Annotated in this window: 50 protein-coding genes (1 of these 50 running past the window's edge); 29 read left to right on the top strand and 21 right to left on the bottom strand. The window is 67.5% G+C overall.

Going from position 1 to position 56,771, the window contains the following annotated elements; all coding sequences use genetic code 11:
- Positions 1-97: 97 nt before the first annotated feature.
- The 3 genes from ACW7G3_RS11755 to ACW7G3_RS11765 form a co-directional block, all read right to left on the bottom strand.
- A complete protein-coding gene (locus ACW7G3_RS11755) occupies positions 98-1,426 on the bottom strand; it encodes a TldD/PmbA family protein (RefSeq protein WP_456982937.1) in 1,329 nt (442 codons plus the stop codon).
- A 25-nt stretch (positions 1,427-1,451) separates the two neighbouring features.
- The gene (locus ACW7G3_RS11760; protein ID WP_456982939.1) at positions 1,452-3,086 is read right to left on the bottom strand and encodes a TldD/PmbA family protein; all 1,635 of its coding nucleotides are present in this window, start codon (positions 3,084-3,086) and stop codon (positions 1,452-1,454) included.
- 185 nt (positions 3,087-3,271) lie between these two features.
- Entirely contained in the window at positions 3,272-4,906 is a 1,635-nt protein-coding gene (locus tag ACW7G3_RS11765; protein WP_456982940.1) for a TldD/PmbA family protein, read from the bottom strand.
- Between the two features lie 148 nt (positions 4,907-5,054).
- Here ACW7G3_RS11765 and ACW7G3_RS11770 point away from each other — a divergent pair, with 148 nt between their 5' ends.
- Complete coding sequence (locus ACW7G3_RS11770) at positions 5,055-7,409, top strand: FdhF/YdeP family oxidoreductase (protein WP_456982942.1); 2,355 nt, start codon at positions 5,055-5,057, stop codon at positions 7,407-7,409.
- Entirely contained in the window at positions 7,381-7,638 is a 258-nt protein-coding gene (locus ACW7G3_RS11775) for a hypothetical protein (protein ID WP_456982943.1), read from the top strand. Before ACW7G3_RS11770 ends, ACW7G3_RS11775 begins: the two co-directional genes overlap by 29 nt.
- Before the next feature lie 175 nt (positions 7,639-7,813).
- Here ACW7G3_RS11775 and fdhE read toward each other — a convergent pair whose 3' ends face one another.
- From fdhE to fdnG, 4 genes are read right to left on the bottom strand one after another with little or no spacing between them, the layout of a single operon-like run.
- Complete coding sequence (gene fdhE, locus ACW7G3_RS11780; protein WP_456982944.1) at positions 7,814-8,737, bottom strand: formate dehydrogenase accessory protein FdhE; 924 nt, start codon at positions 8,735-8,737, stop codon at positions 7,814-7,816.
- Positions 8,734-9,429, bottom strand: coding sequence for a formate dehydrogenase subunit gamma (locus ACW7G3_RS11785; RefSeq protein ID WP_456974912.1), 696 nt, complete (start codon positions 9,427-9,429; stop codon positions 8,734-8,736). The genes fdhE and ACW7G3_RS11785 overlap by 4 nt, the downstream gene beginning before the upstream one ends.
- The gene (fdxH, locus tag ACW7G3_RS11790) at positions 9,426-10,352 is read right to left on the bottom strand and encodes a formate dehydrogenase subunit beta (protein WP_456983135.1); all 927 of its coding nucleotides are present in this window, start codon (positions 10,350-10,352) and stop codon (positions 9,426-9,428) included. The genes ACW7G3_RS11785 and fdxH overlap by 4 nt, the downstream gene beginning before the upstream one ends.
- A 56-nt stretch (positions 10,353-10,408) precedes the next feature.
- The gene (gene fdnG, locus ACW7G3_RS11795) at positions 10,409-13,474 is read right to left on the bottom strand and encodes a formate dehydrogenase-N subunit alpha (protein ID WP_456982946.1); all 3,066 of its coding nucleotides are present in this window, start codon (positions 13,472-13,474) and stop codon (positions 10,409-10,411) included.
- Between the two features lie 248 nt (positions 13,475-13,722).
- Here fdnG and ACW7G3_RS11800 point away from each other — a divergent pair, with 248 nt between their 5' ends.
- From ACW7G3_RS11800 to ACW7G3_RS11810, 3 genes are all read left to right on the top strand, one after another.
- Complete coding sequence (locus ACW7G3_RS11800; protein WP_456974916.1) at positions 13,723-14,325, top strand: nitroreductase family protein; 603 nt, start codon at positions 13,723-13,725, stop codon at positions 14,323-14,325.
- A gap of 159 nt (positions 14,326-14,484) precedes the next feature.
- Entirely contained in the window at positions 14,485-15,063 is a 579-nt protein-coding gene (locus tag ACW7G3_RS11805; protein ID WP_456982947.1) for a LemA family protein, read from the top strand.
- The gene (locus ACW7G3_RS11810; RefSeq protein WP_456982948.1) at positions 15,060-16,823 is read left to right on the top strand and encodes a DUF2207 domain-containing protein; all 1,764 of its coding nucleotides are present in this window, start codon (positions 15,060-15,062) and stop codon (positions 16,821-16,823) included. Before ACW7G3_RS11805 ends, ACW7G3_RS11810 begins: the two co-directional genes overlap by 4 nt.
- An 80-nt stretch (positions 16,824-16,903) precedes the next feature.
- Here ACW7G3_RS11810 and ACW7G3_RS11815 read toward each other — a convergent pair whose 3' ends face one another.
- Both ACW7G3_RS11815 and ssb read right to left on the bottom strand, forming a co-directional pair.
- Complete coding sequence (locus ACW7G3_RS11815; RefSeq protein ID WP_456982950.1) at positions 16,904-17,389, bottom strand: DUF4019 domain-containing protein; 486 nt, start codon at positions 17,387-17,389, stop codon at positions 16,904-16,906.
- Positions 17,390-17,507: 118 nt separating this feature from the next.
- Positions 17,508-18,002 (bottom strand): single-stranded DNA-binding protein, encoded by a 495-nt coding sequence (gene ssb, locus ACW7G3_RS11820; RefSeq protein WP_456974924.1) that lies wholly within the window; start codon positions 18,000-18,002, stop codon positions 17,508-17,510.
- A gap of 186 nt (positions 18,003-18,188) precedes the next feature.
- Between ssb and ACW7G3_RS11825 the strand changes: the two genes are divergently transcribed.
- Complete coding sequence (locus tag ACW7G3_RS11825; RefSeq protein ID WP_456974926.1) at positions 18,189-19,184, top strand: polyprenyl synthetase family protein; 996 nt, start codon at positions 18,189-18,191, stop codon at positions 19,182-19,184.
- Between the two features lie 36 nt (positions 19,185-19,220).
- On the opposite strand, the gene murD is transcribed toward ACW7G3_RS11825, so the two are convergent.
- From murD to ACW7G3_RS11850, 5 genes are all read right to left on the bottom strand, one after another.
- Positions 19,221-20,660 (bottom strand): UDP-N-acetylmuramoyl-L-alanine--D-glutamate ligase, encoded by a 1,440-nt coding sequence (murD, locus tag ACW7G3_RS11830; protein ID WP_456982951.1) that lies wholly within the window; start codon positions 20,658-20,660, stop codon positions 19,221-19,223.
- The gene (gene murL / locus ACW7G3_RS11835; RefSeq protein WP_456983136.1) at positions 20,596-21,966 is read right to left on the bottom strand and encodes a UDP-N-acetyl-alpha-D-muramoyl-L-alanyl-L-glutamate epimerase; all 1,371 of its coding nucleotides are present in this window, start codon (positions 21,964-21,966) and stop codon (positions 20,596-20,598) included. The genes murD and murL overlap by 65 nt, the downstream gene beginning before the upstream one ends.
- A 5-nt stretch (positions 21,967-21,971) precedes the next feature.
- Positions 21,972-24,572 carry a bifunctional aspartate kinase/diaminopimelate decarboxylase gene (locus ACW7G3_RS11840; RefSeq protein WP_456982953.1) on the bottom strand — a complete coding sequence of 867 codons (2,601 nt, stop codon included), beginning with the start codon at positions 24,570-24,572 and terminating at the stop codon, positions 21,972-21,974.
- 137 nt (positions 24,573-24,709) lie between these two features.
- The gene (locus ACW7G3_RS11845; RefSeq protein WP_456982955.1) at positions 24,710-26,404 is read right to left on the bottom strand and encodes an amidohydrolase; all 1,695 of its coding nucleotides are present in this window, start codon (positions 26,402-26,404) and stop codon (positions 24,710-24,712) included.
- A gap of 84 nt (positions 26,405-26,488) precedes the next feature.
- On the bottom strand, positions 26,489-26,923 hold the full coding sequence (locus ACW7G3_RS11850; RefSeq protein WP_456982956.1) for an OsmC family protein: 435 nt from the start codon (positions 26,921-26,923) through the stop codon (positions 26,489-26,491).
- 285 nt (positions 26,924-27,208) lie between these two features.
- Here ACW7G3_RS11850 and ACW7G3_RS11855 point away from each other — a divergent pair, with 285 nt between their 5' ends.
- The 3 genes from ACW7G3_RS11855 (at position 27,209) to ACW7G3_RS11865 (ending at position 28,988) form a co-directional block, all read left to right on the top strand.
- Positions 27,209-27,598, top strand: coding sequence for an HU family DNA-binding protein (locus tag ACW7G3_RS11855; RefSeq protein WP_456975221.1), 390 nt, complete (start codon positions 27,209-27,211; stop codon positions 27,596-27,598).
- A gap of 305 nt (positions 27,599-27,903) precedes the next feature.
- Positions 27,904-28,518: a M23 family metallopeptidase gene (locus ACW7G3_RS11860; protein ID WP_456982958.1), complete on the top strand. Its 615-nt coding sequence runs from the start codon at positions 27,904-27,906 to the stop codon at positions 28,516-28,518.
- Between the two features lie 38 nt (positions 28,519-28,556).
- Entirely contained in the window at positions 28,557-28,988 is a 432-nt protein-coding gene (locus ACW7G3_RS11865) for a hypothetical protein (RefSeq protein WP_456982959.1), read from the top strand.
- A gap of 44 nt (positions 28,989-29,032) precedes the next feature.
- On the opposite strand, the gene ACW7G3_RS11870 is transcribed toward ACW7G3_RS11865, so the two are convergent.
- A complete protein-coding gene (locus tag ACW7G3_RS11870) occupies positions 29,033-29,533 on the bottom strand; it encodes an SET domain-containing protein (RefSeq protein ID WP_456974940.1) in 501 nt (166 codons plus the stop codon).
- A gap of 185 nt (positions 29,534-29,718) precedes the next feature.
- Here ACW7G3_RS11870 and ACW7G3_RS11875 point away from each other — a divergent pair, with 185 nt between their 5' ends.
- The 8 genes from ACW7G3_RS11875 to ACW7G3_RS11910 all read left to right on the top strand — a co-directional run bounded on the left by ACW7G3_RS11875 (position 29,719) and on the right by ACW7G3_RS11910 (position 38,493).
- The gene (locus ACW7G3_RS11875) at positions 29,719-30,183 is read left to right on the top strand and encodes an SUF system Fe-S cluster assembly regulator (protein WP_456974942.1); all 465 of its coding nucleotides are present in this window, start codon (positions 29,719-29,721) and stop codon (positions 30,181-30,183) included.
- A 14-nt stretch (positions 30,184-30,197) separates the two neighbouring features.
- Positions 30,198-31,670 carry a Fe-S cluster assembly protein SufB gene (gene sufB, locus ACW7G3_RS11880; RefSeq protein ID WP_456974944.1) on the top strand — a complete coding sequence of 491 codons (1,473 nt, stop codon included), beginning with the start codon at positions 30,198-30,200 and terminating at the stop codon, positions 31,668-31,670.
- A gap of 79 nt (positions 31,671-31,749) precedes the next feature.
- Complete coding sequence (gene sufC, locus ACW7G3_RS11885; protein WP_456974946.1) at positions 31,750-32,511, top strand: Fe-S cluster assembly ATPase SufC; 762 nt, start codon at positions 31,750-31,752, stop codon at positions 32,509-32,511.
- On the top strand, positions 32,508-33,758 hold the full coding sequence (sufD, locus tag ACW7G3_RS11890; RefSeq protein WP_456982961.1) for a Fe-S cluster assembly protein SufD: 1,251 nt from the start codon (positions 32,508-32,510) through the stop codon (positions 33,756-33,758). Before sufC ends, sufD begins: the two co-directional genes overlap by 4 nt.
- 35 nt (positions 33,759-33,793) lie before the next feature.
- Positions 33,794-35,017 (top strand): cysteine desulfurase, encoded by a 1,224-nt coding sequence (locus ACW7G3_RS11895; RefSeq protein ID WP_456982962.1) that lies wholly within the window; start codon positions 33,794-33,796, stop codon positions 35,015-35,017.
- A 94-nt stretch (positions 35,018-35,111) separates the two neighbouring features.
- On the top strand, positions 35,112-35,714 hold the full coding sequence (locus ACW7G3_RS11900; protein WP_456982963.1) for a GNAT family N-acetyltransferase: 603 nt from the start codon (positions 35,112-35,114) through the stop codon (positions 35,712-35,714).
- Positions 35,701-36,033: a non-heme iron oxygenase ferredoxin subunit gene (locus ACW7G3_RS11905; protein ID WP_456982964.1), complete on the top strand. Its 333-nt coding sequence runs from the start codon at positions 35,701-35,703 to the stop codon at positions 36,031-36,033. Before ACW7G3_RS11900 ends, ACW7G3_RS11905 begins: the two co-directional genes overlap by 14 nt.
- Before the next feature lie 204 nt (positions 36,034-36,237).
- Complete coding sequence (locus ACW7G3_RS11910; protein WP_456982965.1) at positions 36,238-38,493, top strand: TonB-dependent receptor domain-containing protein; 2,256 nt, start codon at positions 36,238-36,240, stop codon at positions 38,491-38,493.
- Here the strand turns inward: ACW7G3_RS11910 and ACW7G3_RS11915 are convergent.
- Positions 38,473-39,150 carry a HutD/Ves family protein gene (locus ACW7G3_RS11915; RefSeq protein WP_456982966.1) on the bottom strand — a complete coding sequence of 226 codons (678 nt, stop codon included), beginning with the start codon at positions 39,148-39,150 and terminating at the stop codon, positions 38,473-38,475. The two genes, ACW7G3_RS11910 and ACW7G3_RS11915, sit on opposite strands and share 21 nt — an antisense overlap.
- A gap of 189 nt (positions 39,151-39,339) precedes the next feature.
- Positions 39,340-39,708, bottom strand: a complete 369-nt coding sequence (locus ACW7G3_RS11920; protein ID WP_456983138.1) for a ComEA family DNA-binding protein — start codon at positions 39,706-39,708, stop codon at positions 39,340-39,342.
- Positions 39,709-39,861: 153 nt separating this feature from the next.
- On the opposite strand from ACW7G3_RS11920, the gene ACW7G3_RS11925 reads away from it, so the two are divergent.
- Together ACW7G3_RS11925 and ACW7G3_RS11930 are read left to right on the top strand one after the other, a co-directional pair.
- Entirely contained in the window at positions 39,862-41,304 is a 1,443-nt protein-coding gene (locus tag ACW7G3_RS11925) for a M20 family metallopeptidase (protein ID WP_456982967.1), read from the top strand.
- Positions 41,305-41,373: 69 nt separating this feature from the next.
- Positions 41,374-41,637, top strand: a complete 264-nt coding sequence (locus ACW7G3_RS11930; protein ID WP_456982969.1) for a GlsB/YeaQ/YmgE family stress response membrane protein — start codon at positions 41,374-41,376, stop codon at positions 41,635-41,637.
- A gap of 146 nt (positions 41,638-41,783) precedes the next feature.
- Here ACW7G3_RS11930 and ACW7G3_RS11935 read toward each other — a convergent pair whose 3' ends face one another.
- The gene (locus ACW7G3_RS11935) at positions 41,784-43,211 is read right to left on the bottom strand and encodes a mannose-1-phosphate guanylyltransferase/mannose-6-phosphate isomerase (RefSeq protein ID WP_456982970.1); all 1,428 of its coding nucleotides are present in this window, start codon (positions 43,209-43,211) and stop codon (positions 41,784-41,786) included.
- Positions 43,212-43,337: 126 nt separating this feature from the next.
- On the opposite strand from ACW7G3_RS11935, the gene murU reads away from it, so the two are divergent.
- From murU to ACW7G3_RS11965, 6 genes are all read left to right on the top strand, one after another.
- Positions 43,338-44,045, top strand: a complete 708-nt coding sequence (murU, locus tag ACW7G3_RS11940) for an N-acetylmuramate alpha-1-phosphate uridylyltransferase MurU (RefSeq protein WP_456982972.1) — start codon at positions 43,338-43,340, stop codon at positions 44,043-44,045.
- A gap of 174 nt (positions 44,046-44,219) precedes the next feature.
- Positions 44,220-45,704: a putative nucleotidyltransferase substrate binding domain-containing protein gene (locus ACW7G3_RS11945; RefSeq protein ID WP_456982974.1), complete on the top strand. Its 1,485-nt coding sequence runs from the start codon at positions 44,220-44,222 to the stop codon at positions 45,702-45,704.
- Positions 45,701-45,898 carry a hypothetical protein gene (locus tag ACW7G3_RS11950; RefSeq protein ID WP_456982976.1) on the top strand — a complete coding sequence of 66 codons (198 nt, stop codon included), beginning with the start codon at positions 45,701-45,703 and terminating at the stop codon, positions 45,896-45,898. The genes ACW7G3_RS11945 and ACW7G3_RS11950 overlap by 4 nt, the downstream gene beginning before the upstream one ends.
- Positions 45,895-48,615 (top strand): ATP-binding protein, encoded by a 2,721-nt coding sequence (locus ACW7G3_RS11955; RefSeq protein WP_456982978.1) that lies wholly within the window; start codon positions 45,895-45,897, stop codon positions 48,613-48,615. Before ACW7G3_RS11950 ends, ACW7G3_RS11955 begins: the two co-directional genes overlap by 4 nt.
- Positions 48,612-48,974, top strand: coding sequence for a response regulator transcription factor (locus ACW7G3_RS11960; RefSeq protein ID WP_456982980.1), 363 nt, complete (start codon positions 48,612-48,614; stop codon positions 48,972-48,974). The genes ACW7G3_RS11955 and ACW7G3_RS11960 overlap by 4 nt, the downstream gene beginning before the upstream one ends.
- A gap of 26 nt (positions 48,975-49,000) precedes the next feature.
- The gene (locus tag ACW7G3_RS11965) at positions 49,001-51,097 is read left to right on the top strand and encodes an exonuclease domain-containing protein (RefSeq protein ID WP_456982981.1); all 2,097 of its coding nucleotides are present in this window, start codon (positions 49,001-49,003) and stop codon (positions 51,095-51,097) included.
- A gap of 14 nt (positions 51,098-51,111) precedes the next feature.
- On the opposite strand, the gene hda is transcribed toward ACW7G3_RS11965, so the two are convergent.
- From hda to ACW7G3_RS11980, 3 genes are read right to left on the bottom strand one after another with little or no spacing between them, the layout of a single operon-like run.
- The gene (gene hda / locus ACW7G3_RS11970; protein WP_456982982.1) at positions 51,112-51,840 is read right to left on the bottom strand and encodes a DnaA regulatory inactivator Hda; all 729 of its coding nucleotides are present in this window, start codon (positions 51,838-51,840) and stop codon (positions 51,112-51,114) included.
- Positions 51,837-53,000 (bottom strand): AI-2E family transporter, encoded by a 1,164-nt coding sequence (locus ACW7G3_RS11975; protein ID WP_456982984.1) that lies wholly within the window; start codon positions 52,998-53,000, stop codon positions 51,837-51,839. The genes hda and ACW7G3_RS11975 overlap by 4 nt, the downstream gene beginning before the upstream one ends.
- Positions 53,001-53,003: 3 nt before the next feature.
- The gene (locus tag ACW7G3_RS11980) at positions 53,004-54,062 is read right to left on the bottom strand and encodes a DUF2066 domain-containing protein (RefSeq protein ID WP_456983140.1); all 1,059 of its coding nucleotides are present in this window, start codon (positions 54,060-54,062) and stop codon (positions 53,004-53,006) included.
- 177 nt (positions 54,063-54,239) lie between these two features.
- On the opposite strand from ACW7G3_RS11980, the gene purM reads away from it, so the two are divergent.
- The 4 genes in view from purM to ACW7G3_RS12000 are tightly spaced (at most 10 nt apart) and all read left to right on the top strand, a layout consistent with a single transcriptional unit that may run on beyond the window.
- Complete coding sequence (purM, locus tag ACW7G3_RS11985; RefSeq protein WP_456983142.1) at positions 54,240-55,292, top strand: phosphoribosylformylglycinamidine cyclo-ligase; 1,053 nt, start codon at positions 54,240-54,242, stop codon at positions 55,290-55,292.
- A 10-nt stretch (positions 55,293-55,302) separates the two neighbouring features.
- Positions 55,303-55,983, top strand: a complete 681-nt coding sequence (gene purN / locus ACW7G3_RS11990; RefSeq protein ID WP_456982985.1) for a phosphoribosylglycinamide formyltransferase — start codon at positions 55,303-55,305, stop codon at positions 55,981-55,983.
- A gap of 8 nt (positions 55,984-55,991) precedes the next feature.
- Positions 55,992-56,723: a DUF3108 domain-containing protein gene (locus tag ACW7G3_RS11995; RefSeq protein ID WP_456982986.1), complete on the top strand. Its 732-nt coding sequence runs from the start codon at positions 55,992-55,994 to the stop codon at positions 56,721-56,723.
- 2 nt (positions 56,724-56,725) lie between these two features.
- Positions 56,726-56,771, top strand: partial view of a DUF3108 domain-containing protein gene (locus ACW7G3_RS12000; RefSeq protein WP_456982987.1) — the beginning only. 680 nt of this gene lie beyond the right edge of the window; 46 of the gene's 726 nt are visible here — the first part of the coding sequence; the start codon lies at positions 56,726-56,728; its stop codon lies beyond the right edge, outside the window.

The following is a 56,771-nucleotide window of genomic DNA, read 5'->3' on the forward strand; positions in this document are numbered from 1 at the left end:
CCCCCCCCCCCCCCCCCCCCCCCCCCCCCCCCCCCCCCCCCCCCCCCCCCCCCCCCCCCCCCCCCCCCCCCCCCCCCCCCCCCCCCCCGCCCGATGGTCACACCGCGTCGGAGAGCGAGGTGAAGGTGAAGTCTCGCAGCCGCATCGGCGGCAGCATCATCGACATCCAGCCCTCCCCCACGCGCACCGGCCGGCCCAGCTCATCGATGTTGTTGAGCATGATCACCGGCGATTCATTGAAGCGGAAGTTCTTGATCGGGTAGCGGATCTGCCCATCCTCGATGTAGAACGTGCCGTCGCGGGTCAGGCCGGTCAGCAGCACGGTCTGCGGATCCACCATGCGGATGTACCAGGTGCGGGTGACCAGCACGCCGCGGTCGGTACCGGCGATCAGCTCGGCGGTCGACTTGTCACCCCCGGACATGATCAGGTTGCCGGGGCTGCCCGTGGCCCGCTGGCCCTGCTGCTGGGCCCAGTAGCGCGAATAGTTCAACGCCGCGACCTTGCCGTTCTCGATGATCGGCATGCGCTCGCGCGGCATGCCCTCGTTGTCCCACGGCATGACCGGCACGTCTTCGTTCCACGGATCGGCAATCACATTCACGCGCGGATCAAACAGCTGCTCGCCCAGGCGGTTGCCGCCGCCGCGTTTGGACAGGAAGCTGCGGCCCTCGTCGGCGGTACGGGCGTCGAAGAAGCGCATCATGAAAGACACCAGCCCGGCGACCGCCGCCGGCTCCAGGATCACGGTGTACTTGCCCGGCTCCAGCGCGCGCGCGCCGGCCGAGGAGGCGGCCTTGCGCATCGCCACGGCCACGTCGCGGCCGGCGTCGAAGTCGCCGGCATGGCGCATGTTGCGGCCCACCCAGCCCGAACCCTGCCCGTCTTCGGTACGCACGGTGCAGGTGTAGTCGAAGCTGGTCCCGCGCTGGTAGCCGAAGTTGCCGTTGCTGTTTGCGAACGCGGTGAAGCTCTGGCCGTCTTCCAGGAAGCCCGCCGCCACCAGGCTCTGGGCCCGGGAAGGCGCAATGGAATCAGCCGCCACGCTGGCGCGGAACTCCGGGGTGATTGCCGCGGTGGATTCGCTGAAGGTCGGGCTCGGACGATACTGCTGCGGCCCGATCGCCGGCATGAACTCGGCGTTCTCCGGCGCCAACCGCGCGAGGTCCTCGGCCCGGCGCACCACGCGCTCAAGGGCTTCATCGCTGAACTCATTAATGGTGGCCGTGCCCACGCGTTTGCCGAACGCCACCTGCACGCTCAGCTCGGCGTTGGCGACTTCGCCACTGGTGGACACGCTGTTGCGGGCGAAGCGGATATTGCCCTCGACCGAGCCACGCAGGGTGGCGGTGCACTCGTCGGCCGTGGACAGGCCTACGACCTTGTCGAGGATGGCGCGGGCCTGCTCTTCGGTGAAGATGGTCATGTTGTGGAAGTCTCCTTGGTGCCGATCAGCCGAGCGAGCGGGCGGTATTGATCACGTTGATGCCGTCGAAGCGGGCGGTGGACGAGCCGTGTGAGACGGCCGAGACCTGCGAAGGCTGGCCCTTGCCGTCAAAGAACGAGCCGCCCAGGCGGTAATCACTTTCGTCACAGATCGCGCTGCAGGCGTTCCAGAATTCCGGCGTGCGGATCTGGTAGGCCACGTCCTCGATCATGCCGGTGATCTCGCCGTTCTTGATTTCATAGAACAGCTGCCCGCCGAACTGCGCGTTGTAGCGCTGCTGGTCGATCGAGAACGAGCCGTCGCCGATGATGTAGATGCCGTTCTCGACGTCCTTGATCATGTCGGCCACGGACAGCTTGTTCCGTCCGGGCGCCATCGACACGTTGGGCATGCGCTGGAACTGCACGGTCGACCACGAGTCGGCGTAGCAGCAGCCGTCGGATTCGGTCTTGCCGAGGATGTGGGCCTGGTCGCGGATGGCCTGGTAATCGACCAGGATGCCGTCGCGGATCAGGTCCCAGCGCTTGCACTTCACGCCTTCGTCGTCATAGGCCACCGCGCCGAGGCTGCCGGGCTGGGTCTTGTCAGCGAAGATGGTTACCAGGTCGCTGCCGTAGCGGAAGGCTTCCTCGCGCTTGTCCAGGGTGGCGAAGCTGGTGCCGGCGTAGTTGGCTTCATAGCCGAGCACGCGGTCGAGCTCCAGCGGATGGCCGACCGACTCGTGGATGGTGAGCCAGGTGTGCGAGGGGTCGAGCACCAGGTCGTAACGGCCCGGTTCGACCGAAGGCGCGGACAGCTTCTCCTGCGCCTGCTTTGCGGCAGCCACCGCGTCCTCGACCATATCGTAGGAGTGGCCGTAGTTGACCACGCCGTTGGGCGAAACGAATTTCTGCGCGGGGTCGGCATCGAAATACTCGTAGCCCAGCCCCATCGGCGCGGACAGCCCGGACCGGGTGCGGAACTTGCCGCTGTCCTTGTCGATCGCGGTCACCGTCATCGGTGCCCAGATCCGGTGCACATCCTGGTCGACGTAGGAGCCGTCGGTGCTGGCGAAGTACTTCTGCTCATTGACCGCGAACAGGGTGGAATTGACGAAGCTGGCACCGGCGCCCATCGCCGCGGCGTTGACGCCCAGCAGCAGGTCCACCTTTTCCTTGACCGGCACTTCCATGGCGTTGCGCTGGATCGGCGTGCGCCAGTTCACCTCGCCCACTCCCTGTACCGGGGCCAGTTGCACCGGCTCGCTCTGGATGCGGGCGTTGGCCTTGGCAATCGCCGTGGCCTGGCGCGCGGCACCGGCTACGGCGTCGGGACTGATGTCGTTGGTGGCGGCAAAGCCCCAGGCACCGTCGGCAATCACCCGCACGCCCACGCCGGTGGATTCGGCGTTGACCACGTTCTGGACCTTGTCCTCGCGGGTCATGACGAACTGGCGCAGGTAGCGGCCGATGCGTACGTCGCAGTAGCTGGCGCCTGCGCCGGTGGCGGCCTGCAGGGCGGTATCGGCGAGCCGCTTCTTGATCGCGGGATCCAGGACGGTCATCAGCTCATCGGCGGCAACGGCCTTGCCAAGCCACGATGGCAGGACCAGCCCACCCAGTCCGAGGCCGCTCAGGGCCAGGAAGTCACGTCTGTCCAAGACAGGTCTCCAGTGCTGGATCGTTGCCGCGCACGGCTCATGACGATCGGGATGGGAGGGAGCGAATTGATGGCGTGACGCATGGCGTCAAGCTGCATCGATTCTTGCGGTCGGGTGGTTGAGCGTCAAATGACTTTTGGCATGGGGAGGACTTCCGGCATATCTCCTGACACCTCCCCTTGGCCTCATCCCAGGCTGCGCGCGGTGTTGATCACGTTGATCCCGTCAAACCGCGTGGTCGAGGAACCATGCGACACCGCCGACACCTGCGAAGGCTGGCCCTTGCCGTCGAAGAACGAGCCGCCCAGGCGGAAATCCCGCTCATCGCAGATCGCGCTGCAGGCATTCCAGAACTCCGGCGTGCGGATCTGGTAGGCCACGTCTTCGAGCATCCGCGTGACCTCCCCGTTCTTGATCTCGTAGTACAGCTGCCCGCCGAACTGCGCGTTGTAGCGCTGCTGGTCGATCGAATACGAGCCGCGACCGTGGATCCAGATGCCGTCCTCCACGTCCGCGATCATCTCCGCCACCGTCAGCGGCTCCCTGCCCGGCGCCAGCGACACGTTGGGCATGCGCTGGAACTGCACCGTCGACCACGAATCCGCATAGCTGCAGCCGTCGGATTCGTCCTTGCCGAGGATGTGGGCCTGATCACGGGTGGCCTGATAGTCAACCAGCATCCCGTCCTTCACCAGGTCCCAGCGCTTGCACTTCACGCCCTCATCGTCATAGGCCACCGCGCCGAGGCTGCCGGGCTGGGTCTTGTCGGCGAAGAAGTTCACCCGCTCGCTGCCGTACTTCAAACCTTCCCGCATGCGCTCCAGGGTGGCGAAGCTGGTGCCGGCGTAGTTGGCCTCGTAGCCGAGCACCCGATCCAGCTCCAGCGGGTGGCCCACGTTCTCGTGGATGGTGAGGAACAGGTGGCTCGGGTCGAGCACCAGGTCATACCTGCCCGGCTCCACAGACGGGGCGGACAGTTTCTCGCGCGCCTGCCTGGCCGCTGCCACCGCGTCTTCGCGCATGTCGTAGGAGGTGCCGTAGGCGACCACGCCGCCGGGCAGCTCGATGCGCCCGGCCGGGTCGGCGTCCAGGTATTCGTAGCCCAGCCCCATCGGCGCCGACAGTCCATCGCGGGTGCGGAACTTGCCGCTGACCTTGTCCACCGCGGTGACTGTGAACGGTGCCCAGATCCGGTGCACATCCTGGTCGATATAGGAGCCGTCGGTGCTGGCGAAGTACTTCTGCTCGTTGACCGCGAACATGCGCGAACTGACGAAGTCGGCGCCGGCGTTGATCGCGTCGGCATTCACGCCAAGCAGCAGCTCCACCTTTTCCTCCACCGGCACTTCCATCGCGTTGCGTGCGATCGGCGTGCGCCAGCTCACTTCGCCGACCCCACGCACCGGTGCCAGCTGCACGGGTTCGGTCTGGATCCTGGCGTTGGCGCGGGCGATCGCGGTGGCCTGGCGGGCAGCCTGCACCACGGCTTGCGGAGTCAGTTCTCTGGTGGCGGCAAAGCCCCAGGCGCCGTTGGCGATCACGCGCACGCCAACGCCGGTGGACTCCTCGTTGACCACGTTCTCGACCCGGTCTTCGCGGGTCATCACGAACTGGCGCAGATAGCGGCCGATGCGCACATCGCAGTAGCTGGCGCCACCGCCGGTGGCCGCTTCCAGCGCGGCGTCCGCCAGCTGGCGTTTGAGGCCAGGATCCAGCGCCAGCATCAGCTCTTCGGCGGCGATGGCACGGCCAACGAAGGGCGGCAGCACCAGGGCGCCGATGCCAAGCCCACCCAGGGTCAGGAAATCACGTCGATGCAAATCCGCTCTCCGTCGTCACAGTCGATCGAGCCTGCACGTTGCCGCGGCGGTGCGCATGGGTCAAACGGCATGGAGGCACGGCCGAATGGACTTGCCCCGGCCCCCGCGGGAAGATGAAGACAGGCTCCAATGTGATGAAAAACCAGGAATGAGCAACAAACCGATCCAGGCATTCGACGGTCCCGCCGGCGGCTGGCAGTCGCTTCGCAGCGTGGCGGCACACCTTCGCAAGGAGGATGTGGCGGTCAAGGGCGCGAAGACCCTGCTGTCGATGAACCAGCCGGACGGCTTTGACTGCCCCGGCTGCGCCTGGCCAGACCGCGACCACACCTCCACCTTCGAGTTCTGCGAGAACGGCGCCAAGGCGGTAGCGGCCGAGTCCACGCGCCATCGCGCCGGGCCGGAGCTGTTCGCCAGATATACGGTGGCAGAGCTGTCCGGCTACAGCGATCACTGGCTGGAAGGCCAGGGCCGTCTGACCACCCCCATGCGCTATGACGCCAGCAGCGACCGCTACCTGCCGATCGCCTGGGATGATGCTTTCGCCCTTGTATCAGGGCACCTCAACGGACTGGACTCGCCCGACGAGGCGGTGTTCTACACCTCGGGCCGCACCAGCAACGAAGCCGCCTTCCTGTATCAGCTGTTCGTACGCGAGTTCGGCACCAACAACTTCCCCGATTGCTCCAACATGTGCCACGAGCCTTCCGGCGTTGCCATGGGCGAGCAGATCGGCGTCGGCAAGGGCACGGTGTCGCTGCAGGATTTCGAACAGGCCGATGCGATCTTCATCTTCGGCCAGAACCCGGGCACCAACCATCCGCGCATGCTGGGAGAACTGCGCGATGCGGCGAAACGCGGCGCGGCCATCGTGTCGTTCAACCCGCTGCGCGAGCGCGGACTGGAGCGTTTCGCCGATCCCAAGGACACGGTCGAGATGCTGCGCGGCGGCTCCACCCGGATCTCATCGGACTACCTGCAGCTGAAGATCGGCGGCGACCTGGCAGCGCTGAAGGGCATCATCAAGCATGTGCTGGAGCGTGACGCCGAGGCGCTGGAGAGCGGACGGCCTTCGCTGCTGGACCGGGAGTTCATCCACACCCACACCAGCGGCTTCGAGGCCTTCGCCGCCGATGTTGCGGCAGAGTCCTGGGACACCATCGTCGCCGAGTCGGGGCTGGAGGAATCTCAACTGCGCCGGGTGGGCGATATCTGGCTGGGCGCGAAGCGGCTGATCTGCTGCTGGGGCATGGGCATCACCCAGCACCTGCACTCGGTGGCCACGATCCAGATGATCTGCAACCTGCTGCTGCTCGGCGGCCACATCGGCCGAACGGGCGCCGGCGCCTGTCCAGTGCGCGGGCACAGCAACGTGCAGGGCGACCGCACCATGATGATCTGGGAGAAGCCGCCGCAGGCGTTCCTGGACCGGCTGCAGCAGGTGTTCGGCTTCCAGCCTCCGCGCGAGCCCGGCTACGACACCATCGGTGCGATCGAGGCCATGCGCGACGGTCGGGCGAAGGTGTTCTTCGCCATGGGCGGAAACTTCGCCGCGGCCACGCCGGATACCACCGCCACCCATCGGGCGCTGCGCAACTGTGCGCTGACCGTGCACGTGGCCACCAAGCTCAACCGCAGCCATCTCGTGCACGGGCGCGAAGCGCTGATCCTGCCGTGTCTTGGTCGCACCGAGATCGACATGCAGGCCGCGGGCCCGCAGCAGGTGACGGTGGAAGATTCGATGAGCATGGTCCACCTGTCGGGCGGCATCAACGCGCCAGCCGATCCGGGCCTGCTGTCGGAGCCCGCCATCGTTGCGCGCCTGGCCGAGGCCACGCTGGGACCACGCAGCAAAGTGCGCTGGCGCTGGCTGGCGGAGGATTACGACCGCATCCGCAACCTGATTGCCAAGGTGTTCGACGATTTCCACGACTTCAACGCAAGGGTGCGCGTGCCCGGCGGCTTCCGCCTGTCCAACGGCGCGCGCGACCGGCGCTGGAACACAGCTGATGGCCGGGCGACGTTCAAGGCCCACCGCGTACCGGTCAACACGCCGATACACCGGGCCCGCAGCAGCCACGCCGGGCAGCGTGTGTTCGTGCTCAGCACGGTGCGTTCGCACGACCAGTACAACACCACTGTCTACGGGCTTGATGACCGCTACCGCGGCGTGCACGGGGAGCGGCGGGTGCTGTTCGCCCATGCCGATGACATTGCAGCCTTGGGCATGGCAGCCGGTGACCGGGTGGACATGGAAAGCCTGGCCGCAGACGGCGTGCAGCGCATGGCCAGGGGCTTCCTGCTGGTCCCCTATGACATCCCGCGCGGCTGCCTGGCGGCCTATTACCCGGAAACCAACGCGCTGGTGCCGCTGTCCAGCTTCGCCGAGCACGCTCGCACGCCCACTTCCAAATCAATCCCGGTGATGGTGCATCCGCACCGCCCTGATCCACTCGCCAAGGGGCCGAGCCAGCGTGACATCCCCGCAGCTGTCATTGGCTGAGGCGCTGCTGGCCGAGCTGGCCCGGCACCCGGAAGGCATCGCTCTGCCACGCCTGCGCAAGCGCCTGGATGCACGCATGAGCCTGCTCATGCGCACCCTCGCGTGGCTGGGGGAAGACAGCATTGGCGGGGTGGAAGGTGCCGGCCTGGTCCGGATCGAGCGTCGCGGCGACAACGAAGTCGCCCTGCTCACCGACCGTGGCCACGCAGCCATCCACCCTCCCCCGTAGGAGCGCGCCATGCGCGCGAAACCGCGTGAACTCCAGCGACCAGGAGAGGCTTCGGCCCCTGCGCCGTCACCGGAGATTCGCCCCGATGATGCATGTCACGCGGCTTCGCGCGCATGGCGCGCTCCTACAAGGGGGGGGCCCGAAGGGCCGCGGCGCTTCGCCGCGGCGGGTCCGGTCAGTAGCCGACCAGGTACGGGTTGAAGCCGCCGCGTACGAACTCGGTGTCCTTCATCAGCACGTCCAGGCCCAGGCTGCCGACGTCATCGGCCACCGGATCCAGACTGGCGTTTTTCACCTGATACAGGATCTTCACCCAGCGGTTGCACTCCCGGCAGGTCTCTGCCTTGACCGTGGCATCAATCGTTTCCACGGAGCGGTAGCGGACGTCCTTGTTCGAGCCACAGCACAGGCATTTGACCCGCACCTCGTTCCACTGCGTGGCGCAGCCGGCGCAGGTGGCATAGCGGATGCTTTCGATCCCCTGCGCTCCCATCACCGACGAAGTGACCGGCCGGCCGCCGCAGGCGGGACAGATCCCGGTGCTGACCGGTACCAGCGCATCCACATCCAGCGTGGCCGCCAGCCGGGCGAGATGCACCTGCACCGCGGCCGCGGCGAACAGATGCGGCGCGGTGGCGTCGACCGGAATATCGTCACCAATCACGTTGGACAGCAGCCACAGCCGCTGCTCCACATCGGCCGTGCGCACGGCCTCCAGCGCCTGCCGCGCCTCGTCCGGCATCTCCAGCCCGCCGGCCTCTTCAACCAAAGCCTGGAGCACCGCATCCAGCGCAGGATCAGCAGCCAGCTTTTCCCGGTCGATTGGCGGCATCGCGCCGTCGGCGGCCTTGGCCAGCCGCTCCGGAGCCAGCGGCTCGACCGGCGGCAGGGTCACCACCAGCCGCGCCTGCAGGCGGGAGATCTCGGCCAGGAAACGCAGGTACGGCGCCAGCTCGTTGCTTTCGGCAAGGAATGCGAACCGTTTCGCGCGGGTCTGGAACAGCTTGACCGGCTCGGGCAGGAAAGCCAGCGGCGGCTTTGGTACGCCGCCGATCATTGAAGGATCCGGCTTCAGCGCGTCTTCCACCTTGTCGTTCACAGGCGCTCCGAGCCGTCGGACTTGCGTCCGCCGGCCAGCTCCCGCAGCCACTTGCGATGGTGGCGGAAGGCCCAGCCACCGGTCACGGTGCCGCGGGTCATCGCGCGGATGGTTCCGCGAGTCCAGATGGCCGCATAGACATGGGCGATGAAGAGCAGCAGCAAAAGGATCGCCGCTACCGCGTGCACCGCTACCGCCACCCGGCGTAGCGGGATCGAGAACAGGTGTGCGGTGTACTGCTCCCAGATCACGACCCCGGTCACCACCATGGCCAGGATCAGGAAGGCCATGCCCCAGAACACCAGCTTCTGCCCGGCGTTGTACTTGCCCAGCTCTGGCAGGGCCGCCTCGTTGGCCTTGAGCACATCACCGATCTTCCGGCTCCATTCAACGTCGTCCCGACTTGGCAGGTTGAGCCGCCACATCTGCACGAACATTCCCAGGAAGCTCAACGTCAGCACCAGGCCCACGATCGGGTGCAGCCAGCGCGTGGTCTGGCCGCCTCCGAACAGGTTGGTCAGGCCGTACAGCGAAGGATGGAAGAAGGCGAAGCCCGACAGCAACAGCACGATCATGCAGACCGCGGTCAGCCAGTGGTTGGCCCGGGTGAAGCCACGGTACCGGTTGACCACGACGGGGCGGCTGGATTCAATCCTGTCGCCGGGCGCGGAATAGACGCGATTGTCACTCATGGTGCCCGCCTCCCGTCGTCATCGTGGCTGTCAACCAGCTGCTGTGCCTGCTCTTCTTCCTCGGCGCTGACCTTGTTGGCACGCGCCACCAGGCCGTGCAGCGCGGCGCCGACCAGGGCCACGCCCGCCGCCACCAGCCCCACTTCCTTGGCCGGGCCCTTCCAACCGGCTACCACCGGGGAAATCCTGGGATCATCCGGCAACCCCGCATAGATCGAGGGTTTGTCGGCGTGGTGCAGCACGTACATCACGTGGGTGCCGCCCACTCCCTGCGGATCGTAGAGACCGGCGTTTTCGTAGCCGCGCGACTTGAGGTCGGTGATGCGCTCTTGTGCAAACGCAACCTGCTCGTCCTTGGGCCCGAAGGTGATGCACTCCGTCGGGCAGGCCTTGGCACAGGCCGGCCCCTGCCCCACCGCAACGCGGTCGGAGCACAGCGTGCACTTGGTCGACACCTGTGCGGTCTTGTGGATGCGCGGGATGTCGAACGGGCAGCCGGCCACGCAGTAGCCGCAGCCGATGCAGTTCTCGGAAATGAAATCGACGATGCCGTTCGAGTACTGCACGATCGCCCCGGGGGCCGGGCATGCCTTCAGGCAGCCTGGATCCTCGCAGTGCATGCAGCCGTCCTTACGGATCAGCCACTCCAGGTCACCGCTGTCGGGGTTCTCGTATTCGGTGAACCGCATCAGCGTGTACATGTCCGGCGTGAGGTCGTGGGGGTTGTCGTAGACGCCCACGTTCTCCTCGAGCTCCGGCTCCAGGTCGTTCCACTCGACGCAGGCTGCCTGGCAGGCCTTGCAGCCAATGCACCTGGACACATCGATCAGCTTGGCCACCTTGGTCAGCTGCCGCTCCGGTGGAGGAAGGTCGGCCGTGGCCGACGATCTCACCATGTCGCTGGGCAGCAGGTTGGAAGCCATCGGCTGCACCGGCGGATTGGCCGCCGCCGTCACCGGCTGGGGAGCGCGTTGGTTGCTCATGCCGGCACCTCCTGATCCGCGGCCCGTTCGATGTTGACCAGGTACGCCTTGAACTCCGGGGTTTCGATGTTGGCATCGCCAACGAACGGGCCCAGCGTGTTCGAGCCGAAGCCCTTGCGTGCCGCGCCCTTGAAGCCCCAGTGGATCGGGATGCCGACGATGTGCACCGGCTTGCCGTCACACACCAGCGGCTGGATCCGCTTGGTCACCACTGCCTTGGCCCATATCTGTCCGCGCGAGGACCACACCCGGACCCGATCGCCCTTGGTGATGCCGCGCTCCGCCGCCAGCTGTTCGCTGATCTCGACGAAGAATTCGGGCTGCATCACCGCGTTGGTGTGGTTGTGCTTGGTCCAGTAATGGAAGTGCTCGGTCAGGCGGTACGACGTGGCCACGAACGGGAACTCGTCGCTGGACCCGAGGCCGGCCAGGTCATCCGGGAAGATCCGGGCCACCGGGTTGCCGCGCATCTTGCGGTTGAACGGGTTCTCCACGGGGCTCTCGAACGGCTCCATGTGGGTCGGGAACGGCCCGTCGCGCATCAGCCTGCGGCTGAAGAAGCGGCTGGTGCCTTCCGGGTTCATGATGAACGGACCGACTTCGCGTGGATTGGCCGTCAGGCCGATGTCGGGCACGTCCGCCCCCACCCAGCGTTCGCCGTTCCACTCCACGATGACCCGTTCCGGATCCCACGGCCGGCCGTCCAGATCGCAGGAGGCGCGGTTGTACAGGGTCCGGCGGTTGGCCGGCCAGGCGAACGACCAGTTGGCGTGCACGCCCATGCCGCTGGGATCGCTGTTGTCGCGGCGGGCCATCATGTTGCCCTCCTCAGTCCAGCAACCGGTGTAGACCCAGCAGGCGGCCGCAGTGCTGCCGTCGTCGCGCAGCTCGCCGAAGCTGGACAGCTGCTCGCCATTGCGTGGGCCGCCTTCCAGGTCCACCAGCGCCTTGCCGTTGAGCTCCCGGGCGAGTTCGGCCGCGGTCGGATGCAACGGATCGGCGTAGTCCCAGGTGAGGTTGAGGATCGGCTCGGGCACCTTGCCGCCCTCCTGCTCATACAGCTTGCGCACCCGCTGGAAGATGTTGGCCATGATCCAGTTGTCGGTCTGGGCCTGCCCCGGCGGGCTCGCCCCCGGCCAGTGCCACTGCAGCCAGCGGCCCGAGCTCACGGTCGCGCCCTCGTCCTCGGCGAAACACGTGGTCGGCAGTTCCAGCACTTCGGTCTGGATGGAAGCCGTGTCGACATCGTTGTAGATGCCGTGGTTCTCCCAGAACGCAGCCGTCTCGGTTTCCAGCGGATCCATCACCACCAGCAGTTTGAGCTTGGCGAACGCCTCGGTCATCTTGCCGCGGTTGGGGAAAGCGAGGATCGGGTTGAAGCCCTGGCAGAAGTAGATGTTGACCTGGTCATTCTTGAGCATGTCGAACATCTTCATCGCGTCATACTGCGCGATGTCCAGCTTGGGCAGCCAGTCATAGCCCCAGCCGTTTTCCGCAGTAGCCGCATCGCCCCACATCGACTTCATGAAACTGACGAAGAACTTGTTGTAGTTCTGCCAGTAGCTCGTCTGGTTGGGACGCAGCGGCTTGTTGCCACGGGTGGAAATGTAGGACTCGAAGTCCAGCTCGCTCTCGGTCGGGATCGCCAGGTAACCGGGGATCAGGTTCGACATCAGGCCGATGTCGGTCAGTCCCTGGATGTTGGAGTGCCCGCGCAGCGCGTTCATGCCGCCGCCAGGAACGCCGATATTGCCCAGCAGCAGCTGCAGCATGGCCATGCCGCGGATGTTCTGTGAACCCTTGGAATGCTGGGTCCAGCCGAGTGCGTACATCGACGTCATCGTCTTCGTCGGGGAAGACGTTTCGCCGATCATCTCGCAGATCGTCAGGAACTTTTCCTTCGGCGTACCGCAGAGGTTCTCCACGAACTCCGGCGTGTACACGTCAACGTGCTGGCGCATCAGGTTCCAGACGCACCGCGGGTTGTCGAGCGACGGATCGGTCAGCACATAGCCGTCGTCACCGATCTGGTACTCCCAGCTCTCCTGGTCGTAGCGGCGGTTCTCTTCGTCATAGCCGGTGAACAGGCCTTCGTGCCAGCCGAAGTCCTCCCGCACCAGGTAGGACGCGTTGGTGTAGTTGTTGACGTAATCCCACTGGATCTTGTCGTTTTCCATGCACCAGCGGATCACCCCCATCAGGAAGGCGATATCCGAGCCCGGCCGGATCGGGGCGTAATAGTCGGCCACCGACGCGGAACGGTTGAAGCGGGGATCGACCACGATCAACTTCGCGCCACGCTTGCGCTTGGCTTCGGTCACCCACTTGAAACCGCAGGGATGAGCTTCGGCGGCATTGCCGCCCATGATGATTACGAGGTCGGTATTGGCGATGTCCGTCCAAGAGTTGGTCATCGCACCACGGCCAAACGTCGGGCCCAGACTGGACACCGTGGGGCCGTGTCAAACCCTCGCTTGGTTGTCGAACCCGACGATACCCATCGAGCGGACAGCCTTGTAGGTCAGCCACGCTGTTTCATTGGTGGTCGCGGACGCGGCCAGGAAGCCGGTGGTCGTCCAGCGGTTGACGGTGACTCCGTCCTCGTTGCGTTCAATGAGGTTGGCGTCGCGGTCGTCCTTCACGGTACGGGCGATCTTGTCGAGCGCCTCGTCCCAGGAGATTTCCTCGAACCGGTCCGAGCCCGGGCGGCGGATGCGCGGGTGGGTCAGGCGGCTTTCCGACTTCACGTAGGACTTGAGCGCCGCGCCCTTCGGGCACAGGGTGCCGCGGTTGACCGGGTGGTCGGCGTCGCCCTCGATGTGGAGCAGGTCGGCGTGCTCGCCGGCGTTCAGGTCGCCTCGCGAGTACATGATGACTCCGCACGCCACTGAACAGTAGGTGCAGATGTTGCGGGTTTCGGTGGTGGTGGCCAGTTTGAACTCGCGCACATGGGCGGTAGTGGCGGCTTCTGCCGCACCAAAACCCATGGCACCGAGCGTACTGGCTGCCGCCCCCGCGCCTGCGAGCTTCAGGAAGCCGCGGCGGGACAGTTCGACAGTCATTTCTTCATTCTCCTGGCACCTGTCGGCGGATGGGTGCACGTGATGATGTTCTCCCGCGGGTATGGGGGAGTCAAGGAAGACATCCGATATGACAAACGCATGACAACCTGGCATCCCGAGAGGACATAAACAATACCTTGCGTGCCCCAACAAGAACCTTTGTTCCAAAAATGAAGGTAACTGAGGAAGCGTCGGAATCTAAACTTCAGGTCTGATTTTTAGTTTCCCCTCCCAACAGGATCTGCATCATGACCAACAACCGCTTCCTCGACGTCGCTCGCAAGCGCCGCACCCAGTACGCCTTGGGCAACGACCTTCCGATCAGCCAGGACCAGGTGACCGGCCTGATCCAGGAAGCGGTGCGCCAAGCGCCCTCTTCGTTCAACTCGCAGAGCTCGCGCGCCCTGATCCTGCACGGCGCCCAGAGCGCGAAATTCTGGGAGATCGTCAAGGACGAACTGCGCAAGATCGTCCCGGCCGATAATTTCGCCACCACGGAACAGAAGATCGACGGTTTCGCCGCCGGCGCCGGCACCGTGCTGTTCTATGAGGACACGGCCCCGGTGGAGGCGCTGCAGGAGCAGTTTCCGCTGTATGCCAACAACTTCCCGATCTGGTCCGAGCACAGCACCGGCATTGCCCAGTACGCGGTATGGATGGCGCTGGCCGAAGCCGGCATCGGCGCCAGCCTGCAGCACTACAACCCGCTTCCTGACAAGGCGGTTGCCGCCGAGTGGGACATCCCGGAAAGCTGGGTGCTGCGCGCGCAGATGCCGTTCGGCAGCCACGCTGGCGAGATCGGCGACAAGACCTTCATCGAAGACGCAGAGCGCTTCCGCGTCGCCGCCTGAGATCCTGCCTCAGCCGGCGTCGCGGCGCCGGCTGAAGACCCTTTCCTCACCGCCATAGCGCGCCACGCGCCCGCGGACCCTGTCGATGTCGCAGATCGCCACCGCGTAGCGCTGGCCGCTGCAGGCGGGTGGCTACACCCCAGCCCCGGGGCCACCATAATGCCGCTCAAGGAAAGGGAGGCAGGACAGATGATCGCAATGGCGCTGTTGCTGGGTGGGATGCTGGCCTGGGCGGTGTACGCCTACAACCGGCTGGTACGACTGCGCAACCAGGTCCGGACCGCGTGGGCGGATATCGATGTGCAGTTGATCCGGCGCCACGACCTGGTACCGCAGCTTGTTTCGGCGGTTCGCGCGTATGCCGGCCACGAAGCAGCGGTGCTCGAAGCGGTGACCGCGCTGCGGGCGCAGGCAATGCAGCAACAGGCACCCCGGGCTCTGGGCGAGGTGGAGTCCGCGCTGGAGCAGGCCATCGGCAGGCTGGTTGTACTCGGAGAGGCCTATCCGGCCCTCAAGGCCAATGAGAACTTCGCTCGCCTGCAGGCGGATCTGGTGGAGGTGGAGGAACACCTGCAGTACGCGCGCCGCTTCTACAACGGCGCAGTGCGGGACTTTAACGATGCCACCCAGCGGATCCCGGACCTGGCCATTGCCCGGAGCTTCGGGTTCAACGCGGCGGAATTCTTCCAGGCCGGGAGCGACGCACGTATCGCTCCCACGGTGAGGCTGGAGCCGTGACCCGCTTGCTGGCCCTGCTGCTGGCGCTGATCTGGACCTTTCCGGCGACGGCCCAGGATCGCGCGGGTGAGCGCATCCTGCGCTACGACGTGGACATCGCCATCCAGTCCGACGGCAGCCTGGACATCACCGAAACAATTGCGGTCCGGGCCGAGGGCCGCCGCATCCGCCGCGGCATCACCCGGGAGTTCCCCACCCGCTACCGTGACCGCTACGGAGACCGGGTGGTGGTGGATTTCCAGGTGCTGGACGTGCAGCGCAACGGCCGGCCGGAACCGTGGTTCACGGAGCCGAGCGGCAACGGCGTGCGCATCAATACCGGCAACGATGATTTCCTGCCGGTGCCCGCCGAGCACATCTACACACTGCGCTATCGCACCACCCGCCAGCTGGGCTTCTTTGACGCCCACGACGAGCTGTATTTCAACGCACTCGGCCACGGGTCGGTCCTGGCGGTGGAGCGCGGCAGCGTGTCCGTTCGCCTGCCCGCTCCGGTGCCCGCTGCCGACATGGACATTGATGGATTCACCGGCGCCACGGGCACGCGTGGCAAGGCCTTCCGCGCCAGCGTACCGACCCCGGGAGTCGCGCACTGGGAGCTGGCCGCGCCGCTGAAGCCAGGGGAAGGATTGACCGTGGTGGTCGGCTTTCCCAAGGGAATCGTGGCCGAGCCGGGCTGGTTCCAGCGGGTGGCCTGGCGCCTGAAAGACAATCGCGCCGGCATCGTGGCACTGGTCGGATTCGGCCTGTTGCTGGCCTACTGCATCCGCCGCTGGCGCCTGATCGGGCGCGACCCGCGGCCCGGCACCATCATCGTGCGCTACGAGCCGCCACCGGACTATTCACCCGCCGAGCTGCGCTTCATGCAGCGCAAGGGCTACGACAGCACTGCCTTCAGCTCCGACCTGCTGGTTGCTGCGGTGAACGGCGCAGTGACGATTCACCGCGAGGAACGGACACTGCGCGCGGATCGCTGGACCGTGCAGCCCGGAGAACCTGGACCATCCACGCTGCACCCGGACGCGCCCCCAGCCCGCCTGGTCGAACAGTTGTTGCCACCCGGCGGGAAGAGCCTTGAACTGCACCAGGAGAATGCCTCCCGGATCCAGAAAGCCATGGCGGAGCACGGCAAGCAGCTCCGCAGCCGCATCATTCCCACGCTCTATCGCGCCAATCACGGCAGCGTGGGCATTGCGGTCCTGATCGCCGCCATCATCGTCATCGGCACCGTCCTGGCTGCCTCGCTGGCCGGAGGGGGCTGGGTCCTGGCCGCGCCCCTGCTGCTGGCAACACTGGTGTCCACGGTCATCTTCGGCCTGGTGATTGGCGCACCCACTGCGGACGGGCGGCAGCTGCTGGACGAGATCGAGGGCTTCAAACGCTATCTCAGCGTCGCCGAGCGGCAGGACCTGCAGCAGTTACGGGGCCCATCGGAGCACGAACCCAGCCTGGATGCCGGCCGCTTCGAACGGCTGTTGCCATATGCCGTGGCGCTGGAGGTGGAAGAGGCCTGGACCCGCAAGTTCACCGCGGCCGCGGGCGCAGCGGCGGTCGCTGCCGCCACTTCGGCAATCACCTGGTATTCGGCCAGTGGCCACGGTGCGGGGATCGGTGACATTGGCGGGATGACCCGCGCCCTGTCCAAAGGCCTGAGCTCGCAGATCGCCTCGTCCTCATCGCCACCCGGCAGCTCCTCCGGTGGCGGCGGAGGCGGCTTTTCCGGCGGCGGAGGCGGGGGTGGGGGCGTCGGCGGGCGCTGAGCCCGTCGCGCCCGGCGAAGCCTGAAACGACAACGGGATCCCGAAGGATCCCGTTGCATACGCCCCACCAGCCCTGCTGATCAGCGCAGGCTGTATCCCGACACGCGCCAGATCTGGTCTTCATCCAGCCGGAAAGAAACCAGCTCGCGCACCGGTTCGGCACTGTTGGCAAACCGGGTGGGGAACGCGATGTTGATGTACAGGCCGGCAGGCACTTCACCGCCGTCCTGGAACTGGGTACGGGTGACCACCGCCTGGCCGCGTTCGGTGGGCGCGCCGAGCTGGGCCCGGTCGTTGCCCACCTGCTGGACGAAGCTTTCCCGCGGCAGCATCTGCTTGACCACGTTGGTGGACAGGTCCCACACCTCGCCGAGCCGGTTGCTGTCGATCAGCTGCACGACCTGCTGCGCCGCGTTGGTCATCTCGACATCCTGGCGGGCCAGCTGGGCCTGCTGCTCCGGGGTGAGCTGCGCCTGCTCCTGTGGCTGGGCCGCCGGCTGCTGGGCAGACACCGTACCCATGGCCGCGGAAAGGGCGACTGCGAGCGCGATCGACTTGAACTTCATCCCGGATACCCCTTGCATGTGCGTTGAAGAAGGGCGCCAGTGTATGCCAGCGACGGCGGGGCAGCGCAAGCCCCGCCGCGGCCGGAATGGCCCCCGATCACTTCCCAACTGCTGCTGTCTAGAACGGGATGTCGTCGTCGGAGAAATCCTCGGCCGGCGGGCGCTGCTGCTGTTGCTGCGGCTCCGCGCGACGCTGCTGCTCCTGGCGCTGCGGCCTGCCACCGCCACCGCCGCCACGCTCATAGCCGCCACCACCACCGCCACCACCACCGCCTTCGCCGCGACCGCCGAGCATCTGCATCTCGTTGGCGACGATCTCGGTGAAGTACTTCTCCACCCCATCCTGTCCGGTGTACTTGTCGTAGCGGATCTCGCCCTCGACGTAGACCTGGGAGCCCTTGCGCAGGTACTCGGCGACGATCTCACCGAGCTTGCCGAAGAAGGTCACCCGGTGCCACTGGGTATTTTCCTGATTGTTGCCGTCGCGATCCTTGCGCACGCTGGTGGTTGCCAGGCTGATCTTGGTGATCGCCATGCCACCCTGGGTGTACTTGGTTTCCGGATCGTTGCCGAGGTTGCCGACCAGGATCGCTTTATTGATGCCACGGGCCATGAATTCTTTCCTTGCAGATGTGGCCGGCGCAGGGGCACGGCCGTTGGGTTCGGGGACCATTGAAGTATACCGGCGCCGGGCCTGCCATCTCCGGCCCGCCCGGCGCCGGGTCAGAGTCCGCCGCGCGGGCGCGTGGGGCAACTCCCGGGCCCGTATAATCCCCGGTCCCCCAGCTCCTGCATACCCATGGCCCAGGCAAATACCGCACCCGTCCCCGACCTTGCCGCCATCCAGGCATTCGCCGCCGCCGACATGGCCGGCATCGATGCCCTGATCCGGCGCCGCCTGGCCTCCGATGTGGTCCTGATCAACCAGGTGGCCGAACACATCATCTCCGCCGGCGGCAAGCGCCTGCGGCCGATGCTGGTGGCCCTGGCCGGGCGCGCCTGTGGCGGCCACGGCGCCGAGCACCACCAGCTGGCGGCGATCATCGAGTTCATCCACACCTCCACCCTGCTGCACGACGACGTCATCGACGAGTCGGACCTGCGGCGTGGACGCAGCACCGCCAATGCGATCTGGGGCAACGCCGCCAGCGTGCTGGTGGGCGACTTCCTGTATTCGCGCAGTTTCCAGCTGATGGTGGAGCTGGACCGCATGGAAGTGATGCGGATCCTCGCCGATGCCACCAACCGCATTGCCGAGGGCGAGGTGCTGCAGCTGCTGCACGTACGCAACCCGGATGTGGACGAGGCGGCCTACCTGCAGGTGATCGAGCGCAAGACCGCGGTGCTGTTCGCCGCCGGAACGCGCCTGGGTGCGCTGGCTTCCGGCGCCGATGCAGCGCTGCAGCAGCGCCTTCACGATTACGGCCTGCAGCTGGGCTACGCGTTCCAGATTGCCGATGACATGCTCGATTACGCCGCCGAAGGCGCCGACCTGGGCAAGAACCTGGGCGACGACCTGGCCGAGGGCAAGGCCACCCTGCCGCTGATCCACGCCATCGCCCACTCCGACGCGCCGGTACGTGAACGCCTGCGCGCGATCGTGGAAGCCGGCGACGCGGGCGCCATGGATGAGGTGCTGGCCGCCATCCACGCCTGCGGCAGCCTGGAATACAGCCACCAGCGCGCGCTCGAGTACGCCGCTGCCGCCGAAGCTGCTCTCGACGGCCTGCCTGAAAACGACGCCGTCGCCGCCCTGCGTGGCCTGGCCCGTTACGCGGTCAGCCGCGGGTACTGAGCGCGGCAGCATCCGGTGCCACCCGGCCCCGGGTGGTCAGGCGATGCCCAACCCGGGGATCGCGGTGATGAGCTCGGGATCGAAGCCGGCCAGCGCTGCAAAGTGCCGCCCGCGCGCGGTGTAGTCGCGATAGGGTCCGAAGCTGGGCGCGCCCGGCGACAGCAGGATCACCCCACCCTCCCCGCCCAGCATCCGCTGCGCCATCTCCACCGCCATCGGCAGGTCCGTGGCGGCGGCAAGCTGCATGCCACCGTCCGCGACCAGGGGTTCAAGCAACGCATGGATCCGCGGCCCGTTCGCGCCCATGGTCACTGCAGCGTGTGGAGACCGCTTGGCGATCGCAGAGGCGAACCCGCTCCAGTCCAGCCCGCGGTCATGGCCGCCAAGCAGGATTGCCACCCGCGCATCGCGATACACCTCAAGCGCCGCCAGGCTGGCCGCGGGCGTGGTGCTGATGGAATCGTTGACCCAGCGGCATCCGGCCCGCTCGCCCAGCGGTTGCAGCCGGTGCGGAAGCGGCACGAAGCTGCGCGCGTACGCCGCCAGCGGCACGGGATCCAGGCCGAAAGCCTCGATCGCGGCCAGCGCCGCGCACAGGTTGATGCGGTTGTGCCGGCCCGGCAGCGGCACGTCTGCTGAATCCAGCACCGCCAGGTCACCGCGATACACCACCTGGTCGCGAAGATGCCATCCCGATTCATGGTTGAACCAGGTGACCTTACTGTCCGGCAGCTCCAGCCCGGACAGCCGCGGGTCGGCCGCATTGAGCACGGCATGGCGCGGCCGGGCTGCGGTCAGCAGGACCAGCTTGTCCTGCACGTAGCGCTCCTCGCTGCCGTGCCAGTCCAGGTGTTCCGGGAAGACGTTGCTCACCACCGCCACCTCTGGACGCACGCCCGAAGCGGCCACGTCGCCGGTCTGGAAGCTGGACAGCTCCAGCACCCAGGCCTCGGCCTGGCCATGCAGCAGCTCCAGCATCGGCATGCCGATATTGCCCGCCAGTGCCGTGCGCACTCCGCCCGCACGCAGCAGGTGGGCCAGCATCGCGCTGATGGTGCTCTTGCCCTTGGTGCCGGTGACGCAGATGGTGCGCGCATCGGGCCGCGCCGCGAACCACAGCGCGGTGCCACCCAAAAAACGAGTGCCGCTTGCCTGGGCCTCCAGCAGCTCGGGCCGGTAGGCGCTGATGCCCGGCGACTTCACCACCACGTCAAAGGCGGCCAGCCGTTCGGCCGAGACCTCGGTTTCCACAACCAGCCTGGTATCGGCGGCCCGGACCTGCTCCGCCTCTGCCGGCGAGCAGAACAGCGTCAGCGAAGCCGGGCCATCCGCCAGCTCACGCAGCGCGGCATGGGCGGCCTGGGCCTCGCGGCCCCAGCCCCACAGGGCCACACGCTGCCCGGCGAGCAGGTCAATCGCCGGGGGCGAAGCGTTCACGCAGCCGCTCCCACAGCTGGGCCGGGATGTTGTGCTCATCGGCAGGAACCAGGAGCGGCGCAATGGCAGGTACGTCGTCCTGCAACTGGGGCGCGATCACCCGGGCAAAGCGCTTGACCACCGCGTCCTCGCGCCACTCCGGGCGAGCCGCCAGCGCGGCCATCGCCGCCCGCGACTCGCGCGCTTCGCCCACGCATTCAAACGGCTTGTGGTCGCGGAACTCCATCAGCGCGTCGTAGCCCGGGATCTGGTCCTCATCATCAAGCAGGTTGCGCCCGAGGATAGCCACCAGCCGCGGCTTGGGCATGAACGGCGCCAGCGCCAGGAACACGAAATGGCACTTGGGGCACACCCCGCACCAGCGGTTCACCGGGCGCTCGCCCAGCAGGTGGAAGTTGCGGTTGCAGCTGGAGAAATGCGCGTCGTAGCGGCTGGACTGGGCAAACTGCCGCGCCACCGCCAGTTCGCTCAGCGGCCGCAGCAGCGAGTAGTAGCGCAGGTCCGCGGCCACGCTGGCCTGCAGGTGCTCGCCGAAGGCGCGCTCGAACGCCCAGCCCTTGGACCACTGGTGGTTCACTTCGCCCGTGCCTTCGATCAGGCTGCCGTAGCTGGCAGAACGCTCGTTGGAAAACACTACCTGGTCCACGCCCAGCACGATCGCGGCAAAGGCGAGGATGGCGGAGTTGATCGCGGTCACCGGGATATGCCCGTTCCAGGCGCCCATCCGGTTGTATTCGAACAGTTCCGGCGCCAGCTGGCGGCCGATATTGAACGTGGCCAGGCCGGTGTGTGCGGCGCAGGCGCGGATCAGCTGCGAGCCGCCGATCCAGGACACCGTCTGCTCCACGTCCAGCGCTCGCAGCGCCTCGATCGACACCAGCGAGTCCTTGCCGCCGCCGATCGCCACCAGCGCGTGCCTGCGCAGGCCCAGCGCCGGGGCCACTGCGGCCGGCGCGGCATCGCGCGGAAAGCGGATGTGCCCGTGCAGGTCCAGCCCGTTGCGATAGGCGAACTCGCCCAGGCCGTGCAGGTAGATCTCGTCCATCAGCTCTGCGGTGGCCGCATCGATCGCATAGCCGTCGATGCGGATGTCGCGGGGCGCCGCCGCCTTGTAATAGCTCACCCCGGCGATCAGGTGCAGCAGCTGCAATGCCTGCTGCGCGGCTGCGGCGCGGGCCTCGTCGAGCTGATCATCCAGCTGGAAAGGCGCGCCCGGCAGGGTCACCTTCTCGATCAGCTCCGGCCCATCATCAAAGGCATAGACCAGCTCGGCCAGGCCGGTAGCCGGGTCGAAACCACAGCGCACGAACCGGAACGTGCGCACCGCGTCCCGCGAGAACTCCACCGCACTCACTTGATGATCTCCACGCGCGGCAGTTCGCGCAGGTTGTAGGTGTTGGCCATGACCATGCCGTAGGCGCCGGTGTCGGCCACCAGCAGCACGTCGCCAGGCGCGGTGGCCGAGGGCAGCGGGCGGCCGGTGCCCAGCACGTCGCCGGTTTCGCAGATCGGGCCGACCACGTCGAAATCGACCAGGTCGGCATCGTCCAACCGGCTCAGGTTGTGGATGTCATGCCAGGCTTCGTACAGGGCGGGGCGCATCAGCGCATTCATGCCCGCATCGCCGCCGACCCGACGCACGCCGTGCTTTTCCACCACCTGAGTGGTGGTCAGCAGCAGCACGCCGCACTCGGCCACCAGGTAGCGGCCCGGCTCGATCGCGATCCGGTAGCCGGGATAGGCGGCCTTGACCTCGGCGATGCCGGCGCTCCAGGCCTCCAGGTCGAACGGCTCGTCCTCGGCGCGGTAGGGAATCGGCAGCCCGCCACCGATATCGATGGTGTCGATGCTGCCAATGCGGTTGGCGATGCCGCCCAGTTCGTCACACACCGAGCGCCAGTGCTCAGGCGTATCCACCCCGCTGCCGAGATGGGCGTGCAGGCCGTCGACGCGGATATCCAGCTGCCGCGCGGCCTCCATGAATTCCTCGATGCGCGCCACCGGCAGGCCGAACTTGGATGCCACGCCGCCGGTCTTGACCTTGGCGTGATGGCCTTCGCCGCGGCCCAGGTCCACCCGCAGCCACAGCTTGCGGCCGCGGAACACATCCGGCCAGCGCCGCAGCGCTTCCACGTTGTCCAGGGTCACGATGGCGCCCAGCTCGAACGCGCCCGCGTATTCGTCGATCGGCGCGAAGCTGGGCGTGAACAGCAGCCGCCCGGCTTCCAGCCCGGGCACCGAATCCCGCGCGTGACGCAGCTCGGCCAGCGACACGCATTCCAGGCCGAAGCCCTCCTCCGCCAGCGCATTGAGAATGTCCGGGTGCGGGTTGGCCTTGATGGCGTAGAAGCGGCGGTCCACCGGCGCCATCGCCGCCAGCGCCCGGGCTCGCTCGCGCACCGTTGGCAGGTGGTGCACATAGGTGGGCGTGCCGGCGGCGGCCAGCGCCAGCAATTGCTCGCGCTGGCCCTGCCACCACGGAGTGCCGCGCACCCGCGCCGTACCGGACAGCTCGCTCCAGCGCGGACCGAACACGCCCTGCTCGTGCGCCGGCATCGCGCCGCTGGCGATCAGCTGCGCATGCAGGGTGCCCAGCATGCCGTCGGCATCGGCCTCGTCGATCACGAACGTGAGGTTGAGGTCGTTGGAGGACTGCGAGATCAGGTGCACCCGCTCCTGGCCAAAGGTGGCCCAGATGTCCGACAGCTTGTGCAGCAGCGAGCGCATGCCGCGGCCAACCAGGGTGATCGAGGCGCAGGGCGCGATCACCTTGACCCGGCAGCACCTGGCAAGGTCTTCCGACAGCCGCGCCAGCACGTCGGTGCTGACCAGGTTCTCGCTTGAATCCAGCGATACGGTGACGTTGGTCTCCGATGAGCCGAGCAGATCCACCGACAGTCCGTGCACGCGGAAGATCTCGAACACATCGGCCAGGAAGCCGACCTGCTGCCACATGCCCACCGTTTCCATCGATACCAGCACGATCCCACTGCGCCGGCTGATCGCCTTGACCCCGGGCACGCTGCCGGCGCCGTCATCGATCACCGTGCCGGGCAGGTCCGGACGTGCGGTATCCAGGATCGCCAGCGGCACGCCCGCTTCGCGGCACGGGCCCAGCGCGCGCGGATGCAGCACGCGGGCACCGGTAGTGGTGATTTCCTGGGCTTCGGCGTAATCCAGCCGCTGCAGCAGGCGTGCATCCGGCACTTCGCGCGGATTGGCGCTGAACATGCCCGGCACGTCGGTCCAGATCTCCACCCGCTCGGCCCGCAGCCGGCCGCCAAACAGCGCCGCCGAGGTGTCCGAGCCGCTGCGCCCGAACAGCGCGGTGCCGCCGTCTTCATGACGGGCGATGAAGCCCTGGGTCAGCAGCAGCGGCGCATCCGACTGGGCGGCGAAGCGCCCGCGCCATTCGTCATCCGCCTCGCGGCGACCGGTGGCGGCCATCCGCGTGGTCCAGTCGGTCTGGTTCGGCAGTCGCTGCGCCTGCAGCCAGTCGCGCGCGTCCAGCCAGCCGAAATCCAGGCCCTGGGCACGCAGGTAGGCCGCGCCGAGGGTCGACGACAGCAGCTCGCCCTGGGCCAGCACTTCGGCCTGCCAGTCCAGTGCACGTCCGGCGGCGCGCGCATCCACTGCAAGGGCCTGAAGGGTGGACAGGCGCGCTTCCAGCACCTGCTCGGCATCCAGCCCGAGCTCGGCGGCGAAGTCGCGATGCACCCCTGCCAACCGCTCGAAGCCCTGCTGCGTGTCCACGCTGCCGTCGGCGATCTCCTGCAGCGCGTTGGTCACCCCGGCCAGGGCCGAGACCACGACCAGTGCGCGCGCCTGGTGCAGTTGCGCCCGTTCGGCGGCCAGCCGTCCAATGGTGTCCCAGCGCTCACGCTTGGAGACGCTGGTGCCTCCGAACTTGAGGACGATCCAGCGGGCGTTCGACGGGACGATCTGGGGCATTGGCAGCAGGATTCCGGGCGTGGCAGACAGGTGTAGCCAAGCATTGTAGGGCGGCTGCGGCCCTGCCGCCCAACGGGTTCCTGCCGCGACACCGGGTGCTGCCGGCCCGCGACAGGAACGCCATGTGGATCAGCGGATCAATCCGCGCTGTAGACGGCTTCCCCATCCACCCAGGTGGAGCGGATGACCAGCTCGTCCAGTGTCTGGCCTGGAACCTGCAGCGGGTCTTCGCCCAGCACCACGAAATCGGCGCGCAGGCCCGGCGCCAGGCGCCCGGTCTCATCCTCGCTGCGGGTGGCCCAGGCGGAGCCTGCTGTGAAGCCGTGCAGCGCTTCGCTGGCGCTGAGTTTCTGGTCCGGCAGCCAGCCACCCGGGGGCTGGCCATCGCGGTCCTGGCGGGTGACCGCCGCGTACAGCCCCAGTCGCGGATCAGCCGACTCGACCGGGAAGTCCGACCCCAGAGCCAGGCGTCCGCCCGCATCCAGGAACCGGCGCCAGGCATAGGCACCTGCGAGTCGCTCTTCACCCACGCGATCGCCGGCCCAGGGCATATCCGAAGTGGCATGGGTCGGCTGCATGGAGGCAATCACGCCCATTTCGGCAAAGCGCGGGATGTCCTCGACCGCCACGATCTGGGCATGTTCCACGCGCCAGCGGTGATCCGAACCCACCGCATCCCCAAGCACGCTCGCATAGGTATCCAGCACGGTGCGGTTGCCGCGGTCACCAATCGCATGGGTCGTCACCTGCACGCCGCACTCGTGGGCGCGGCGCACGATGCCGGCATAGACGTCGGGCTCGTAGGCCAGCAGCCCGTGGTTTCCGGCCTCGTCGCTGTATTCCTCCAGCAGTGCCGCACCGCGACTGCCCAGCGCGCCATCGATGAACAGCTTGATCCCGTGCATGCGCAGGCGTCCGCCGTCGTGGGTGTACAGGCCGTTGGCACACAGATCCGCCAGCGCATCACCGTCACCGGCGGCATAGGCTGCAATCCGCAGCGGCAGCCGGCCTTCATCGGCAAAGCGGCGGAACAGGGCCAGGTCGTCCCGCGAGACGCCCATGTCGTGCACACCTGTCAGTCCGACCGCAACAGCAGCGGCCAGCGCGCGGTCCAAAGCCTGCTCGCGCAGCGCCTCGTCCTGCTCGGGAATGACACGCTCAACCAGGCGGCGCGCACCACCGCCGACAAACACGCCGGTGGCCTGGCCACCCTCACGCACGATCCGGCTGCCCTGCGGATTCCAGTCGCCGGCGAAGGATTGCGCGCCTTCCTGCGCCTGGGCGAGACGCATCGCCTCCGAGTTGCCCCAGCCCGCATGGCCATCCACCCGCACCAGCCACACCGGCCGGTCGGGGAATGCTTCATCCAGATCGGCGGCGGTCGGGAACTCGCGCTCCGGCCACAGGTTCTGGTCCCAGCCGCGCCCAAGCACCCAGCTGTCCTCGGGCAGATCCTGCGCATAGGCCTGCAGCCGTGCAACCACCTCGGCCTTGCTGTCCACACCGGCAAGGTCCGCCCACATCAGCGAGAAGCCGAAGTTCAGCAGGTGCCCATGCGCATCGATCAGTCCCGGCACGATCGTGGCGCCGCCCATGTCCAGCACTTCGGCGCCAGGCCACTCGCGCTGCAGGTCCGCAGCGGTGCCAACCGCCAGGATCCGGCCCTCGCGATCCCAGGCCATGGCCTCGGCGACCGGCCGCGTTGGATCGGAAGTGTGGATGCGATCGGCTGTCAGCAGCCGCACCCCATCCACATCATTGGAAACAGCTTCGGTGCGGGCACAGCCCTGTACAAGCAGGCCGGCCAGCACCAGCGGAAGCAGACGACGCATGCAGAAATCCCCATCCCCGGAAACGGCGGTCACTATGCATGGCGCCCGGCGGACCCGCAAACCTTGCTGCGCGCGCTGCCGGCTTCAGCCGATCAATTCCGCCTCCAGCGTGATCGGCACCGCGCTGAGCGCCCGGGATACCGGACAGTTCTGTTTGGCGTCATCGGCAATTGCGCGGAACTTTGTCTCCTCGATGCCCGGCACCTTGGCCTTGGTGAACAGCCGGATCGCACTCAACGTGGGCCCGCCTTCGGTGGACAGATCCACTTCGGCCCGGGAGTCCAGCGAATCGGCCGGGTGCCCGGCCTCGGCCAGGGCGTTGGCGAGCGCCATGGTGAAACAGCCTGCGTGTGCCGCGGCGATGAGTTCTTCCGGGTTGGTGCCCTTGCCATCGGCAAACCGGCTGTTGAAGCCATAAGGGGTGTCCTGCATCAGCCCGCTGGTGGGCGTGCTGATACTGCCGCGCCCGAATTTGAGGTCGCCTTCCCAACGTGCGGTGGCCTTGCGTGAAATACCCATGTGCATGCTCCGTTTCAAAGAGCTCAAGCCTACGGCCCGCCCCGTTACGTGCGTGTGGCGTCCGTCACCGTCAGCATGGGGCAATGCACAGCCCGGTTCCCCAGCGCGCTGGTGGCGATGGCCGCCGCGCCCGCGGCACCGGAAGGGGCTGTAAAAAGCCGTCCAGAGCGTAAAAATCGCTGTTTTTTGCAGTTCTCTATTGGCCTCGCCCCCTTCTTGTCCTACATTCCAACTGCCGATGCGATCGGCCAGACCACCACTCCACCTCCATACGGAACAGGAAACATGGCGAAGACAGCAGTGAAGAAGGCGACCAAGAAGGCCGCTGTAAAGAAGGCGACCGCCAAGGCCGCAGCTCCCAAGGCGATCAAGGAGCCGCTGACCAAGGCCGGTCTGATTTCCCATCTTGCCGAGAGCACCGACCTCGCGGCCAAGGATGTGCGCGCTGTTCTGGCCGCCCTGGATGACACCATCGCCGGTTCGCTGAGCAAGCGCGGCGCGGGTTCGTTCACCCTGCCCGGGATGCTGAAGATCACCTCGACCAAGGTGCCGGCCAAGCCCAAGCGCAAGGGCATCAATCCGTTCACCAAGGAAGAGCAGGTGTTTGCCGCCAAGCCCGCCTCGGTCAAGGTCAAGGTGCGTGCGCTGAAGAAGCTGAAAGACGCCGCTATCTGATTTGCCGATTGCTGGGGCTTCGTGCCCCGAAATCTGAAAGGCCGGCCCCCAATGGGTGCCGGCCTTTTTTGTGGAGAAGTGCTGTTCCTTCGATGTGTTTCGCTGGGACCTGAAGGGCCCCGTCGCGGCCGGGAGGCCTTCGCTGCTCATGTCCCCCGGCCTCCGCCTGCGGCGGATGCCTCCTCCTTTACTTCGCTGCGAAGGCCTCCCGGCCACGACGGGGCTCGGCTTGCGGATCGCAGGAGCATGGGTGTCCGCCGGATTGCCGACGTCACGTTCATTGGCCCTGGCCCACCGTGCAGACAATGCCGGATGCGAATACCCCGCCAACGCCGACCCGCAAGGACTATGGACCTGCAGCCCGCACCCTCATCGCCTGGGCCATTTTGCTGGTGGCCGGCGCGTATCTGGCGGGCTGGGCATGGCAACAGCCGTTCATGGCCAAGCCGAAGATGAGCTGGCAACTGGCCCGCATGCCACCTCCCGACACCCTGTCCATGCCGGTACGCGATGTGCAGGCTTCGCGTATTGCCGACACCTATGGGGCCCCGCGGGGTGCGGATCGCCGGCATGAGGGCGTCGATATCTTTGCTCCCCGCGGCACGGATGTCCTCAGCGCCACCCCGGGACTGGTCGTGGCCATCCGCGAGAGCGGACTCGGCGGCCGCCAGGTGTGGGTGCTTGGCCCGGCCAACGAACGCCACTACTACGCCCACCTGGACGACTGGGCTCCAGATCTTGCGGTGGGTGACGTAGTCCTGCCCGGCAGCGTGCTGGGCAGTGTGGGCGACACCGGCAATGCAAGCGGCACGCCGCCACACCTGCACTACGGCGTCTATCGCACCGACGGCGCCTACGATCCGCTGCCGCTGCTGCTGGCAGCTGCCGCCAGGCTGGAGCCACCGGACGCCACGCGTTAGCATCGGGCACAAGCCACAGGGGCCAGGCGGGAATTTCCATGGGCAAGCGGTTCTGGATCTGCAGCGTGATGGTCGGCATGACCGCACTGGTACTTGGCCTTGTCGTCCACGGGCTGCTGCTGCGTGGCGATTACATCGCCCACGCCGAGCTGTACCGCAGCCAGGCCGAGGCCAGCGCCCGCTTCGGCTGGATCCTGATCGCCTATGCGCTCATCGGCCTATCGATGACCTGGCTTTACTACCGCCTCCACGACAGCGACGAAGTGCGGCTGCAACAGGGCCTGGCGTTCGGGATCGCCATCGGCCTGGTGTCGTTCGTACCCTGGCATCTGCTGGTCCATGCGGCCCAGCCGCTGCCGTTGTCGCTGATGCTGCGCCAGTCCGTACTGGACCTGGTGGCCGCGGGCCTGCTGGGCATGCTGCTGGCCTGGCTGCGCCCGCGCCGACGCGAGCTCACCCTGCCGGACTGACGGGCGTGTATTGACGGGCGGGCATTGTGCCTGCCCGTGGCCGATCAGGACCCGGAGCGCCGCCGCTTGGGCTGCAGCATGGTGCCGGTGCAGTTGTCCGCGCCGCAGCGACAGGCCCAGAGTTTCTTCAGCTTCGGCGTGTGCCGCTCATCCAGCACGATGCCGTAGTTGTAGGTCAGCTCCTCGCCCGCGGCGATGTCGCTGATCGCCTCGATGAACACCTTGTCCTTGTGCGACCTGCCCTTGTCGTCCTCCTCCACCACCGCCTCGCAGTTGGGATCGCAGCTGTGGTTGATCCAGCGCGCAACGTTGGAGTTGTGGTTGCCGTCGATCACGTATTCGTCGTTGACGGTGAACAGGAAGGTGTGCCCGTTCTCCTCCTGGCCGCCGTACTCCTCGTCGACTTCATCGTGGGTCCGCAGGTCGCCTTTGTAGCGGATGATCCGCTCGCCGGCAGCGATATCGGCGGTGGCGAAGACGCCGTTGCCATGGATCGGCGACAGGCGGGCCTCGATCTTCTTTTCCTTCTTCTTTTTCTGGGGCATCGGCAACGGATGTGAGCGATCGGGCCGCTATTGTGGCCAACCGCGGGCGGGGATGCGACAAGCGCGCGTGGGACCAACGACTGCGGCGCAAGCTGAACATCGACAGCTCCGGGGAGCTGCGGGTATTTGAGCCGCGAAGCGCGAAAGAGTACAATTTCGGTCCTCATTGGAGTTCCCGCCCCCGCATGCTCCGCGTTACCCGCCTCACCGACTACGCCACCGTGGTGCTGACCGTGCTTGCCGCCCAGCCCGAGACCGTGCTGAGCGCGGCCGAACTGGCCGAGCGCGCCGGCCTGGAAACACCCACCGTGAGCAAGGTGCTCAAGCCACTGGCCCAGGCCGGCCTGGTGGAAGGGTTCCGCGGCGCCCACGGCGGCTACCGGCTGGCCCGCGCACCGCGGGACATCAGCCTGCTCGAGATCGTCGAGGCCATGGAAGGCCCGATCGCCATGACCGAATGCAGTCTCGAAGAGCACGTGTGCGGCATCGCCAGCCAGTGCGGCGTGCGCGCCAACTGGCGCCGCATCAACGATGTGGTCGCCGCGGCGCTGCGCGACGTGAGTCTGGCGCAGATGTTTGACGACGCACCGGTTCCTCCCCCACCCCCGTCCGGGGGCAGGCGCATCGACGCCCGCCTCGCCGGCAACTGAAATACAGGCAGCCTATGGCCACCCAGATCATCGAACCCGTATTGGAAGAGCGCCCCAACGCGCTGGTCCACGAGCAGCTCGGCCGCAAGTACGCGGCCGGCTTCATCACCGACATCGAGTCCGAGTCGTTCCCGCCAGGGCTGGACGAAGACACCATCCGCGCGCTTTCCGCGAAGAAGGAAGAGCCCGAGTGGATGCTCGAATGGCGCCTGGCCGCCTACCGCCACTGGCTGACCATGCCGGTGCCGCGCTGGGCCCGGCTGAACATCGAGCCGATCGACCTGCAGGCGCTGAGCTACTTTTCCGCGCCCAAGGGGCCCAAGTACCAGTCCCTGGACGAGGTGCCGCAGGAACTGCTGGACACCTATGAAAAGCTCGGCGTGCCGCTGCACGAACGCGCCAGGCTTGCCGGCGTGGCCGTGGACGCGGTGTTCGACTCGGTTTCCGTGGGCACCACCTTCCAGAAGGAGCTGAGGGAAGCCGGGGTGATCTTCTGCTCCATGTCCGAGGCCATCCAGGAGCACCCGGAGCTGGTGAAGCAGTACCTGGGCACCGTGGTACCGGTGGGTGACAACTACTTCGCCGCGCTGAACTCGGCGGTGTTCTCCGATGGCAGCTTCGTCTACATCCCCAAGGGCGTGCGCTGCCCGATGGAGCTGAGCACCTATTTCCGCATCAATGCCAACCACACCGGCCAGTTCGAGCGCACCCTGATCATCTGCGAGGACAAGGGCCACGTGTCCTACCTGGAGGGCTGCACCGCGCCGATGCGCGATGAGAACCAGCTGCACGCCGCGGTGGTCGAGCTGGTGGCGCTGGAAGACGCCGAAATCAAGTACTCCACCGTGCAGAACTGGTACCCGGGCGACGAGAACGGCGTCGGCGGCATCTACAACTTCGTGACCAAGCGCGCCGAGTGCCGCGGTGATCGCAGCAAGGTGACCTGGACCCAGGTGGAAACCGGCTCGGCAATCACCTGGAAATACCCCTCCTGCGTGCTGCTGGGCGACGACTCGGTCGGCGAGTTCTACTCCGTGGCGCTCACCCACCACCGCCAGCAGGCCGATACCGGCACCAAGATGATCCACATCGGCAAGCGCACCAAGTCGAAGATCATCAGCAAGGGCATCAGCGCCGGGCACGGACAGAACACCTACCGCGGACTGGTGAAGATGGACCGCAACGCCGACGGCGCGCGCAACTTCACCGAATGCGATTCGCTGCTGATCGGCAAGAATTGCGGCGCGCACACCTTCCCCTACATCGAGGTCAAGAATCCGACCGCCACCCTCGAGCACGAGGCCACCACCTCCAAGATCAGCGACGACCAGATGTTCTATTGCCGCTCGCGCGGGATCTCCGAGGAAGACGCGATCAGCCTGATCGTCGACGGCTTCTGCAAAACGGTCTTCCGCGAGCTGCCAATGGAGTTCGCGATCGAGGCCAAGGCACTGCTCGATATCTCGCTGGAAGGCAGCGTCGGCTGACCCTTCCATCCGCAGGACGGGCCCGGCCCGCAAACAGACAAGCAACTGGCGGCCCGCGCCGCCTCACGGGAAACACATCATGCTGAAGATCGAAAACCTCCACGCGAGCATCAACGGCCGCGAAATCCTCAAGGGCCTTTCATTGGACCTGCAGCCGGGCAAGGTGCACGCCATCATGGGCCCCAACGGCGCCGGCAAGTCCACGCTGGGCAACATCCTCGCCGGGCGCGATGGCTATGACATCACCGAAGGCACCGTCGAATTCGAAGGCCAGCCGCTGCTGGACCTGGAGCCGGAGGAGCGCGCCGCCGCCGGCCTGTTCCTGGCCTTCCAGTACCCGGTCGAGATCCCGGGCGTGAACAACACCTATTTCCTGCGCAGCTCGCTCAACGCCCAGCGCAAGGCGCGTGGCGAGGAAGAGCTGGACTCCATGGCGTTCCTCAAGCTGGTGCGCGAGAAGCTGGCCGTGCTGCACCTGGACGACAAGCTGCTGCACCGCGGCGTCAACGAAGGCTTCTCGGGCGGTGAGAAAAAGCGCAACGAGATCTTCCAGATGGCCGTGCTGGAGCCGAAGCTGGCGATCCTGGACGAGACCGACTCGGGGCTCGACATCGACGCCCTGCGCCACGTGGCCGAGGGCGTCAATGCCCTGCGCTCGCCCGACCGCGCGTTCCTGGTCATCACCCACTACCAGCGCCTGCTGGACTACATCCGTCCCGACGTGGTCCACGTGCTGGCCGACGGCCGCATCGTCGAGAGCGGCGGACCGGAGCTGGCCGAGCAGCTGGAAGAGCACGGCTACGCCTGGGTCAAGGACCGCATTTCCCCGGAGGCAGCATGAGTACCCTGCTGCAGTCGCTGGCCAGCGGCTTCCAGGGCGATGCCGCCCGCCGCGCAGCGCTTGACGCAACGCTTGGCGACGGCCTGCCCGGGCCCCGCAGCGAAGCGTGGAAGTACACCCCGCTGCGCGCGCTTGAGCGTCGCGAGTTCATCTCTTCCCGGGACGCGGTTGAGATTGATCCGTCCCTGCTGGCCGGCATCGCCGCGCCGCGCCTGGTGTTCGTCAACGGCCGGTTCTCCGAGTCGCTGTCGGATCGCAGCGGCCTGGATGAAGCCATCGAAGTCACCACCGAGGCGGGCACCGGCAGCAATGATGCGCGCTACGCCGACAGCGACGCCGTCTTCGCCCGGCTGGCGACCAGCCTGGCCGAACAGGGCGTGCAGGTGCGCGTACCTGCCGGCACCCGTGTGGAGCAGCCGCTGCAGCTGGTCTTCGTGGGCGCGCCGCAGGACGGCGCCGAACTGGCCTGGCACCTGCGCCACCGGATCGACATTGGCGAAGGCGGCCGCCTGGCTGTCGCCGAACACCACATCGTTTCCGGTGAGCACCGCCACCTGGACAACGCGCTGATGGAGATCAGCCTGGGCGCCAATGCCGAGCTGGAGCACGCACGCACCCAGGCGGGATCCGATGGCGCCACCGCATTCCTGCGCACCGAGGCCGAGCTGGCCGAATCGTCCCACTACCGCCGGGTTGATGTGGAGCTGGGCGGCGCGCTCTCGCGCCATGAGCTCAACGTGCGCCTGATCGGCGACGAGGCCCGCCTGGATGCCAACGGCGTGCTGCTGGCCGCCGGACGCCGCCACCTGGACACCCGCCTGGACATCGAACACATTGCCGCCAACACCTCCTGCGGCCTGCTCTGGCGCGGAATCGGCACCGGTCGCGGCCGGGTCGTGTTCCACGGCGGCATTACCATCGAGGCCGGCGCCGACGGCACCGATGCCCGGCTCTCCAACAAGAACCTGCTGCTGTCGCCCGATGCCGAGATCGACACCCAGCCGATCCTGGTGATCCACGCCGACGAAGTGGAAGCCGCCCACGGCGCCACCGTTGGCCAGCTGGACGAGAGCGCGCTGTTCTACATGCGCTCGCGCGGCCTGTCCGAGCGCGAGGCGCGGGTGCTGCTGACCCAGGCCTTTACCCGCGAGCCGCTGGCTGCGGTGCAGGACCCGGCCCTGCGCGAGGCGATGGACGCCCGCCTGACCGCCACCCTGGAAACCGTCTCGGGCGTGGCCGGAGGATGAGCGTCCGGGCGGAAGGGGCCAGCGCCCCCGGCGGAATGGCCCCGGCCGTGGATTGGGAGAGCGTCCGCGCTGACTTTCCGCTGTTGCAGCGCCAGGTACACGGCAAGCCGCTGGTGTACCTGGACAGCGCCAACACCGCGCAGAAGCCGGCGGTCGTGATCGAAGCGGTGGACCGCTTCTACCGCCATCAGAACGCCAACGTCAGCCGCGCCGTGCACCAGCTCGGCAGCGAGGCCACCGAGGCCTACGAGGGCGCGCGCAGCAAGCTCGCCGGTTTCATCAATGCCCGCCCGGAGGATCTGGTGCTGTGCAGCGGCACCACGTTCGCCATCAACCTGGTGGCGTATTCGTGGGCGCTGCCGCGGCTCAAGGCCGGCGACACGATCCTGGTCTCGCGCATGGAACACCACGCCAACATCGTGCCCTGGCAGCTGGCGGCCGAGCGCACCGGCGCCAGCATCCGCGTGGCCGAGATCCAGCCCGACGGCAGCCTGGACCTGGACGCGCTGCATGCCGCGATGACCCCGGACGTGAAGCTGCTCGCGCTCACCCATGTCTCCAACCTGCTCGGCACCGTGAACCCGGTGCGCGACATCTGTCGCGAGGCCCGCCGGCGCGGCATCGCCACCCTGGTGGACGGCTCGCAGGCCCTGCCCCACCGCGCGGTGGACGTGACTGCGATCGGCTGCGATTTCTATGTGTTCACCGGCCACAAGATGTGCGGCCCAACCGGCACCGGCGCGCTGTGGGCGCGTCGCGAACACCTTGAGGCGATGCCGCCGTTCATCGGCGGCGGCGAGATGATCAAGGAAGTGAGCTTCGACGGCACCGTGTTCAATGATCCGCCGCACCGCTTCGAAGCGGGCACGCCCAACATCGCCGGCTTCATCGGCCTTGGCGCGGCGGTCGATTACCTCGACGGCATTGGCATGGCCCATATCCAGGCGCGGGAAGCCGAACTGCTGGCCCACCTGACCGAAGAGATGGACCGCATCGACGGCGTGCGCATCATCGGCCGCGCGCCGGAGAAGGCTGCGGTGGTGTCATTCCTGGTGAAAGGCGCCCACGCCCACGACCTGGCCACGCTGCTGGACCTGGAGGGCATTGCGGTGCGCTCGGGCCAGCACTGCGCCCACCCGCTGCTGCAGTACTACGGGGTGGCCGCCACCTGCCGTGCCTCGCTGGCGTTCTACAACACCCACGAGGAAATCGAGGCTTTCATCAGCGGCCTGCACAAGGTCCGCACGCTGCTCGGCTGAACTGGACGGCGCGCGGATTACGGGCCGTGCGTCGTGGTGGCATGATTCACGCGGTTTCGCGCGCAAGGCGCGCTCCTACGGGTTGATTTTCTGCATGACCAGACTGGAATTCAGGCCGGCGACGGTTGCCGACATCAATGCCATCGTCGAACTGGTGACATCCGCCTACCGCGGCGATGCCAGTCGCGTCGGCTGGACCACCGAGGCCGACCTGCTGGACGGTCCCCGGATCGACCCGGAGGTGCTGCGCGCCGACATCGAGCGTCCGCGCAGCATCGTGCTGCTGGCCGGCGCGCCGGACGCGACCGGCGAAGACGCCCTGCTGGCCTGCGCCCACGTGGCCGTCGAAGACGACGGCACCGGCTATTTCGGCATGTTCTCGGTCCGGCCGCAGCTGCAGGGCTCGGGTACCGGCCGCGCGGTGCTGGAGGAGTGCGAGCGCATCGCCCGCGAGGACTGGAAGCTGGCCACCATGCGCATGCAGGTGATCGTGCAGCGCGCCGAGCTGATCGCCTGGTACCAACGCCGCGGTTACCGCCGCACCGGTGTTTTCGAGCCCTTTCCCTACGGCGATCCGCGTTTCGGCATGCCAAAGCGCGACGACCTGCGCTTCGAGGTGCTGGAGAAGAGCCTGTCGCCCGGCGCCGTTGCGGAAACCGACGCCAAACCTGAAGAAGATGAACATGATGGACACTGAAGGCTGGATCCGCGTCTGCGTAACTTCCGAACTGCTGCCCGGCGAAATGCAGGTGGCCTGGGACGGGGACACCCCGATCCTGGTGTTCAACCGCGACGGCGACCTCTACGCGCTGGAAGACCGCTGCAGCCATGAGGATTTCGAACTGTCCGCCGGGGAGTTCGACCCGGCCACCGGCACCATCGAGTGCGTCCTGCACGGTGCGAAGTTCGATGTCAGCGACGGACGGGCCCTGTGTCCGCCCGCGTACGCGCCAGCAGTGAAATTTCCTGTCCGCGTCCACGACGGCGCCGTCTGGACCCGCGACGACCGCGGCTGAACAAGCTGCTCCCAAGCACACGCGGGACCCATGATCGCTGGACGTGCAGCCAGCGTATCGACCGGCCCTTGAAACAATAACCATTCGCATTACAATTCTCACCAGCGTGCCGGACCTCGAGTCCGGCACTTCTCCATTTCCTTCCCCGCCTGGCAGCCGCCGCCAACCCAGGTCGAGAGAGCAACTACGAACCTGGAGCTGTTGATGTCCCCACGCAACCGCAAGTCCGTGCAGCGGCGCACCCTGCTTGCCACAACCATTGCCCTGGCCTTTGCCGCCGCCCCTGCTGCCGCCGAGCCCGACCCCTCGCCCAGCACCGTCGACTTCGACACCATCGTGGTCACCGCTTCGGGCTTCGAGCAGAAGATCACCGACGCGCCCGCCAGCATCAGCGTCATCAGCCGCGAAGAGCTCGAGCGCAAGCAGTACGCCAACCTGGCCCAGGCCCTGGGCGACGTGGAGGGCGTGGACATCAACCAGGGCACTGGCAAGACCGGCGGCCTGGACATCAGCATCCGCGGCATGCCCAGCGCCTACACCCTGGTGCTGGTGGACGGGCGCCGCCAGAACAACGGCGGCGACATCACCCCCAACGGCTTTGGCGAAACCTCCAACAGCTTCATGCCGCCGCTGTCGGCCATCGAGCGCATCGAAGTGATCCGCGGCCCGATGTCGACCCTGTACGGCTCCGACGCGGTGGGCGGCGTGGTCAACATCATCACCCGTCGTGTTGCCGACAGCTGGTCGGGCTCGATCGGCCTCAACCACACCTTCCAGCAAGACCGCGGCTACGGCGCCAGCAGCGGCGCGAACCTTTACATCGCCGGCCCGCTGGTCGCCGACCGTCTGGGGCTGGCCATCCGCGGCAGCATCCACGACCGCGGCGCTTCCGACCTGCAGTTCGGCAACGACGCGGCGGTCAGCCGCCGCGGCGCCGCGGCCGTGGAAGGGCGCAACAGCAACTGGGGCGCGCGCCTGACCTTGACTCCCAACGAGTTCCACGAGGTTTCGCTGGATCTGGAGCAGGGCCGGCAGGTGTATGACAACGACGACTGCCAGCTCGGCACCCTGGACGGCTGGGCCGGCAACGCGGTGTCCGGTTGCACCACTCCCGACAACAGCGCCGCCGGTTATGCCGACGAGCTGCGCTTCAACCGCGAGCAGGCTGTGCTGGCCCACCGCGGTTCGCTGGACATCGGCCTGTGGGAAAGCGCGGTGACCTGGAAAACCACCGAAACCATCGGCCGCACCATCCCCGGCACCATCGGCCAGGCCTGGGACAACTTCCCCGGGATCGTGGGCGGCGCGCCGCGCGCGCTTGAATCACGTGACCTGATCCTGGATACGCGCCTGGTGGCTTCCGTTGGGGCCGCCCACACCCTCAGCGTGGGCGGCCAGTACATCGACGCCGAAGTCGAGGACGGCATCACCTCGGAGCGCTTCGAACGCAGCTCCTGGGCGGTGTTCGTGGAAGACGAATGGCGGATCATCGATCCGATGGGCCTCACCTTCGGCGGCCGCTATGAAAGCCACGACGCCTTTGGTGGCCACTTCAGCCCGCGGATCTACCTGACCTGGTCGGCCAGCGACCGCTGGACCCTGAAGGGCGGCGTCAGCCGCGGCTATCGCACCCCTTCCGTCAACCAGCTCCATGACGGCATCAATGGCGCCACCGGCCAGGGACGGACCATCACCATCGGCAGCCCGCACCTGAAGCCCGAGACCAGCCGCAATCACGAGATCGGCTTCTATTACGACGGCCAGCAAGGCTTCAACGCCAACCTGACCCTGTTCCACACCGAGTTCGAGGACATGATCAGCACCGGCACCCCGGTGGCGAACTGCTGGGCCGCGGCCAACCCCGGCCTGCCGGGCTGCATGGACCTGGGCAGCGGCTTTACCCAGGACAGCTTTGCCCAGAACACCAACGTGGGCGAAGCCACCAGCCAGGGCGTGGAGCTGGCCGCACGCTGGCAGTTCGCTGATGCGTGGTCGATGGGCGGCAACTGGACCTGGGCCGACACCGAGCAGAAGAGTGGCGAGGACCGCGGCGCTCCGTTCACCAACCAGGCCAAGCATTCGGTCAACGCCAACCTGGACTGGGAAGCCACCGACACCCTCAGCCTGTGGCTGCGCGGTGAGTATCGCGGCGAGCGCGATCGGTTCACCAATCTCTACGGAAACCTCAGTCCGGCCGACCAGGCCATCGTGGACGGGCTGGGCAAGCTGCATTCCTACACCCAATTCCACCTGGGTGGATCCTGGCGCGCTTCCGACAGCGTGACCTTCAACGCCACCATCTACAACCTGCTGGACAAGGACTTCCTTGACGGCGACTACTACGTGACCAACACCGGCGCTACCGGCTGGGGATCGCACTACACCCAGATCGGCCGCTCGGTCACCGGCACGCTGCAGGAAGGCCGCCGCCTCTGGCTGTCAGTCAACGTCGGCTTCTGAGCCGACTGAACCTGGACCGGGACCTGGATCCGCCGGAGCGTGCAAGCCGCGCTCCGGCGGCGCTGCTTCCCGTGGACGCAGACGCATGGCGATCAGTTCGCCGCCGCCATCGAGCATGAACCGGCTCCGCTGCGCGGACGCCAGCACCGCGGCATCCCCCCGTTCCAGCGGTGGCAGGCCGCTGGCGTGGTCGAAACGGCCCTGCCCTGCCAGCAGGTACAGGAGCCAGCCTTCCGCCGGACCGGCGAAAAACAGCATCGGCCCGACCAGCGGGCGACGCCACACGTCAATCTCCAGCCTGTCACGCCGCCACATCAGGTTCAGCGCCACGGCGCGGCCGTCGATGGGCTCACCCGTCACAGCCTCTCCGCCGTCATAGCGGGCACGTCCGTGAGGGGGCAGGAGTTCTTCCACCCGGCCGTCGCCAAAGCGCAGCCTCAGCCCCTCGCCTTCCACCAGCACCTGATCGCGGGCGATCCCCGGGAACAGCGACCAGGGCGCGGCCTGTTCGATCTCCGCCACTGACAGCCGCCACAGCCAGTCCCCGTCATCCGGCCAGGCCATGATCGCCCGGGTCCAGCCCAGCCCGTTACGCCAGCGCTCGCGGCGATGCATGTTGGCCGGCAAGACCTGGGCTGTGGGCGGCAGGGGCAACATCCGCGCAGTTTATCCGCTGGCCCGGCGGGCCGCCCGCACATCGGTCCTGCAGTTCGGCACAAAAAGGCACCGCCCGTGCACACCAGGGTGCGCACGGGCGGCTCTACATCCATGTAACGGCATCCTGCCGGTCCTCGGGGGCTCCCTGCCCCCGTCTTCCGGGAGCACGCGTCTCCCGGAAAGATCCAATCAGCGCTGCTGGGACACGCCTGCGGTGGCGGGCGCACGCCGGGTCGGGGTGCCGGTCTCGATCCGTTCGCGATTGCGCTCCACCGTAGCCAGCCCGATGCCCTTCACCTGGGCCAGCTCGTCGGCGCTCTTGAACGGCCCGTTGGCGGCGCGATGGGCAACGATCTCCTCGGCTTTGGCCGGGCCGACGTTGCTCAGCACGCGCGAAAGCGTGTCTGCATCGGCGGTATTGATATTGACCTTCTCGCTCGCCGACGCGCCGCCGAGCATCAACAGCGACAGCAGCAAGCTGGCAAAAATGATCCTGAATCCGTTCATGATCCTGCTCCTTGATGGTGTGGTGAATTCCTGTCCCCGAACCGGGATCATCCCGGCCGGCATGCACAGTTTCCCTGCAGGCCAACAGGCCGCCCATCATCGAACTCCCCCGCGCCCCGCCGGGAGACCCCGCGCGACCGGGTAGGAAAAGCCTGAAGCCGGGCCGCGCTAAAATGGCGGTCTTCCCCGCACAGCGAGCCCCTCATGGATACCAGCAAGATCAGCCAGTACGTCTCCAGCAAATGGGACGACGAACTCATCGACCAGCTTTCCGACTACATCCGCATTCCCGCCAAGTCGCCCATGTTCGATCCCGACTGGGAGAAGAACGGCCACATGGACGAGGCGGTGAAGCTGATGGCTGGCTGGGCGAAATCACAGCCGATCCCCGGCATCCAGGTGGACGTGATCCGCCTGGAAGGCCGCACGCCGGTGATCTTCATCGACATCCCGGCTGGCAACGGCGGCAGCAACGACGACTGCGTGCTGATGTACGGCCACCTGGACAAGCAGCCCGAAGTCACCGGCTGGGACGAGGACAAGGGCCCGTGGAAGCCGGTGCTGCAGGACGGCAAGCTGTACGGTCGCGGCAGCGCCGATGACGGCTACGCGCTCTACAGCTCTCTGGCGGCCATCACCGCCCTGCAGGAGCAGCAGCTGCCCTACTCGCGCATCGTCCTGCTGATCGAATCCTGCGAGGAATCCGGCAGCTACGACCTGCCGGCCTACGTGGAACACCTGTCCGACCGCATCGGCATCCCTTCGCTGGTGGTGTGCCTGGATTCGGGCTGCGGCAACTACGAGCAGCTGTGGTGCTGCACTTCGTTGCGCGGCATGACCGGCGGCGACCTGACCGTGGAAGTGCTCACCGAGGGCGTGCACTCCGGCGATGCCTCGGGAATCATTCCCTCCAGCTTCCGCCTGCTGCGCCAGCTGCTGTCGCGCGTAGAAGACGAGGACAGCGGCCGGATCCTGATCGACGCCCTGCACGCTGCCATCCCGCAGGAGCGCCTGGAACAGGCCCGCGAGGCCGCCAAGGTGGTCGGCTCGGCCGCGTACGACAAGTTCCCGCTGGTGCCGGGCCTGCAGCCGGTTACCGATGATCCCGCGGAGCTGATCCTCAACCGCACCTGGCGCCCGGCGCTGTCGATCACCGGCGTGGACGGCATGCCGAGCCTGGACGATGCGGGCAACGTGCTGCGCCCGAAGACCGCGGTGAAGCTCTCGTTGCGCCTGCCGCCGTCCATCGATGGCAAACGCGCCGGCGAACTGCTCACCGAGGCCCTGGTGCGCGACACTCCCAACGGCGCCAAGGTGACCCTGGAGCTAGAAAAGGCCGCCACCGGCTGGAACGCGCCGGCGCTGGCACCGTGGCTGGGCAAGGCCCTGGATGAGGGCAGCCGCGAGTTCTTCGGCAAGCCGGCGATCTTCATGGGCGAAGGCGGCTCGATCCCGTTCATGGGCCTGCTGGGCGAGAAGTTCCCCGGCGCGCAGTTCCTGATCACCGGCGTGCTGGGCCCGCACTCCAACGCCCACGGGCCGAACGAGTTCCTGCACATCGACATGGTCAAGAAGGTCACCGCCTGTGTGGCCAAGGTGCTGGCCGAGCACCACCACGCCAGCGCGCGCGGCGAAACCAGGCGCTGACCGCAGCGTCCACAATCGCGGCGCCCGGTCGTGCCGGGCGCTGCATCAACCAACCAAGGGGAACCGCAAATGCCTCCACCGTTTGGCAGCACCAGCTGGCTCTACATCATCCTGCTGGGCCTGATCGTGGGCATCCTCGCCCGCCTGATCACCCCCGGCCGGCGCCGGCTGGGCATCATCCTGACCTCGCTGCTGGGCATCGGCGGAGCCCTTCTGGCCACCTGGCTGGGACGCGAAATGAGCTGGTACTCGGCCGGCGAAGCCGCCGGATTCTTCGGCGCCCTGCTTGGCTCGGTGATCATCCTCGGCGTCGTGCAGCTGTTTCGGCGCTAACGCGCATCGCCCGGGCGAAGGATCAGGAGCTTCCTGGGCTACGTGTCACGCGGTTTCGCGCGCATGGCGCGCTCCTACGAGGCCGAGGCGCACCGGTAGGAGCGCGCCATGCGCGCGAAACCGCGTGACCTCGAACCACCAACGCCCTACGACCGTCCGTACACGTCCTCGTAGCGGACGATGTCATCCTCGCCCAGGTAATCGCCTGACTGCACTTCAATGAGTTCCAGCATTTCCGTGCCGGGATTCTCAAGCCTGTGCTTCGCCCCCAGCGGGATGTAGGTGGACTGGTTGGCGTGCAGTTCGAACACGTCGTTGTCGCGGGTCACCCGCGCGGTGCCGCGCACCACGATCCAGTGTTCGGCGCGGTGCTTGTGGGACTGCAGCGAGAGCCGCCCGCCCGGCTTGACCTTGATCCGCTTGACCTGGAATCCGTCGTCCTGGTCGATCGAGTCGTAGCTGCCCCAGGGGCGGTGTACCTCGCGGTGCAGCACGGCGTGGCTGCGTTCGCCGGCCTTGAGCCTGGCCACCACGTCCTTGACCTGCTGCACCCGGTCCTTGTGCGCCACCAACACGGCATCGTCTGTTTCCACCACCACCAGGTCGTCCACGCCAACCATGGCCACCAGGCGACGCGACCAGGCATAGCTGTTGCGGCTGTCCACGGCGATCACGTCGCCGTGGTGGGCGTTGCCGTCGGCGTCCTGCTTGCTCACTTCCCACAGCGCCGACCAGGAACCGACATCGTTCCAGCCGATGTCCACCGGCAGCACCTTGGCATCCCCGGTCTTTTCCATCACCGCGTAGTCGATCGAATCCGCGGGCGATGCAGCGAAAGCATCCTTGTCCAGACGGACGAAGTCGCCGTCGCGGGCGGCGCCTTCGAACGCCTTGCGCACGGCGGCCACCATGTCCGGCTGGAACTTCTCCAGCTCATCCAGGTAACGCGATGCGCGGAACAGGAACATGCCGCTGTTCCAGTAGTAGCCACCCTCTTCCAGGTAGGTACGGGCGGTATCGGCATCGGGCTTTTCCACGAAGCGCAGCACATCGCGCACGCCGCCCGCCGCTGCCTGACCAGCCGCCTGGCCCGCATCTGCTTGGATGTAGCCGAAGCCGGTTTCCGGAGCCTCGGGAACGATGCCGAAGGTCACCAGCGCGCCGGCATCGGCTGCCGGCATGGCTGCACGCACGGCAGCCTGGAAGGCCGAGGGATCACGCACCACGTGGTCGGAAGGCAGCACCAGCAGCAGCGGATCTTCACCACCGGCAACGGCCTGAAGGGCCGCCGCGGCAATCGCGGGCGCGGTATTGCGCCCGACCGGTTCAAGCAGGATGGCCGCGCCTTCCACACCCACCAGCCGCAGCTGCTCGGCGGCGAGGAAGCGATGCTCCTCGTTGGCGACCACGATCGGCGCGCCTTCGGCCAGCGGCGCCACGCGCAACCAGGTCTCCTGGAGCATCGTGGCCTCGCCCGCCAGGGCAAGGAACTGCTTGGGGTAGGCTTCGCGTGACAGCGGCCACAGCCGGGTTCCGGAGCCTCCGGAGAGCAACACCACCTGCAGATTCGACATCGCCAACTCGCCTGGAACGGACCCTTGAGTTTACCCTGTGCCCCGTCTTCCGCCGTTCCGCCAGGCCGCCATGCCGTTCCAGCCCAGCCACCTGTTTGCCTACCGTTGCGCCGGGGCGATCCGCCGATGAAGGCGCTCATCTTCGCCGCCGGCCTGGGCGAGCGCATGCGGCCGCTGACCGACACCACCCCCAAGCCCCTGCTGCAGGCGGCCGGCAAGCCGCTGATCGTGTGGCATCTGGAGCGGCTGGCCGCGGCCGGCGTGGACGAGGTGGTGATCAACACTTCCTGGCTGGCATCGCAGTTTCCCGCTGCGCTCGGTGACGGCAGCCGCTGGGGCCTGTCGATCCACTACTCGTATGAGGGCGAAGTGCCGCTGGAGACCGGCGGCGGCATGTGGCGGGCGCTGGCCCGGCTGGGCAACAACCCGTTCATCGCCGTCAACGGTGATATCTGGACCGATTACGATTTCAGCCTGCTGCCGCACCAGCCGCGCGGCGATGCGCACCTGGTGCTGGTCGACAACCCGGACCACAACAGCGCCGGGGATTTCGCCGCGTGCCCCAACGGCATCCTGCGCAATGACGGCGGCGAGCGGCTCACCTTCTCCGGCATCGGGGTCTACCGCGCTTCGCTGTTTGACGACTGGCGGCGGATCATCGGTGACGCACCAGGTGCGGAAAAGGCCCCGCCGCGGTTCAAGCTGGCGCCGCTGCTGCGCGCAGCCATTGCCGAAGGCCAGGTTACCGGCGAGCACCATGCGGGAGCGTGGACGGATGTGGGCACGCCCCGGCGCTTGGCAGAATTGGAAGCGTCGCTGGTAGCGGAGCCGTAGGAACGGGCTGCGCGCCCCACGCCGCCAATCCCGGCATCGCCCCTGTCAGCCGCGCAGGGCCGAGCTGCGATTGATCGGCGACCAGGGCCTGCCCTGCAGGCGCACGCGGCGGGCACGCTACACTCCGGCCAGGTGGCACCGAACTCTTAGTCACGGGATACCGGGGGCAGCCAGGTGTCGGAAGGCCGGGGACAGGACAACACGCAGCAACCGTCCGCAGACGCGCGGACCGACACCGTGCGCGGGGAGCAGCGCGAACTGGTGTCGCTGATGACGGCGCGTGTCGGTGAGGCTTACCTGCGCCAGCCGTTCTTCGTCGATGGCGATACCGACGTGGTCAGCCTGTGCCGGATGCTGGACGAGCGCGGCGTCGGCGAAGCGCTGGTGCGCGATGGCGACCGGCTTGGCATCTTCACCACCACCAACCTGCGCGATGCGCTGCTGCGTCCCGAGCCGCCAGCCGAACTGGCGGTGCGCGATCTGGCCACCTTCGCTCCGGTGTCGGTATCGGTGAATGACGAACTCCACGAAGCCCTGATCCTGATGCTGCGCCATCGCATCCACCGGGTGATCGTGCGCGATGGCGACGCGGTAGTGGGCGTGCTGAGCCAGCTTGACCTGATGGGATTCGTGGCCGGCCATTCGCACCTGATCACCCTGCAGGCGGCCTCGGCGCAGGATGTTCCGGCCCTGGCCGCAGCCGCAACCCAGGTCGACGGGCTGATCCGCCTGCTGCATCAGGACGGGGTGCGCCCCAGTGTGATCGCCGGGCTGGTGGGCGAGCTCAACCGCCAGGTGTTCCGGCGCCTGTGGACGCTCCTTGCGCCGGCGGAACTGCGCAGCAACTCCTGCCTGGTGGTGATGGGCAGCGAGGGTCGCGGTGAGCAGATCGTCAAGACCGACCAGGACAATGCGCTGATCCTGCGCGACGGCTTCGAGCACCCGCGGCTGGGCGAGGTGACCGCCGCCTTCAGCGCCGCGCTGGGCGAACTCGGCTACCCGCCCTGCCCTGGCGGGATCATGCTCAGCCGCCCGCTGTGGTGCCAGCCGCTGGCAGGCTTCAAAGAAAGCCTGCGTGACTGGGTTCACGGCAGCGATCCGGTGGGGCCGATGAACCTGGCCATCTTCCTGGATGCGGCCGCTGTGGACGGGGATGAAAGCCTGCTGCAGGCGGCGCGCGACCATGTCGACCATCTGGTGCAGGACAGCGGCCTGTGGTTTGCACGCTTCACCCGCGCGGTCGAACAGTTCGACGACGGCGACAGCTGGTGGACCCGCCTGCCCGGCCTCAAGGGCACCCGGCCCACGCGGATCGATATCAAGAAGGTGGGGCTGTTCCCGATCGTGCACGGGGTGCGGGCGCTGGCCCTGCAGCACCGGATCCGGGCGCCGGGCACCGTGGACCGCATCAGGGCGCTGGAAGCGGAGGGCCGGATCGAAGCCCCCATGGCCCGCGACCTGGCCGAGGCGCTGCAGTTCCTGATCGGCCTGAAACTGACCACCAACCTGCGCCAGCTGGCCGAAGGGCGTGAACCAGGCAACGAGGTGCGACTGGACGCCCTGGGCCGGCTGGAGCGGCAGACGCTGAGGGACTCGATCGCCATCGTGCGCGGCTTCAGGCAGTGGCTGGGCCGGCGCTTCCGATTCGACACGCTGTGAGGAGCCCCCCGCCCAAGCCCGCGGTACTGGTGGCGCTGTGCGCGCTGGGCCTGGCGCTGTGGAACTTCCCGCTGCTGATCGTGTGGAGCAGGGACGCCACGGTGTTCGGGCTTCCGCTGCTGCCGGTGGCGCTGTTCACCAGCTGGGCCGGGCTGATCGCCGCGCTGGCCTGGGTGTCGGAGAAGGACGAATGATCCCCGCGTGGCTGGTGCTGGCGGTGTCGGCCGGCTACCTGGCCCTGCTGTTCGCGATCGCGGCGTTCGCCGACAGGCGCGCGGCGCAGGGACGCTCGGTGATCGGACGGCCGTGGATCTACGCGCTGTCGCTGGGGGTGTACTGCTCGGCGTGGACCTATTTCGGCAGCGTGGGTCGGGCGGCGTCGGGCGGCATCTGGTTCCTGCCGATCTACCTCGGTCCCACGCTGGTGATGCTGGTGGGCTGGATCGTGGTGCGCAAGATGATCCGCATTGCCCGCGAGTACCGCATCACCTCGATCGCCGACTTCATCGCCAGCCGCTACGGCAAGAGCCCGGCACTGGCGGCGCTGGTCACGCTGATCACCGTGGTCGGCATCGTTCCCTACATCGCCCTGCAGCTGAAAGCGGTGTCATCGGGCTACCGGCTGCTGACCGACACACCGGGCACCGCGGCCGCTGGCCTGGCCTGGTGGCAGGACGGCACCCTGATGATCGCCCTGGCGCTGGCGGCGTTCACCGTCATCTTCGGCACCCGCCACCTGGACAGCGCCGAACGCCACGAGGGCATGGTGGCGGCGATTGCCACCGAATCCCTGGTCAAGCTGGTGGCCTTCCTCGCAGTGGGCATCTTCGTCACCTGGGGCCTGTTCGATGGACCTGCCGACATCTGGGCCCGGGCTGCGATGGACCTGCCCGAGTTGCATGGCCTGCTGCTGTCCGGCGGCCGCGCGGTCGACGCCTTCGGCTATGCGGAGTGGTTCACCCTGACCCTCGTTTCAGCGCTGTCGGTGATCCTGCTGCCGCGGCAGTTCCAGGTGATGGTGGTCGAATGCGTGGATGAGCGGCACTTCAAGCGCGCGGCGTGGATGTTCCCGGCCTACCTGCTGCTGATCAACCTGTTCGTGCTGCCGCTGGCGATCGGCGGCCTGCTGATCTTCGGCACCGGCACGACCGATCCGGAAACCTTCGTGCTCTCGCTGCCGCTGAGCGAGGGCATGATCACCCTGGCCCTGTTTGCCTACATCGGTGGGCTGTCGGCGGCCACCGGCATGCTGATCGTGGAGACAATCGCGATCTCGACCATGGTCTGCAACGATCTGGTGATGCCAGCGCTGCTGCGCCTGCCCGGGTTCCGCTCGCGCAGCGGCGGCGACCTGACCCGGCTGCTGCTCAACATCCGCCGCGCGGCGATCCTGGGCGTGCTGCTTTTGGGATACCTGTACTTCCACGTGGCCGGCGACGCCTATGCGCTGGTGTCGATCGGGCTGATCAGCTTTGCCGCGGTGGCGCAGTTCGCGCCCGCCCTGTTTGGCGGCATGTACTGGCGCGGCGGCACCCGCACCGGGGCGATCGGCGGGCTGCTCGGCGGCTTCGCGGTCTGGGCCTGGACGCTGATGCTGCCCTCACTGGCCAAGTCGGGGTGGATCGGCGACGGCATCCTCGAGGCCGGGCCTTTCGGCATCCAGGCCTTGGCGCCGGAAAGCCTGTTCGGGCTGACCGGCTTCGACCCCCTTACCCACGCCCTGTTCTGGAGCCTGCTGGTCAATATCAGCCTGTACGTTGGGCTGTCACTGCGGCGCGAGCCGACCGGGCGCGAGGCCAGCCAGGCGCTACTGTTCGTGGATGTGTTCGAGCGCGGCGGCTCGGACGCACCGGTGTTCTGGCGCGGCCGAGCCAGGCTGGATGACCTGCGCCAGCTGGCCAACCGGCTGCTGGGTGAGGCGCGCGCGGGCGCGGTGTTCGATGAGCTGGCCCACGAGACCGGCGTGGGCGATGCCAGCCGGCTGGTGCCCGATGCACGCCTGGTGGACCACGTGGAACGCCAGCTTGCAGGCGCCATCGGCAGTGCGTCCGCACGGGTGATGGTGGCCTCGGTGGCGCAGGAAGAGCGGCTGGGACTGGATGACGTGATCGACATCCTCGACGAGGCCAGCCAGGTCCGCGCCTACGCCCGGGCGCTGGAGCAGACCTCCAGCGAGCTGCGCGAAGCCAACGAGCAGCTCAAGAGCCTGGACCGGATGAAGGATGACTTCATCTCCTCGGTCAGCCACGAGCTGCGCACCCCGCTGACATCGATCCGGGCACTGGCCGAACTGATGCACGACACGGCGGATATCGAGCCCGCCCAGCGCGAGGAATTCCTGGCCATCATCGTCGCCGAGAGCGAGCGGCTCGGCCGATTGGTCAGCCAGGTGCTGGACATGGCCAAGATCGAGGCGGGGATGGCCGAATGGCACATCGAACCGCTGGACCTGCGCGAGGTGGTGGTGGCAGCGCTGAAATCGACGGGCGAGCTGTTCCGCAGCAAGGATGTGGCCGTCCACGTACATCTGCCCGACGCGGTGCCGCCGGTGGCAGCCGATCGGGATCGCCTGGCCCAGGTAATGCTGAACCTGCTGTCCAACGCCGCCAAGTTCGTGCCGACCACCGGTGGCCGGGTCGAAGTGCGGCTGCGGGAGGAAAGCGACGGACTGGTGGTGGAAGTCGCGGACAATGGCCCCGGCGTGCCCGAAAGGGAACGGCCCACCGTGTTCGACAAGTTCCGCCAGGGCGGCGACGAACTGGACCGCCCGCCCGGCACCGGCCTGGGCCTGACCATCAGCCGCCAGATCGTGGAGCACCTGGGCGGTAAGATCTGGCTGCATCATCAAGCCGACGGCGGCGCATGCTTTGCATTCAAGCTGCCGCTGCGGCCGGAAGGAGGGACGCAATGACCACGGTGCTGATTGCCGACGATGAACCGAACATCGTCATTTCCCTTGAGTTCATGATGAAACGCGAGGGCTACGAAGTGCTGGTCGCGCGCGATGGCGTGGCTGCGCTGGAGGCGATCCGCAGCCAGCGCCCGCGGCTGGTGCTGCTGGACGCGATGATGCCGGGGATGAACGGTTTCGATGTGTGCGAGGCAGTACGTGCCGACCCCGGGCTGCGCGACACCTTGATCCTGATGCTCACTGCCAAGGGCCGCGAGACGGACAGGGCGCGGGGCATCGGCGTAGGCGCGGATGCCTACGTCACCAAGCCGTTCTCCACCCGCGAGCTGGCCCAGCAGGTGCGGGACATGTTGGCGTGAGACGGGCTGGCGCGGGACGGGCTGGCATGAAGCGGGCTGCCCTGCTTGCGCCGGGTCTGGCGCTCGCCCTCTGGCTGGCCGGCGCCATCGTCCTGTCTGCCCATCACTGGGCACTGGTGGCGGCCTGGTGGCTGGCCGGCGCCGGCCTGGGGGCATGGGCGGTGGCCTGGCAGCGAGCAGCCTGGGCAGGGCGCAGCGCGCGCATGGCGGACGCGATCCGCGCGCTGACCGGCACCGCGTCTGCCCCGGACCTGGTACCCGAAGGCCCCGACGAGCTCAGGGAACTGGCCGAAGCGGTCAATTCCCTTGCCACCGTGCGGCGGGAACTGGGCGCGACCATGGCCGAACAGGTCCAGGCCGCCAGCAACCGCGTGGGCCAGCAGCGCGACCAGTTGGCCACGCTGATGGCCCAGCTCCACCACGCCGTGGTGGCGTGCAACCGGGAAGGCAGGATCCTGCTCTACAACGAGCGTGCATTGCGCCTGTCGCGGGCGCTGTCACGGACGCCGGGCCAGCTGCAAGGCGTGGAGCTGATCGGGCTCGGCCGTTCCATCCACGCCCTGATCGACGCTGCCGCGATCGAGCACGCGCTGGAGATCGTGGCCCAGCGCCATGCCCGCGGAGATGCTGCCAGCGCGGTCCGCTTTGTCGCCACGACGCCCGGCGGCCACCTGTTGCAGGTCAACGCGGCGCCGGTGCATCCGGTCGACGACACCGGCGTGGAGGCCACCGATGCGCAGGCTACCGGCTACATCCTGATGCTGGACGACATCACCCGGGAGCAGGAAACCCAGGGTCGGCGCGACCGCATCCTGATCGAGCTGACCGAAGCCAGCCGCTCCTCGTTCGCCGCCATCCAGGCTGCATTGGACATGCTCGACTATCCGGACCTGCAGCCTGCCGAGCGGGAAAATTTCCAGGTGGTGCTGCGCCAGGAGGTTGCCGGCATGAGCGCCCGGCTGGACCGGCTCGGCGCCGAGGCCTCAGCCGACCAGCGCGTGCGCTGGCCGCTGCAGGGCATGCGCGGGATCGACCTGGCAACGGCCGCCGCGCAGCGGATCCGCGCCCACACCGGGCACAGCGTCGATATCGTGGTGGAAGAAGAGACCCTGTGGCTTCGGGTCGACAGCCTGGCCCTGATCCAGGCGCTGGTGTTTTTGAGCGTCCGGCTGCTGGAGGGCACCCCGGCCGAACTTCGGCTGCGACTGGCGCCTGCCGGCAAACGGGCCCATCTGGACCTGGCGTGGCGGGGCGCCGAGATCGACCTGGAGTCATTGCGCCGCTGGCAGACCGAGGCGACCGGGCCGGGCCCCGCGCCCACGGTGCGCGAGGTGGCCGAGCGGCACGGCGGCGAACTGTGGCTGGAGCGCACGCCCGGGCCCGGGCCGAACGGTGGAGACATGTGCTACCGGTTCCTCCTGCCGCAAACCAGCGTCGGCGACGCGCCCCAGGCCGCCGGCAGCAGACCGGCGTACTACGATTTCGACCTCTTCGCGGCGAGCGCAGACAGTCACAGCCTGGATAACCGGCTGCTGTCAGAACTGTCGTTCACCGTATTCGACACTGAAACCACCGGCCTGGACCCGGCCGGCGGGGACGAGATCATCCAGATCGGTGCGATCCGGATCGTCAATGGCAAGCTGCTGGCATCCGAGCGCTTCGACCAGCTGGTGAACCCGCGGCGGACCATTCCTGACGCCGGCTTCCAGATCCACGGCATCAGCCTGGAGATGGTGCGCGGCCAGCCCGGCATCGACCAGATCCTGCCAGCATTCCACGCCTTCGCCAGCGACACCGTGCTGGTGGGCCACAACGCGGCGTTCGACATGCGCTTCCTGGCCCTCAAGGAGGACTCCAGCGGAGTGCGTTTTGACCAGCCCGTACTCGACACCCTGCTGCTGGCCAGCCTGGCCTGGCCGAACGAACCCAACCATGGTCTGGAGACCATCTCCGCGCGGCTGGGCGTGGAGGTGGCTGGGCGCCACACCGCACTGGGTGACGCGCGGGCCACGGCTGAGGTCTTCCTCGGGCTGATTCCGCTGCTGCGCGAGCGCGGCATCACCACGCTGGGCCAGGCACGCGCGGCCTCACAGGAATCGTTCTACGCCGCCCTGCGCTACTGACCGGGTCGCCTTGGCTACTCGGCCTGCGAGGCCGCCAGGACCTCGCGCAGGAAGGGCACGGTAATGCGCCGCTGGGCCGCGAGGGATTCACGGTCGAGCCGGTCAAGCAGCCCGGTCAGGCTGCCCAGGTCCCGGTCCACCCGTCGCAGCAGCCAGTCGATCGCGGCTTCGTCGATCTGCAGCCCGCGCCGGTCGGCACGGACCCGCAGCACCTGCCGACGGCCTTCGTCATCCAGCACGTCCACGCGGATACGCGTGCACTGTCCCAGCCGCGAACGCAGGTCCGGCAGCGTCAGCGGCAGCTCATCCGGCAGCATCCGCGCGGCGTAAAGCACGCCGGTCCCGGACACACGGGCCCGGTTATGGAAGTCGAACAGGGCAATCTCGTCGCTCCGCTGGCCGGCCATCAGGTCCAGGCCGTCCAGCGCCACCAGGTCGTATTCCTGCAGCGATGCCAGTGCCTGCTCCAGACGCCCAACCGCGCTGGCCATGGGCACGTAGGCCACGCGCCGGCCCTGCACCTGGGCGTGGGCGCAGGCGGCCATCACCAGGTGGCTCTTGCCAGTGGACGCCGGACCGGACAGGTACAGCCAGTCGCTGCTCGTGCCCGCGGCCAGCGCGCGCAGCTGCTCCACCGCGCCCTCAGGTGCGGCCACGAAAGTGTCAAAGCGCTGGTCAGGTGGATAGCGCAGCGCCAGGGGCAGTTGCCGCCCGCTGCCCGGGGAGCCGATCGGCGGGTTCACGCTCCCGGCGTCCCCTTGCCGTCGGCGCCGGTCACGATGCTGCCCCTGTCAACCATCACCCCCGAGGGGGTGCCGGCATACAGCCGGCTGTTGGTGTAGCGCTCATGCGCGTAACGCAGCAACACGTTGGCCACCGCCGCCACCGGCAGTGCAATCAGCATGCCCAGGAAACCCAGCAGCTGCCCGCCCGCCATTACCGCGAAGATCACCGCCACCGGGTGCAGGCCGATCCGGTCACCCACCAGCCGCGGCGTCAGCACGTAGCTTTCCAGCAGCTGGCCGGCGCTGAACACCGCGGTACCGAGGATCAGCAGCTGCCAGTCGATGCCCTGTGCCTGCACCAGTGCCGCCAGCAGCATCAGGATCGCCCCCACCGTCGCGCCCAGGTAGGGCACGAAGCTGATCAGTCCGGCCACCAGGCCGACCAGGATGCCCAGCCGCAAACCGATGATCTGCAGGCCAACCGCATAGAACACGCCCTGGGCCACCATCACCAGGAACTGGCCACGCAGGAATCCGCCCAGGCGCTCGTCGGATTCGCGCGCCAGGCGAGCGACGGTATCGATATGGTCGCGCGGGATCAGCGAAGCCACGCGCTCCACCAGCAGGTCCCAGTCGCGCAGGAAGTAGAAGGTCAGGACCGGCAGCAGCACCAGGTTGACGATCCAGGTAATGAATACGAACCCCGAGCGCTGCAGGTAGCCGAAGAACGACGCAGCCACCCCGCCAGCCTGCTGCCAGTGTTCGCGCGCCCAATCGAACAGCCGTTGCGGATCGGCCCAGGCTGCCAGCGAAAATCCGCTGCGCTCCTCGATCCACGGGATTGCGATACCCACGACCCACTCCCTGATGGAAGGCAGGGACTCGACAAGGGTCTTCACCTGGCGCTCGACCATCGGCACCAGGATCAGCATCGCCAGGGTCACCATCAGCACCATCAGCAGGAATACCAGGCTGACCCCGAAAAGCCGCGAGCGACCGGTGCGCTCCACCCGGTCCACCAGCGGATCGCACAGCCAGGCCAGCAGCCCTGCCATCACGAACGGGGTCAGGATCGGGCCCAGCGCAATCAGCAGCCAGAGGACGACCGCCAGCACCAGCCCCCACTGCAGGCGCTTGAGGAACAGGGCGATCGCCGCGGTGTCCTGCAAAGGTGCCATCGGTCAGCGCACCAGCCGATAGATCGGAGTACCGGTATCGAGCAGCATGTCCATCTCCGCCAGCACCCGCTCATCGGCCAGGCTGCGGAAACCCGGAAGCCCGGTCAGCAGCTCCAGTTCCACTTCCAGGCCATCGGCCGTGGCCCGCACCGGCGTGATCCGCTGGACTACCGACATGCCCTGCAGGTAACCCGCCAGGCGGATGAAGTCATCGCTGCTGTCGATACCGGTGAACGTCATCCGGTAGCTGCCGGCCGGGCCGGTCTCCGGGGCGCGCGCATAGCGCTTGACCAGCGCATCGGCTGCACCGTCCGCGCCGCCCGCCATGGCCGCCTGCGGCCGTGCGTTCTCGGTAGACCACTGCGACAGCACCCGACCGTTGTCGACGAAGGTCCAGTCGGCCTTCCAACCGCCCTCGTGGCGGTACAGCTTGCCCAGCAGTTGCATCGGCGGCGCGTAGCGGGCCGACAAACGGGCTACGGCGGCGTGGTCACCGCGCCAGATCGCCGCGGTGGCTGCCTGCTCGGCGGCGCTTCCCCGCGGCAGGCCCAGCCCATACCCGCGCTCGCCGGCGCGATCGAGCACCGGTCGCACCGCATTGTTCTGGTTGAGCGTGACCAGGCGTGGACCGCGGCCATCATCGATGGCCAGCCACAGCACCGGCCGCGGCCGGGGTTCAGGCCACATCGGCAGGCCCAGCGCCGCGGCCATGCCTTCTACCGCCTCCTCACGGAAGCGCACCACCAGCGTGGTGTGGAAAGTGGGGGCGCCACTGGCCGAGGTTCCCTCGTCCTGGCGGTAATCAAAATGTTCCACGTAACCCTCGGCACGACGCAGCTCGGCGGATACGCCCGGCCGCTCGGCCACCGCCTGGTCTCCGGACAGCTTGCCCAATACCTGGGCCAGCGCGCGGCCCAGCGCGGCGCGGCGCTCGCTTTCACGCTGGCTGTGGACCCGGACCTCGGCCTCGTACAGACCCTGCGCGCCAGCGCGGTCTCCTTCCATCCGCTGGGCCATGGCATCACCGGCCAGCAGCAGGCAACCGGCGACCAGCCAGGCCATCCAGCATCCGATGCGGTTAACGTGCGGCATGTAGCGTTCCCGGGACATACAGATCGCAGAATGTTGCCACAAAGCCGGTTGCCTGTTCGTCGAGGTGTCGTTGGCGTGTGGTTGCAGATCCTCATGCGCAGCAGGCCGCGAACCCTCCCCGACTGCTAAAATCGCGCATTGTCCTTTCTGGCGGCCGCACCCGTGACCACCCCCACCCCGCTCACCTACCGCGATGCGGGCGTCGATATCGATGCCGGCAACGCCCTCGTTGAACGCATCAAGCCGCTGGTCAAGCGCACCCACCGCCCCGGCGTGATGGGCGGGCTGGGCGGTTTCGGCGCTCTTTTCGACCTGTCCGGCCGCTACCGCGAGCCGGTCCTGGTCTCGGGCACTGACGGCGTGGGCACCAAGCTCAAGCTGGCCCAGCAGCTGGGCCGCCATGACACCATCGGCATCGACCTGGTGGCCATGTGCGTCAACGACATCGTGGTCCAGGGCGCGGAACCGCTGTTTTTCCTCGACTACTTCGCCACCGGCAAGCTGGACGTGGATACCGCCGCGGCCGTGGTAGGCGGGATCGCCGCTGGCTGCGAGCTGGCCGGCTGCGCCCTGATCGGCGGCGAAACCGCGGAGATGCCCGACATGTATGCCCCCGGCGAATACGACTTGGCGGGCTTCTGCGTGGGTGCGGTGGAAAAAGCCGATCTGGTGGACGGTTCGCGCGCCCGCGCCGGCGACGTGCTGATCGGGATCGGCTCCAGCGGCCCGCATTCCAACGGCTATTCGCTGATCCGGCGGATCTACGAGCGCGCCGGCAGCCCGGCCGACCTGGACCTGGCCGGCACCCGGCTGGCCGACGCGCTGATGGCGCCGACCACCATTTATGTGAAGCCGCTGCTGGATCTTTTGGCGACGCACGGTGAATCCATCCATGCCCTGGCCCACATCACCGGCGGTGGCCTGACCGAAAACATCGTGCGGGTGATCCCCGAACCGCTGGGTATCGAGGTGGACGCCAGCGCCTGGGCGCTGCCGCCGGTGTTCGAGTGGCTGCAGCGCGAAGGCGCGGTGGCCGATGCCGAAATGTGGCGCACGTTCAACTGCGGCCTCGGCTTTGTACTGGCCGTGGACGCCGCCGCGGCGGGCCAGGTGGAGGCGGGTCTGGAACAGCACGGTCTGGCCCACTGGCGCATCGGCCAGGTCAGCGACGCCGCCGGCGATCGCGTCCGCATCGGCTGAGCAGTTGCCTGTGGATTCCACCAGCCCGCAAGGCGGGCCTCTGCGCATCGCTGCCCTGGCGTCCGGCCGCGGCAGCAACCTGCAAGCCCTGATCGACGCCATCGCCGCCGGCACGCTCAATGCGCGCCTGGTGGGGGTGTTCTCCGACCGCGCCGGGGCCGTGGCCCTGGATCGCGCCCGAGCGGCGGGCGTAGCCTGCGCCGCCGAGGACCCCAAGGCATTCCCTTCCCGCGCTGCCTACGACCAAGCCCTGTTCGCCCACGTTGACGCGGTACAGCCGGACCTGGTGGTCTGCGCCGGCTATATGCGCCTGATCGGCCCCGCGGCGGTAGAGGCGAGGCCGGGCCTGCTGATCAACATCCATCCCTCGCTGCTGCCCCGGTACAAGGGGCTGCACACGCACCGTCGTGCGCTGGAGGCAGGCGACAACGAACATGGGGCCAGTGTCCATTACGTGACCGCCGACCTCGACGGTGGGCCGGTCATCGCCCACGCCCGGGTGCCGGTGCTGCCCGGCGATGATGAGGAGAGCCTGGCCGCGCGGGTACTGGGCCGCGAGCACCCCCTGCTGGTGGAAGTGGTGCGCTGGATCGCCAACGGACGCATCCGCCTGGAGGAACACAGCGTTCATGTCGACGGATTACCCTTGGACATGCCGCTTCAGCTTGGGTCCAACAACCGCTTTGCATGATGTCGTCCATGCGACATTTCGCCCTGCTGCTCACCCTGCTGGTCATCCTGCCGATCTGCGCGCTCCCCGGCGCCGTGCGGGCGGCGGAGCCTGAGCCCTTCTTCGCCACCTACGAGGCCTGGTACGGCGACCGGCACGTCGGCGAAGCCAGCATGAAGTTGGAGCGGCGCGAGGAACCCAACTGGGAAATCGAGCTGGAGATCCGCGCCAACCGCGGGCTGATCGGCCTGGCCCGGCTGAACATGCTGCAGAGCACCGTCTTCGACGTGCACCACGATGGCCACTTTTTCCGGCCGCTGACCCAGCGCACGGTGCGCAAGGCCATCCTGTTCGGCCGCAACTCCACCGGCATCTACGACTGGCACACGCGCACCGCCCAGTGGAGCGGCGACGTCAGCGAACGGCGCAGCCAGCCGGTGCCGCTGCAGGACGGCGACATGAGCGCCCTGCTGATCAACCTGGCGGTGATCCGCGACGTCGAGCCCGGGGCCACTCTGCGCTACCGCTATGTGGACAACGGCCGCGCCCGCGAGCACGAGTACCAGGTGGCCGAAGAGCCCGAATCCATCCGCGTGGCCGACATCGGCTACAGCGCCCTGCGCGTTTCACGCATCGACGACGATGACGACGAAATGGTTGTCTGGGTCGCCAACGGGGTACCTACCCCGATCCGCATCCTGCAGATCGACGGTGACGGAACCATCGACCTGCGCCTGATCGAATACCGAGGGACTGAATGACCATGACCAACCAGCCACTTCATCGCAGCATCCTGCGCAGCGGCGCCC

Source organism: Luteimonas sp. A478 (genome assembly GCF_054052025.1).

What these genes read in the sequence shown, in the direction of transcription:
- ACW7G3_RS11755 (WP_456982937.1), bottom strand. Translation starts at nt 1,426, where the DNA reads ATGACCATCTTCACCGAAGAGCAGGCCCGCGCCATCCTCGACAAGGTC.
- ACW7G3_RS11770 (WP_456982942.1), top strand. Translation starts at nt 5,055, where the DNA reads ATGAGCAACAAACCGATCCAGGCATTCGACGGTCCCGCCGGCGGCTGG.
- ACW7G3_RS11785 (WP_456974912.1), bottom strand. Translation starts at nt 9,429, where the DNA reads ATGAGTGACAATCGCGTCTATTCCGCGCCCGGCGACAGGATTGAATCC.
- fdxH (WP_456983135.1), bottom strand. Translation starts at nt 10,352, where the DNA reads ATGGCTTCCAACCTGCTGCCCAGCGACATGGTGAGATCGTCGGCCACG.
- ACW7G3_RS11800 (WP_456974916.1), top strand. Translation starts at nt 13,723, where the DNA reads ATGACCAACAACCGCTTCCTCGACGTCGCTCGCAAGCGCCGCACCCAG.
- ACW7G3_RS11805 (WP_456982947.1), top strand. Translation starts at nt 14,485, where the DNA reads ATGCCGCTCAAGGAAAGGGAGGCAGGACAGATGATCGCAATGGCGCTG.
- ACW7G3_RS11815 (WP_456982950.1), bottom strand. Translation starts at nt 17,389, where the DNA reads ATGAAGTTCAAGTCGATCGCGCTCGCAGTCGCCCTTTCCGCGGCCATG.
- ssb (WP_456974924.1), bottom strand. Translation starts at nt 18,002, where the DNA reads ATGGCCCGTGGCATCAATAAAGCGATCCTGGTCGGCAACCTCGGCAAC.
- ACW7G3_RS11825 (WP_456974926.1), top strand. Translation starts at nt 18,189, where the DNA reads ATGGCCCAGGCAAATACCGCACCCGTCCCCGACCTTGCCGCCATCCAG.
- murD (WP_456982951.1), bottom strand. Translation starts at nt 20,660, where the DNA reads ATGAGCACAACATCCCGGCCCAGCTGTGGGAGCGGCTGCGTGAACGCT.
- ACW7G3_RS11840 (WP_456982953.1), bottom strand. Translation starts at nt 24,572, where the DNA reads ATGCCCCAGATCGTCCCGTCGAACGCCCGCTGGATCGTCCTCAAGTTC.
- ACW7G3_RS11845 (WP_456982955.1), bottom strand. Translation starts at nt 26,404, where the DNA reads ATGCGTCGTCTGCTTCCGCTGGTGCTGGCCGGCCTGCTTGTACAGGGC.
- ACW7G3_RS11850 (WP_456982956.1), bottom strand. Translation starts at nt 26,923, where the DNA reads ATGGGTATTTCACGCAAGGCCACCGCACGTTGGGAAGGCGACCTCAAA.
- ACW7G3_RS11855 (WP_456975221.1), top strand. Translation starts at nt 27,209, where the DNA reads ATGGCGAAGACAGCAGTGAAGAAGGCGACCAAGAAGGCCGCTGTAAAG.
- ACW7G3_RS11860 (WP_456982958.1), top strand. Translation starts at nt 27,904, where the DNA reads ATGCCGGATGCGAATACCCCGCCAACGCCGACCCGCAAGGACTATGGA.
- ACW7G3_RS11865 (WP_456982959.1), top strand. Translation starts at nt 28,557, where the DNA reads ATGGGCAAGCGGTTCTGGATCTGCAGCGTGATGGTCGGCATGACCGCA.
- ACW7G3_RS11870 (WP_456974940.1), bottom strand. Translation starts at nt 29,533, where the DNA reads ATGCCCCAGAAAAAGAAGAAGGAAAAGAAGATCGAGGCCCGCCTGTCG.
- ACW7G3_RS11875 (WP_456974942.1), top strand. Translation starts at nt 29,719, where the DNA reads ATGCTCCGCGTTACCCGCCTCACCGACTACGCCACCGTGGTGCTGACC.
- sufB (WP_456974944.1), top strand. Translation starts at nt 30,198, where the DNA reads ATGGCCACCCAGATCATCGAACCCGTATTGGAAGAGCGCCCCAACGCG.
- sufC (WP_456974946.1), top strand. Translation starts at nt 31,750, where the DNA reads ATGCTGAAGATCGAAAACCTCCACGCGAGCATCAACGGCCGCGAAATC.
- sufD (WP_456982961.1), top strand. Translation starts at nt 32,508, where the DNA reads ATGAGTACCCTGCTGCAGTCGCTGGCCAGCGGCTTCCAGGGCGATGCC.
- ACW7G3_RS11895 (WP_456982962.1), top strand. Translation starts at nt 33,794, where the DNA reads ATGGCCCCGGCCGTGGATTGGGAGAGCGTCCGCGCTGACTTTCCGCTG.
- ACW7G3_RS11900 (WP_456982963.1), top strand. Translation starts at nt 35,112, where the DNA reads ATGACCAGACTGGAATTCAGGCCGGCGACGGTTGCCGACATCAATGCC.
- ACW7G3_RS11905 (WP_456982964.1), top strand. Translation starts at nt 35,701, where the DNA reads ATGATGGACACTGAAGGCTGGATCCGCGTCTGCGTAACTTCCGAACTG.
- ACW7G3_RS11910 (WP_456982965.1), top strand. Translation starts at nt 36,238, where the DNA reads ATGTCCCCACGCAACCGCAAGTCCGTGCAGCGGCGCACCCTGCTTGCC.
- ACW7G3_RS11915 (WP_456982966.1), bottom strand. Translation starts at nt 39,150, where the DNA reads ATGTTGCCCCTGCCGCCCACAGCCCAGGTCTTGCCGGCCAACATGCAT.
- ACW7G3_RS11920 (WP_456983138.1), bottom strand. Translation starts at nt 39,708, where the DNA reads ATGATCCCGGTTCGGGGACAGGAATTCACCACACCATCAAGGAGCAGG.
- ACW7G3_RS11925 (WP_456982967.1), top strand. Translation starts at nt 39,862, where the DNA reads ATGGATACCAGCAAGATCAGCCAGTACGTCTCCAGCAAATGGGACGAC.
- ACW7G3_RS11930 (WP_456982969.1), top strand. Translation starts at nt 41,374, where the DNA reads ATGCCTCCACCGTTTGGCAGCACCAGCTGGCTCTACATCATCCTGCTG.
- ACW7G3_RS11935 (WP_456982970.1), bottom strand. Translation starts at nt 43,211, where the DNA reads ATGTCGAATCTGCAGGTGGTGTTGCTCTCCGGAGGCTCCGGAACCCGG.
- murU (WP_456982972.1), top strand. Translation starts at nt 43,338, where the DNA reads ATGAAGGCGCTCATCTTCGCCGCCGGCCTGGGCGAGCGCATGCGGCCG.
- ACW7G3_RS11955 (WP_456982978.1), top strand. Translation starts at nt 45,895, where the DNA reads ATGATCCCCGCGTGGCTGGTGCTGGCGGTGTCGGCCGGCTACCTGGCC.
- ACW7G3_RS11960 (WP_456982980.1), top strand. Translation starts at nt 48,612, where the DNA reads ATGACCACGGTGCTGATTGCCGACGATGAACCGAACATCGTCATTTCC.
- ACW7G3_RS11965 (WP_456982981.1), top strand. Translation starts at nt 49,001, where the DNA reads ATGAAGCGGGCTGCCCTGCTTGCGCCGGGTCTGGCGCTCGCCCTCTGG.
- ACW7G3_RS11975 (WP_456982984.1), bottom strand. Translation starts at nt 53,000, where the DNA reads ATGGCACCTTTGCAGGACACCGCGGCGATCGCCCTGTTCCTCAAGCGC.
- ACW7G3_RS11980 (WP_456983140.1), bottom strand. Translation starts at nt 54,062, where the DNA reads ATGGCCTGGCTGGTCGCCGGTTGCCTGCTGCTGGCCGGTGATGCCATG.
- ACW7G3_RS11995 (WP_456982986.1), top strand. Translation starts at nt 55,992, where the DNA reads ATGCGACATTTCGCCCTGCTGCTCACCCTGCTGGTCATCCTGCCGATC.